Source organism: Leptolyngbya sp. PL-A3, assembly GCF_039962325.1.
GTDB lineage: Bacteria > Cyanobacteriota > Cyanobacteriia > Elainellales > Elainellaceae > Vacuolonema.
On sequence record NZ_JAMPLB010000003.1, the window covers coordinates 1 to 56,737 of the forward strand.

The 56,737-nt window shown below is 51.4% G+C and carries 53 protein-coding genes and 2 tRNA genes; 26 read left to right on the plus strand and 29 right to left on the minus strand.

Features of this window, described 5'->3' with window-relative positions; all coding sequences use genetic code 11:
* Positions 1-238: 238 nt before the first annotated feature.
* Positions 239-1,585, minus strand: coding sequence for an ATP-binding protein (locus tag NDI52_RS03465; RefSeq protein WP_190772544.1), 1,347 nt, complete (start codon positions 1,583-1,585; stop codon positions 239-241).
* 225 nt (positions 1,586-1,810) lie between these two features.
* On the opposite strand from NDI52_RS03465, the gene NDI52_RS03470 reads away from it, so the two are divergent.
* The 3 genes from NDI52_RS03470 (at position 1,811) to NDI52_RS03480 (ending at position 4,442) form a co-directional block, all read left to right on the plus strand.
* The gene (locus tag NDI52_RS03470) at positions 1,811-2,143 is read left to right on the plus strand and encodes an RNA-binding protein (protein ID WP_190772545.1); all 333 of its coding nucleotides are present in this window, start codon (positions 1,811-1,813) and stop codon (positions 2,141-2,143) included.
* A gap of 934 nt (positions 2,144-3,077) precedes the next feature.
* A complete protein-coding gene (locus tag NDI52_RS03475; RefSeq protein WP_190772546.1) occupies positions 3,078-4,031 on the plus strand; it encodes a phosphodiester glycosidase family protein in 954 nt (317 codons plus the stop codon).
* Between the two features lie 189 nt (positions 4,032-4,220).
* A complete protein-coding gene (locus NDI52_RS03480; protein ID WP_190772584.1) occupies positions 4,221-4,442 on the plus strand; it encodes a hypothetical protein in 222 nt (73 codons plus the stop codon).
* Between the two features lie 465 nt (positions 4,443-4,907).
* Here the strand turns inward: NDI52_RS03480 and NDI52_RS03485 are convergent, their stop codons facing one another.
* The 6 genes from NDI52_RS03485 to ispF all read right to left on the minus strand — a co-directional run bounded on the left by NDI52_RS03485 (position 4,908) and on the right by ispF (position 10,076).
* On the minus strand, positions 4,908-5,399 hold the full coding sequence (locus NDI52_RS03485; protein WP_190772547.1) for a DUF4168 domain-containing protein: 492 nt from the start codon (positions 5,397-5,399) through the stop codon (positions 4,908-4,910).
* Between the two features lie 261 nt (positions 5,400-5,660).
* A complete protein-coding gene (locus tag NDI52_RS03490) occupies positions 5,661-6,326 on the minus strand; it encodes a phosphoribosyltransferase (protein WP_190772548.1) in 666 nt (221 codons plus the stop codon).
* A gap of 267 nt (positions 6,327-6,593) precedes the next feature.
* Entirely contained in the window at positions 6,594-6,746 is a 153-nt protein-coding gene (locus tag NDI52_RS03495) for a hypothetical protein (protein ID WP_190772549.1), read from the minus strand.
* Between the two features lie 13 nt (positions 6,747-6,759).
* Positions 6,760-8,193, minus strand: a complete 1,434-nt coding sequence (locus NDI52_RS03500; RefSeq protein WP_190772550.1) for an FAD-binding domain-containing protein — start codon at positions 8,191-8,193, stop codon at positions 6,760-6,762.
* A 222-nt stretch (positions 8,194-8,415) separates the two neighbouring features.
* Complete coding sequence (locus NDI52_RS03505) at positions 8,416-8,973, minus strand: NUDIX hydrolase (protein ID WP_190772551.1); 558 nt, start codon at positions 8,971-8,973, stop codon at positions 8,416-8,418.
* Between the two features lie 620 nt (positions 8,974-9,593).
* Complete coding sequence (gene ispF, locus NDI52_RS03510; protein ID WP_190772552.1) at positions 9,594-10,076, minus strand: 2-C-methyl-D-erythritol 2,4-cyclodiphosphate synthase; 483 nt, start codon at positions 10,074-10,076, stop codon at positions 9,594-9,596.
* 401 nt (positions 10,077-10,477) lie between these two features.
* On the opposite strand from ispF, the gene NDI52_RS03515 reads away from it, so the two are divergent.
* Positions 10,478-10,771, plus strand: coding sequence for a hypothetical protein (locus NDI52_RS03515; RefSeq protein WP_190772176.1), 294 nt, complete (start codon positions 10,478-10,480; stop codon positions 10,769-10,771).
* 236 nt (positions 10,772-11,007) lie between these two features.
* Here NDI52_RS03515 and NDI52_RS03520 read toward each other — a convergent pair whose 3' ends face one another.
* The 3 genes from NDI52_RS03520 to NDI52_RS03530 all read right to left on the minus strand — a co-directional run bounded on the left by NDI52_RS03520 (position 11,008) and on the right by NDI52_RS03530 (position 14,308).
* Complete coding sequence (locus NDI52_RS03520) at positions 11,008-11,913, minus strand: hypothetical protein (protein ID WP_190772177.1); 906 nt, start codon at positions 11,911-11,913, stop codon at positions 11,008-11,010.
* A 230-nt stretch (positions 11,914-12,143) separates the two neighbouring features.
* Entirely contained in the window at positions 12,144-12,911 is a 768-nt protein-coding gene (locus NDI52_RS03525) for a histidine phosphatase family protein (protein ID WP_190772178.1), read from the minus strand.
* Positions 12,912-13,153: 242 nt separating this feature from the next.
* Complete coding sequence (locus NDI52_RS03530) at positions 13,154-14,308, minus strand: DUF2927 domain-containing protein (protein ID WP_190772179.1); 1,155 nt, start codon at positions 14,306-14,308, stop codon at positions 13,154-13,156.
* Positions 14,309-14,733: 425 nt separating this feature from the next.
* On the opposite strand from NDI52_RS03530, the gene NDI52_RS03535 reads away from it, so the two are divergent.
* Together NDI52_RS03535 and NDI52_RS03540 are read left to right on the plus strand one after the other, a co-directional pair.
* Complete coding sequence (locus NDI52_RS03535) at positions 14,734-14,982, plus strand: hypothetical protein (RefSeq protein ID WP_190772180.1); 249 nt, start codon at positions 14,734-14,736, stop codon at positions 14,980-14,982.
* A 327-nt stretch (positions 14,983-15,309) separates the two neighbouring features.
* Positions 15,310-16,512, plus strand: coding sequence for a tetratricopeptide repeat protein (locus NDI52_RS03540; protein WP_199308026.1), 1,203 nt, complete (start codon positions 15,310-15,312; stop codon positions 16,510-16,512).
* Positions 16,513-16,604: 92 nt separating this feature from the next.
* Here NDI52_RS03540 and uraD read toward each other — a convergent pair whose 3' ends face one another.
* The 3 genes from uraD to NDI52_RS03555 form a co-directional block, all read right to left on the minus strand.
* Positions 16,605-17,114 (minus strand): 2-oxo-4-hydroxy-4-carboxy-5-ureidoimidazoline decarboxylase, encoded by a 510-nt coding sequence (gene uraD / locus NDI52_RS03545; protein WP_242035957.1) that lies wholly within the window; start codon positions 17,112-17,114, stop codon positions 16,605-16,607.
* A 79-nt stretch (positions 17,115-17,193) separates the two neighbouring features.
* Positions 17,194-18,357 (minus strand): FAD-dependent urate hydroxylase HpxO, encoded by a 1,164-nt coding sequence (gene hpxO / locus NDI52_RS03550; RefSeq protein ID WP_190772181.1) that lies wholly within the window; start codon positions 18,355-18,357, stop codon positions 17,194-17,196.
* A 520-nt stretch (positions 18,358-18,877) separates the two neighbouring features.
* On the minus strand, positions 18,878-19,378 hold the full coding sequence (locus NDI52_RS03555) for an orange carotenoid protein N-terminal domain-containing protein (protein WP_190772182.1): 501 nt from the start codon (positions 19,376-19,378) through the stop codon (positions 18,878-18,880).
* A gap of 157 nt (positions 19,379-19,535) precedes the next feature.
* Between NDI52_RS03555 and NDI52_RS03560 the strand changes: the two genes are divergently transcribed.
* The 3 genes from NDI52_RS03560 (at position 19,536) to NDI52_RS03570 (ending at position 24,496) form a co-directional block, all read left to right on the plus strand.
* Positions 19,536-19,958 (plus strand): ketosteroid isomerase family protein, encoded by a 423-nt coding sequence (locus NDI52_RS03560; RefSeq protein ID WP_190772183.1) that lies wholly within the window; start codon positions 19,536-19,538, stop codon positions 19,956-19,958.
* 463 nt (positions 19,959-20,421) lie between these two features.
* Entirely contained in the window at positions 20,422-23,547 is a 3,126-nt protein-coding gene (locus NDI52_RS03565; protein ID WP_190772184.1) for an AAA family ATPase, read from the plus strand.
* Positions 23,548-24,046: 499 nt separating this feature from the next.
* Positions 24,047-24,496 (plus strand): hypothetical protein, encoded by a 450-nt coding sequence (locus NDI52_RS03570; protein ID WP_190772009.1) that lies wholly within the window; start codon positions 24,047-24,049, stop codon positions 24,494-24,496.
* Between the two features lie 280 nt (positions 24,497-24,776).
* Here the strand turns inward: NDI52_RS03570 and NDI52_RS03575 are convergent, their stop codons facing one another.
* Positions 24,777-24,935 carry a hypothetical protein gene (locus NDI52_RS03575; protein WP_190772008.1) on the minus strand — a complete coding sequence of 53 codons (159 nt, stop codon included), beginning with the start codon at positions 24,933-24,935 and terminating at the stop codon, positions 24,777-24,779.
* A gap of 799 nt (positions 24,936-25,734) precedes the next feature.
* Between NDI52_RS03575 and NDI52_RS03580 the strand changes: the two genes are divergently transcribed.
* Entirely contained in the window at positions 25,735-26,313 is a 579-nt protein-coding gene (locus tag NDI52_RS03580; RefSeq protein ID WP_190772007.1) for a thioredoxin family protein, read from the plus strand.
* Between the two features lie 391 nt (positions 26,314-26,704).
* Entirely contained in the window at positions 26,705-26,965 is a 261-nt protein-coding gene (locus tag NDI52_RS03585; RefSeq protein WP_190772006.1) for a hypothetical protein, read from the plus strand.
* 60 nt (positions 26,966-27,025) lie between these two features.
* On the opposite strand, the gene NDI52_RS03590 is transcribed toward NDI52_RS03585, so the two are convergent.
* The gene (locus tag NDI52_RS03590) at positions 27,026-27,292 is read right to left on the minus strand and encodes a Precorrin-3B methylase (protein ID WP_190772005.1); all 267 of its coding nucleotides are present in this window, start codon (positions 27,290-27,292) and stop codon (positions 27,026-27,028) included.
* A gap of 356 nt (positions 27,293-27,648) precedes the next feature.
* Here NDI52_RS03590 and NDI52_RS03595 point away from each other — a divergent pair, with 356 nt between their 5' ends.
* The 3 genes from NDI52_RS03595 (at position 27,649) to NDI52_RS03605 (ending at position 30,709) form a co-directional block, all read left to right on the plus strand.
* Complete coding sequence (locus tag NDI52_RS03595; RefSeq protein ID WP_199308025.1) at positions 27,649-28,566, plus strand: DUF3891 family protein; 918 nt, start codon at positions 27,649-27,651, stop codon at positions 28,564-28,566.
* A 234-nt stretch (positions 28,567-28,800) separates the two neighbouring features.
* Positions 28,801-29,889, plus strand: a complete 1,089-nt coding sequence (locus NDI52_RS03600; RefSeq protein ID WP_190772004.1) for a hypothetical protein — start codon at positions 28,801-28,803, stop codon at positions 29,887-29,889.
* A gap of 406 nt (positions 29,890-30,295) precedes the next feature.
* Entirely contained in the window at positions 30,296-30,709 is a 414-nt protein-coding gene (locus tag NDI52_RS03605; RefSeq protein ID WP_242045914.1) for a hypothetical protein, read from the plus strand.
* 407 nt (positions 30,710-31,116) lie between these two features.
* On the opposite strand, the gene msrA is transcribed toward NDI52_RS03605, so the two are convergent.
* Both msrA and NDI52_RS03615 read right to left on the minus strand, forming a co-directional pair.
* On the minus strand, positions 31,117-31,593 hold the full coding sequence (msrA, locus tag NDI52_RS03610; RefSeq protein WP_190772003.1) for a peptide-methionine (S)-S-oxide reductase MsrA: 477 nt from the start codon (positions 31,591-31,593) through the stop codon (positions 31,117-31,119).
* Positions 31,594-31,766: 173 nt separating this feature from the next.
* On the minus strand, positions 31,767-32,390 hold the full coding sequence (locus NDI52_RS03615; protein ID WP_190772035.1) for an NUDIX hydrolase: 624 nt from the start codon (positions 32,388-32,390) through the stop codon (positions 31,767-31,769).
* A gap of 224 nt (positions 32,391-32,614) precedes the next feature.
* Between NDI52_RS03615 and queF the strand changes: the two genes are divergently transcribed.
* Positions 32,615-33,037, plus strand: coding sequence for a preQ(1) synthase (gene queF, locus NDI52_RS03620; RefSeq protein WP_190772002.1), 423 nt, complete (start codon positions 32,615-32,617; stop codon positions 33,035-33,037).
* Between the two features lie 93 nt (positions 33,038-33,130).
* Here queF and NDI52_RS03625 read toward each other — a convergent pair whose 3' ends face one another.
* On the minus strand, positions 33,131-33,925 hold the full coding sequence (locus tag NDI52_RS03625; RefSeq protein ID WP_190772001.1) for a PD-(D/E)XK nuclease family protein: 795 nt from the start codon (positions 33,923-33,925) through the stop codon (positions 33,131-33,133).
* Between the two features lie 278 nt (positions 33,926-34,203).
* Between NDI52_RS03625 and NDI52_RS03630 the strand changes: the two genes are divergently transcribed.
* Positions 34,204-35,385, plus strand: a complete 1,182-nt coding sequence (locus tag NDI52_RS03630) for a M20 family metallopeptidase (RefSeq protein WP_190772000.1) — start codon at positions 34,204-34,206, stop codon at positions 35,383-35,385.
* An 86-nt stretch (positions 35,386-35,471) separates the two neighbouring features.
* On the opposite strand, the gene rpsN is transcribed toward NDI52_RS03630, so the two are convergent.
* The 4 genes from rpsN to NDI52_RS03650 form a co-directional block, all read right to left on the minus strand.
* Entirely contained in the window at positions 35,472-35,774 is a 303-nt protein-coding gene (gene rpsN / locus NDI52_RS03635) for a 30S ribosomal protein S14 (protein ID WP_190771999.1), read from the minus strand.
* Positions 35,775-36,134: 360 nt separating this feature from the next.
* Positions 36,135-37,133: a heme o synthase gene (locus NDI52_RS03640; RefSeq protein WP_190789526.1), complete on the minus strand. Its 999-nt coding sequence runs from the start codon at positions 37,131-37,133 to the stop codon at positions 36,135-36,137.
* A gap of 28 nt (positions 37,134-37,161) precedes the next feature.
* Positions 37,162-38,145, minus strand: a complete 984-nt coding sequence (locus NDI52_RS03645) for a heme A synthase (protein WP_242035955.1) — start codon at positions 38,143-38,145, stop codon at positions 37,162-37,164.
* Between the two features lie 632 nt (positions 38,146-38,777).
* The gene (locus NDI52_RS03650; protein WP_190773245.1) at positions 38,778-39,005 is read right to left on the minus strand and encodes a hypothetical protein; all 228 of its coding nucleotides are present in this window, start codon (positions 39,003-39,005) and stop codon (positions 38,778-38,780) included.
* 739 nt (positions 39,006-39,744) lie between these two features.
* On the opposite strand from NDI52_RS03650, the gene NDI52_RS03655 reads away from it, so the two are divergent.
* Positions 39,745-40,155, plus strand: coding sequence for an SgcJ/EcaC family oxidoreductase (locus tag NDI52_RS03655; RefSeq protein WP_190773244.1), 411 nt, complete (start codon positions 39,745-39,747; stop codon positions 40,153-40,155).
* An 85-nt stretch (positions 40,156-40,240) separates the two neighbouring features.
* Here NDI52_RS03655 and NDI52_RS03660 read toward each other — a convergent pair whose 3' ends face one another.
* Entirely contained in the window at positions 40,241-41,602 is a 1,362-nt protein-coding gene (locus NDI52_RS03660) for an MATE family efflux transporter (RefSeq protein WP_190789525.1), read from the minus strand.
* Between the two features lie 92 nt (positions 41,603-41,694).
* The gene (locus NDI52_RS03665; protein ID WP_190773241.1) at positions 41,695-42,891 is read right to left on the minus strand and encodes an aminotransferase class V-fold PLP-dependent enzyme; all 1,197 of its coding nucleotides are present in this window, start codon (positions 42,889-42,891) and stop codon (positions 41,695-41,697) included.
* A 322-nt stretch (positions 42,892-43,213) separates the two neighbouring features.
* Here NDI52_RS03665 and NDI52_RS03670 point away from each other — a divergent pair, with 322 nt between their 5' ends.
* The 3 genes from NDI52_RS03670 (at position 43,214) to NDI52_RS03680 (ending at position 45,467) form a co-directional block, all read left to right on the plus strand.
* Positions 43,214-44,827, plus strand: a complete 1,614-nt coding sequence (locus NDI52_RS03670) for a TM0106 family RecB-like putative nuclease (protein WP_347280081.1) — start codon at positions 43,214-43,216, stop codon at positions 44,825-44,827.
* Between the two features lie 99 nt (positions 44,828-44,926).
* Positions 44,927-45,000 (plus strand) — tRNA-Asp (locus tag NDI52_RS03675).
* Between the two features lie 393 nt (positions 45,001-45,393).
* Positions 45,394-45,467, plus strand: a tRNA-Asp gene (locus tag NDI52_RS03680).
* A 69-nt stretch (positions 45,468-45,536) separates the two neighbouring features.
* Here NDI52_RS03680 and NDI52_RS03685 read toward each other — a convergent pair.
* A complete protein-coding gene (locus tag NDI52_RS03685) occupies positions 45,537-45,719 on the minus strand; it encodes a hypothetical protein (protein ID WP_190773918.1) in 183 nt (60 codons plus the stop codon).
* Between the two features lie 147 nt (positions 45,720-45,866).
* On the opposite strand from NDI52_RS03685, the gene NDI52_RS03690 reads away from it, so the two are divergent.
* Both NDI52_RS03690 and lepB read left to right on the plus strand, forming a co-directional pair.
* Positions 45,867-46,592: an FAD-binding oxidoreductase gene (locus NDI52_RS03690; RefSeq protein ID WP_190789524.1), complete on the plus strand. Its 726-nt coding sequence runs from the start codon at positions 45,867-45,869 to the stop codon at positions 46,590-46,592.
* A gap of 182 nt (positions 46,593-46,774) precedes the next feature.
* Positions 46,775-47,434 (plus strand): signal peptidase I, encoded by a 660-nt coding sequence (gene lepB / locus NDI52_RS03695; RefSeq protein WP_190773916.1) that lies wholly within the window; start codon positions 46,775-46,777, stop codon positions 47,432-47,434.
* A 70-nt stretch (positions 47,435-47,504) separates the two neighbouring features.
* Here lepB and NDI52_RS03700 read toward each other — a convergent pair whose 3' ends face one another.
* The 3 genes from NDI52_RS03700 to NDI52_RS03710 form a co-directional block, all read right to left on the minus strand.
* Positions 47,505-47,720, minus strand: a complete 216-nt coding sequence (locus NDI52_RS03700; RefSeq protein ID WP_190773915.1) for an RNA-binding S4 domain-containing protein — start codon at positions 47,718-47,720, stop codon at positions 47,505-47,507.
* Between the two features lie 277 nt (positions 47,721-47,997).
* Positions 47,998-49,554 (minus strand): AAA family ATPase, encoded by a 1,557-nt coding sequence (locus tag NDI52_RS03705; protein WP_190773914.1) that lies wholly within the window; start codon positions 49,552-49,554, stop codon positions 47,998-48,000.
* A gap of 585 nt (positions 49,555-50,139) precedes the next feature.
* Positions 50,140-51,258, minus strand: coding sequence for an ATP-binding cassette domain-containing protein (locus NDI52_RS03710; protein WP_190773924.1), 1,119 nt, complete (start codon positions 51,256-51,258; stop codon positions 50,140-50,142).
* A gap of 221 nt (positions 51,259-51,479) precedes the next feature.
* Between NDI52_RS03710 and NDI52_RS03715 the strand changes: the two genes are divergently transcribed.
* From NDI52_RS03715 to NDI52_RS03730, 4 genes are all read left to right on the plus strand, one after another.
* Entirely contained in the window at positions 51,480-53,105 is a 1,626-nt protein-coding gene (locus NDI52_RS03715; RefSeq protein ID WP_199308033.1) for an iron ABC transporter permease, read from the plus strand.
* 46 nt (positions 53,106-53,151) lie between these two features.
* Positions 53,152-53,643: a pentapeptide repeat-containing protein gene (locus tag NDI52_RS03720; RefSeq protein WP_199308023.1), complete on the plus strand. Its 492-nt coding sequence runs from the start codon at positions 53,152-53,154 to the stop codon at positions 53,641-53,643.
* A gap of 321 nt (positions 53,644-53,964) precedes the next feature.
* Positions 53,965-54,606 carry a pentapeptide repeat-containing protein gene (locus NDI52_RS03725; RefSeq protein ID WP_199308022.1) on the plus strand — a complete coding sequence of 214 codons (642 nt, stop codon included), beginning with the start codon at positions 53,965-53,967 and terminating at the stop codon, positions 54,604-54,606.
* Positions 54,607-55,002: 396 nt separating this feature from the next.
* Complete coding sequence (locus NDI52_RS03730) at positions 55,003-55,566, plus strand: phytochelatin synthase family protein (RefSeq protein ID WP_190773910.1); 564 nt, start codon at positions 55,003-55,005, stop codon at positions 55,564-55,566.
* Between the two features lie 33 nt (positions 55,567-55,599).
* On the opposite strand, the gene NDI52_RS03735 is transcribed toward NDI52_RS03730, so the two are convergent.
* A complete protein-coding gene (locus tag NDI52_RS03735) occupies positions 55,600-56,361 on the minus strand; it encodes a GDSL-type esterase/lipase family protein (RefSeq protein ID WP_190773909.1) in 762 nt (253 codons plus the stop codon).
* Positions 56,362-56,737 lie beyond the last annotated feature (376 nt).

Genomic DNA, 56,737 nt, shown 5'->3' on the forward strand with positions numbered 1-56,737 from the left:
AAACTCCTGACCTCGGAACTCGACAAGATTTCCCCTGAAAGGGTTGCGTCATTGACGTCCTACGATTTCATTCTCGAAGCCCTATTTGGCGCAGCTTCATATTAAAACGGTATAAGAAGCTAGACTAAGGCTAACCCTACTCTTTCTGTTGATATCAGCTAATGAAAAAATGGTGTGGTGCTTTGCACCACACCATTTTTTCATTAGCACTTAACCCAATCTGATCGCCTAGAGCTTATTAGATAGGTTTCACTGGCGTTGCCACGGGCTTTGCCAGCAGTGCCGCCTCTGCTCTCTGCCCCGGTAAGCTGACGATAAAGCTGGTGCCAGAACCCGGTTCGCTCTCCACATCGATCTGGCCGTGGTGATTTTCGACGATCGCCCGAGCAATGGCCAACCCAAGGCCAGCACCTCCACCTCCTGCATGACGACGGGCCGGATCGACCCGATAAAACCGATCGAAAATATATGGCAGGGCGTCTTCGGCAATGCCAACGCCGGTGTCACTGACGCGGATTTGAAAATGGGGTGGCGTGGAGCGAGTTTGTTGCAACGTCAGGGTTATGCTTCCCTGGGCTGACGTGTACTGAATGCCATTACTGATCAGGTTGACCAGAAGGCGCATGAGTTGGTCGCGATCGCCCATAACCCAATAATTTCCATCTTCCCGAAGCGGCGGTTGAATCTGAAGATTGAGCGAAATAGATTTTTCGGCGGCGATCGCTTGCTGCTCCTCGACGACTTCCTGTACCAGCTCATCTAGATCGACCGTATCTTGACGCGCGAGGCCGTTGCTATCTTGACGCGCCAGAAACAACAAATCGTCAACGAGCCGCCCCAATCGTCGGGTTAGCCGTTCAATCACCCGAAGTTGATTTTGTTGGAACTGAACATCTGGCTCGGGCTCTGACAGGGCAACTTGAACGTTGGTTTGGATGACGGCAATTGGATTGCGCAACTCGTGGGAGGCATCAGCGGTGAATTGCTTGAGACGCTGATAGGAGTCGCGAATGGGGGCGATCGCCAACCCCGACAAAAACCAACCCACGGTTGCAACTGCTCCGATCACCAGCACCATTCCCAGAGCCAAATCCCGAACCAGTTGACGCGTTGGTTTCGTCACCTCAAACCAGGGGTGGCTGACCCGCAAATAGCCCAGGAGCTGCCCACCGGCCCGGATCGGTTCTGTCACTTGACGCAGGAGTTGATTGTCGGATAGGTGAACGGTTTCGCCGTTGAGGTTGGGGTGAAGGGGAACGGCGATCGGGTCTGACAGAGTTGACCAGAGCAACTCTCCGGTGGCGCTGAACCATTCCAGGTCAATGTGGTCGTCTTCGACGCTATCAGCGTTATTGCGGAAGCTGGCCTCCAGGTTTAGTTGGAGGGGGTGGTCAGGCATCGTGTCGAGGGGTTCAATCACGAGCGATCGCTGCACCACCTCGGCCACGTGGCTCAAGGTATCGTCAATACGTTCAATCAGGGTACTACGAACATAGATATAGAAGCCACTGGCAAATAGCAGTAGCAAAACGGCCGTTACCATCGTGTACCAGAGGGCAAGTCGCTGGCGTGTTTCCTGAAACATAATTTCTGATAATAGCCAGTGAAAAGCTGCGGGGTTCTGGCTTTGGGTAATTTCAGTCTAAAGGGTCTAATCGAGCTTCAGCCCCTTTTCATTCGAAAATTACGTGTTAAAATCTGCGGTGAGAGTAGTTACGATCGAGAGACAAGTTTGTGCAATTTCAGCAGGCATGGCCTCCGAATCTGTCAATTCTCTCTTCGTCAAGTCAAGTTCGGAGACAATTGATTAATGCCAATTTACGTTGGAAACCTATCCTACACCGCGACTCAGGAAGACGTTGAAGCCGTCTTTGCTGAATATGGTACGGTAAAGCGGGTACAACTCCCAGTCGACCGGGAAACTGGTCGTAAGCGGGGTTTCGGCTTTGTAGAAATGTCTACGGATGCAGAGGAAGATGCTGCAATCGAAGCATTAGATGGCGCTGAGTGGATGGGCCGCGATCTGCGGGTCAACAAAGCTCGGCCTCGGGAAGAGCGGCGCTCCGGCGGCGGCGGTGGCGGCGGCGGTTGGGGTAACAACCGTCAGTCAGGTGGCGGTGGGTACCGTTCTGAGCAGTTTTAAGACTGCAAAGCTATTTGCCCATTAGCCTATAAGGTTTTCAGCAACCACCTATTACAGGTGGTTGCTTTTTAATTCTCAACACGTCTGCCAAATGTTGGTACGTTATTGCTACCGTCCTGTTAGTTAGGACATCAGTTCGGGATAAGCTGAAGTGCTCATTTTGGTGTGCACTATGTGCACGCCAAAATGAGCCTTTTCGAGTGCCGCGCGTTGCGCGGCACTCGAAAAGGCCCTTAACCCGAACTCAGGTTAGCTAACAGGGCCAAGGCTATATTGTGGCAAAAGGGGGTGTGGAACTCGGCTCTACACCCTCTTTTGCCGTTGAACCGTGAGTAATAGACCTCCTGCGTGAATCGTTGCGCGGCTGCGCCGCGCAACGATTCACGCAGGAGGTCTAATGAATTAGAAGCAAATCTGAAAACCTAGGGATGGACCGTGACATGTGACGGTACTGCGTTCCAAGCCTCAGACAAACTATCGCTAAAGTTGCTGGAATCGGCAAATTGATTAAGATCCAACGCCATATTGCCGAACAGCATGAAATTGTAACCTGCACTAAGCGTAATATTGCAGCTCAGAGCCCAATTTACAGCGCTTTTCAAGCGCTTAAAATCTGGTTGTTTTTGTGAGAGCCGCACGGAACGCGGCTCTCACAAAAACAACCGTGGCTGATTCAATCGCAAAGCGCTGTAAAAGTGAATTATTGATGAATAAAATGACAGTATTTTCTGATTTGGTGAGGGCAAACGGATGCGAGAAAAATCTCTACATCCATCCCTCTTGGGTAGGTGGTTATGATTAAGCATAGGACCTCCAATTCTGTGCTGCTCACTCCGTGAGCGGTACAGCCTTGGGGGTCCTATGCTTAATTGAATTGTGGAGTCAGGGGCTTGTTAGTTTGGGCGACTATTTGAAGAAGAGGACGAGATGATTTATGAGACATTCCTATCGGCTAATTAAAGGTGGACTTGCGATCGCCACCCTGGCAAGTGCCGTCTCCTTATTAACGGCTTGCACGACCTGGTTGGCACAGCGCTCTCCTACCGAGCTCGGCACCCATACCCAACAAGCGATCGCCCTTCCCGTTCAAGATCGACAACCTGAATATCATCGCTACGAGACAGCACGATCGGTAATTCATCTTGTTCGTGTACCCGTTGGCGGGCGTTGGCAGGTGGTGCCCCGAGTGACAGAGCGGCTCAGCCTGTTGCCACAGTTTGCCGGGAATGGGGGCGGAGATGGAGCGGCGATCGCCCTGATTAATGCTGGCTTTTTTGATCCAGCCAATCAGCTCACCACATCAGCCATTACGGTGAATGGTGCTCTAGTGGCTGATCCACGTCAAAACTCGCGGCTGATGGGAAATCCAGATTTAACGGCCTATCTGGATCGTATTCTGAATCGCTCTGAGCTGCGGCGATCGCTGTGTGGTGGAGAGGTGCGCTACAGTATCGCCCGCCATCAGGATCCAGTGCCACCCGGTTGCCAGCAACAAGATGCGATTGGAGCTGGACCTCGGCTGTTGCCTTCCCTGGATCTGGAGACGGAAGGATTCCGGGAGGTGGTGAACGGTCGGGTGGTACGGGATGCCATTGGGAGCGATCGCCCCAATGCCCGCAGTGCAGTGGGCATCACCGCCGAGGGCGACTTGCTGCTGGTCATGGCGGCTCAGCGTCCTGAAGCACCGCAAAGTTCAGGGATTACGTTGCCTGAGATGGCACAGTTTCTAGCGTCTCAGGGGGCAGTGGAAGCTCTTAATTTGGATGGTGGCAGTTCGGCGTCGCTGTTTTTCCAGGGCAATACGTTTTATGGGCGGGTGAATGCAGAGGGGCAATGGGTTCAGCGTCCTGTTAAGTCCGCTCTGGCTGTGATTGAGCGATCGCCGTGATCTAGATCACTATGGAAGCGGCCTCAAGTCACCGAAAGTTACGATTTGTGTCACTGGAAAACCGGAGGGGAATCACTGGATAAATGGGGATCAATCACCGAAGATAACGGCCAGACAGCCGATAGTGAGAACATCCTAAAAATGTCGCTTGACTTGGCCGATTCCTTCAGCACTATGGTGAAACATCTTATGCTCCCTCCTCTGCAACTCATTCCTGGTGCCTTAGCGGAATTGTTTGCCCAAACCAGTGCTACAGGAGTTATTACCATCGCCGACCGTTATGGCTTGATGGCCGCAATTTTTGAAGAAGATTTGGCGGAAGAAGAACGGCAGGCGATCGATCGCATCTTACGAGCTGTATGTCGCGGCTTGCTTCGCCCGGTGGATGAGCTTTCTGCGGTGCTTGGGTAAAGGGATGAACGACATGTCTTGCCTATTGGGCTATTCACTGCTCTCTAAGAACTGTTTGAAAATTGATGGTCTTACGCCGCCTGGTTAGGGTTTATTTTTGAAGAGTTGTGTGGAGCGAGGCTGCTCAAAAACAAACTTCTTTTTCCTGAATACGTAGCGCTATCGAGCATGAAACTCGCTATATTCATGCTCGATACCATTCTCAAATTGTCAACAAAGTTAATCTCAGTAACCTCAGTTCGGGTTAAGGGCTTTTTCGAGTGCCGCGCTTCGCGCGGCACTCGAAAAAGCCCATTATTGCGTGCGCGTCGCGCACGCAATAATGGGCGGTTCGGCTTATCCCAAACTGACGTTCAGTAGATCGAAAACGATCGTTTTGGATGTGCGAAGCATGCCCATATTTGAAGGTGGGGGATGCTTCGCACCCCCCACCTTCAAATATGGGTTGATTTCTGACGTTTAGTATTAACGGTTTTGTTGAAGGCGGATGAGTTCTTGCTGAATACGCTGGGCCAGGTTGCGATCGCCCTGTTGGGCAGCCGTGATCTGGTTAAATCTCTGAATCGTCAGGCTATTTTGTTCCACCACCTGCTGAGATACGGTGCAATACTCAACAGCAATTGTCCGAGCCTGGCGGGGTAACCCATTAAGGCTGTTTCGATCATTGCATCGAATGTTCGGAACTTGCTGGTTGGGTGAAGCGTTGCGTAGGTTCTGTAGTGCTTCTTGCCGTCGCGACTCAATGGTTAGAACGGAGCGGGCGTAGTTGCGGATGTCGGCATCGCTAATGGCTGCTTGAGCCTGAGCGCTTTGCCCCATAATGGCAACGTTGGGGGTCAGGGAGAGATTGGGTACCCAGCCCATCAGCAAACCAGTGGCAGACAGTGCGCTAATTGTAAGCCAACGTGAAATGCGTGGATGAACGGGGATAGCCAGGGAACGAGATGACTGAGTCATGGTACTGAGCACGTATTTTGCGTGAATCAATCAGGTATGTGGATTATCTATCTGGATATTCTGAATCATTTTAGTTGAGGTAAGTTCCAACACATTTAAAAAAGCTTGTAAGGTTTTGGAGCTTATAAGTAGTTTTTGTATAGCAAAGGGAGAGTTAAGTGCTTAACCCTGTGCTTGCTATTGATATCCCTGCCTAAAGAACGTTGAAAAGGTTGATTTTTCGTGCCCTTTGGTACAAAAAATCAACCTTCCCAGTGAGCTCTAGAGGCCTGCTTGATGGAGCAGGTTACACACTTCCTGGTCTGTGGTTTGGCCAAAATTTTCGTACCAGAGCCCAACGGCCCGGAACGGTTGAGGCGTTTCGGCACAGCAAACCTGATCGGCTTCACCCTGAAAGGAGGCGCAGGTACCTGGGTCGGCAACAGGAACGGCCATGACTATCTGATGGGGCATTTGTAGTCTCAGGGAACGGATTGCAGCCCGCATGGTCGCTCCAGTGGCCAGCCCATCATCAACCAGAAGAATGGTGCGATCGCGCAGCTCAAGGGGTGGGCGGTTGCCTCGATAAACCTGTTCGCGCCGTTGCAGTTCCTGCCGCTCCTGAGCAATAACCTGGGCGATCGCGTCTTGGCTAATTTCCAGTTGCTCAACGAGCGCTTCGTTAAAGTAGGTGATGCCGCCGAGAGCGATCGCCCCCATAGCCAATTCTTCTTGACCGGGTACCCCTAGTTTTCGTACCACATAGACATCCAGGGGGAGCCGAAGGGCTTTGGCGACTTCGTAGGCAACGGGAATCCCACCCCGGGGGAGGCCAAGAACGAGTGCGCCAGGTTGATGAGTGTAAGCCTGAAGTTTTTGGGCGAGTTTAATTCCTGCGTCCTGGCGATCGCGGAATAGGAGGGTGCTGTGGTGTCTCGGTCGTGACATACGTCTGCAACCTGAGTGAATGTGTGAAGCCTGAAGAGGTTGATGGTGCTGACGCAATCCGTTGCACAATAAACCTCTTCAGGAAGGAGTGTTGATAACAATACCCTACTGATAATGCTAAAAACTTACGCTGTTGGCGTCGTCCGTCCCCGGTTGCATTTCTGTTAGCTGGGCCTTGCTTTAAAGGTTGCTTTAAAGTACGCCCTGGTATTGAAGAACCTGCTTGGGAACGCGCTGCCCCTAAACTTCTTGAGCACGAATAGAACCTCAACAAGAATGGTGAGGTTCTATTCGTGCAAATTGTGCGTAGAAGAACCTCTTACCTACCGTTAAGGAGGTTTCTGCATAAGAATTTACCCAGAATGTTGGTGCTTTGCCCGCGAAGCGGGCAAAGCACCAACATTCTGGGGGTAATTTCATTACTGGAAATCTCCTAAAGTCCTGCTTTTTGCTGGTTGTACCGCTCTTTAAAGAGGGCCTGCTGAATTTTGTGATCCACGATTGGGTCAGGATAGCCGCAAGCATGGCGATCGCGCTGCGAAATCTTCCCAGTTACCAGTAACTCGGTGTCGAGATGGCGAATTTCGGGTACCCATTGACGGATGTATTCGGCGTCAGGGTCAAATTTTTGGGACTGACTGGCAGGGTTAAAAATGCGCAGGGGTTTGGGATCCATGCCGCTAGAAGCGCTCCATTGCCAGCCGCCATTATTGGCAGATTGGTCACCATCCATGAGTCGCTGCATGAAGTATTTCTCGCCACGCTGCCAGTTAATGATCAAATCTTTTGTGAGGAAGCTAGCGACAATCATGCGGCAGCGGTTGTGCATCCAGCCAATTTCATTCATTTGACGCATCGCTGCATCCACAATCGGGTAGCCAGTACGGCCCTCACACCAGGCCTGGAAGTGCTCTTCATTGTCCTCCCAGGGAAAATGCCGGAAGGGTTCCCGGTAGGGGCCATCAGCCAGAGCCGGGAAGTTATATAGCGCATGCTGATAGAACTCGCGCCAGGCCAGTTCTTGCTGCCAGGTGCGAATGCCGGCTCGTGCTTCATCGCTGCGACTTTGCTGCTCAGCTTCTACAGTGGCAGCCCATACGGTGCGGACCCCGATCGCCCCAAACTTCAAGGCCGCGCTCAGGGTTGACGTCCCCTCAACGGCCGGGAAGTTGCGTTGTTCCTCGTAGGAGGCGATCGCCCTATCGCAAAAAGACTCTAGCCGCTCCCGGGCGGCTGTTTCGCCGGGAGGCAGGATCAACGGTGTGTCCCACCCATAGCCCAGGGAGGCCGCAGTCGGCAATGCCTGAACTCCTACTTGCTTGGCTGTTTCTAACTCGGCTTCATCTAACCCCTTGGCAGCCCTCAGGGCAGGGTAGGGATTCGCCTTGCTCCGGCCACTCCAGTTTCTCCAAAAGGGGCTGTAAACCGTGTAAGGGGAACCGCCGCCCGTTGCAATTTCTTTAGGGTGATGCAGGAGTTGATCCCAAAAAGCCTGGTACTCAATTCCAGCTTCCTTCAAATTGGCAGCGACCGTACGATCGCGCTTCCGCCCATAGATTTCGACATCGCGGTTGAAGAAAACGGCAGATACTCCCAGGGCCGTCGCTAATCGAGGGATGCCACGCGTTGGGTCATCATGTAGAATCAGCAATTGGCTTCCTGCCTGAGCGTAGTGCTGCTGCAATTCCTCCAGGCAACCTATCATGTACGTCACCCGGGCTGGGGCAACATCATCCCGTTGGAGAATGACGGGATCCAGGCAGAAAACTCCGACGACGTGGGGCGATCGCTCCCGTGCCTGGGCCAAACCTACATTGTCGGAGATCCGCAAATCTCGCCGATGCCAAAATAGAATTCGCTCCGCCATGAAACCTGAAATCTAGCTGCTGATATAGCTTAACCTGACTTCGGATGAAGGGCGTTTTCGAGTGGCGTACAACGCGCAGCACTCAAAAACGCCCATTTTGGCGTCTGTAATGCGCACACCAAAATGGGCTCTCAGCTTATCCCAACTGAGGGTTAACTTAAGGGGACTAGGAGGCAGAAGGCAGGCGAAGTCAGAGAAAGGCAGAGGGTACGAGGACAGCCTTCACTCCTCCTTATCCAAAAAAGGCTTGAGCAGCACCAACGATGCAATCGACTTCGCATCCACCGCTTCGCCGTTAAGGATGGCTTCCTCCAGCTCAGAAACACCCATGAAAACAATTTCCAGATCTTCGTCTTCATCCTGACTGGGGGGATTTTCTAGCAGTTCCAGCCCTCGGGCTAAATAAGAATAGATAATTTCGTCGGAATAGCCCGGTGCCACATAAAATTGGCCCAGACGATCCCATCGGTGTGCCTTGTAGCCCGTTTCCTCCTGAATTTCGCGTCGCGCCGTTTCTAAGGCATCTTCGCCTGTCTCTAGAGTGCCTGCCGGAAATTCCAGAAGCCGTCGCCCTGTGGCAAAACGATATTGTCTGACAAGAATTAGCTTGCCGTCTTCAGTCAAGGGTACGGCGACAGCACCACCTGGGTGCCGGATACACTCCATTTCGCCTTCGGCCTTATTGGGTAGACGTAGACGATTGACTTCAAAGCTAAATTTGCGCCCTTGATAAAATAGCCGCCGCTTGAGCAGTTGGGGAAGTTCAGGATAGGTAGACATCAAATAAACCTACGAACATGAAACCCTTGTTTAACTCTAGTTGGCTAGTTGAATCTACGAGTAAGCCTTAGTAAAACAAAGGTACTCCGTACATCCTGCTATGTCTTTGGGTTTCTGTCTAGTCTTCGTCATCAAAGGCTGATATGTGATACCCCCGTTTATCAGAACCAGAGTCCTCTTTTTCCGTCCGTTAAGGAGCGTGTACTCAATACCTTTTATTGAGTATTGAGAGTAGGGCTATGTTCTAGACATGTGGATGGGGTGAAAGGGCCAACAATTCTCAGTATGGGCATCAAAGCCAAGAGTTCACGCCTGTAGGGCGTGAACTCTTGGCTTTGATGCCCGACAACCGCGCGCCTTTGCGCGCGGTTGTCGGGCCTGATTTCAAAATGAGAATTGCTGTGAAAGCGCGTTTTCGAGTGCCGCGTGTTGCACGGTACTCGAAAACGCCCATTTTGGTATGTGCTTCGCGCACACCAAAATGAGCACTTCAGCTTATCCCGAAGTGAGGTTACTTAAGAGTGGCGGCAGAGCTGCCACTCTTAAGGCAAGAATTACAGGGTGTTTTATTTGTGATTCTCAGGCAAGGTAATTAGAAGGGCTTTGGGTTTTGGATCTGGCTAACTTTGAGCAACCAATAGGGCGACTGCATAGGCCGCAATGCCTTCTTCTCGACCTGTAGGGCCGAGTTTTTCATTGGTGGTAGCTTTGACGCTGACTTGGTCAGGGGCAATGTTCAGGACATGGGAGAGGCGATCGCGCATAGCCACCAAATGCGGCTTGAGCTTAGGCCGTTCGGCAACGACGACTGCATCCAGGTTGCCGATTTGCCAGCCTTTCTCTTGAATCAGGGTATTGACCTGGGCAAGAAGCTTCAGGCTATCGGCCCCGGCCCATTCGGGTTCGCCTGGGGGAAAAAGGTGGCCAATATCGCCCAGACAGAGGGCACCCAGCATGGCATCCATAATGGCGTGGGTCAGTACATCGGCATCGCTGTGGCCCAAAAGCCCCATTTCGTGGGGGATGGAGATGCCGCCGAGGATGAGAGGGCGATCGCTCACCAGACGATGGATATCATACCCGTTGCCAATCCGTATGTTCATGAGATTCGAGAGTTGGATACCAGAGAATAAATGTGCAGTTTTGACGATATTGCTATTGTCGGGCATTGAGAGTCTTATAAATAGCCAGCATGATGTCTCCCGGTTTGGGCAAGAGATGGATGGGGAACGAATTCCCACATCTATCTCTCGTACCTCACCCATCAGAAAATTTTGTAAGTAACCTTAGTTCGGGTTAAGGGCTTTTTCGAGTGCCGCGCTTCGCGCGGCACTCGAAAAAGCCCATTATTGCGTGCGCGTCGCGCACGCAATAATGGGCGGTTCGGCTTATCCCGAACTGACGTTAAGTATGTAAAAAAGCTGTAGGCCTGCCAGGATTCATCCTGAAAATTGGATGAGCGACCGTTACGGTTAATAGCTCACCCTAGCGTTTCGGGCCCGGTATGCGACGATTTGTAGTTGGCTTTGCCTGGTTTTTGGTATTTTATGGCATGGTTGGACTGCTCGGCGGGGCTGGAGGGGTGGAACCATCCCACTCTTTTGCTTCGCCGTCGGTTCAGGATGCCTCTGTGGCAGCGGTTACCCTTACTACTCCAACACCCCATTCTTCTATTGCCCTTGGCATTTTACTGCTGGTCGCATCGGCGACCTTAAGTGCCATTGGCACTCTGACGGGTAGTCTGCCAGGCACCTCGGAGTTCGCCTCCCTACGAGGAGAACGATGGGGCGATCGCTAGCCTTCCATCCTATATTTAGCCCTTCAAGTGTGAGGAGATGCCCGCTTGGCGAGCATCTCTTCACACTTGAAAATTAGAGGAAGGAAGTGCGAGGCATTTCCCTTCTCTAAACGTCAGCAAACTTGAGCTGCTGAAACCCTGGTACTCAATAGCTTAAATTGGCCTATGTTTGGTGACCTGGAGTACTTAGCACACCCAAACATAGGTTGATTCTTGCCATACAGTTTTAGTCCTGTTCAAGGGCTCCCGCGCAAAGCAGCGGCCCGTTTTTGGGCGGCTTCGCTATTTTGGCTATAAAGCTGAGTTCGGTTCTGGGCCGTTGCGTAGCGGCTGTCTGTGGCAGGTACCTGAGACATCAAATCAGCCGCCTTTTGCCAACGGCTTGCGAGTTCTAACCACTCAGCAGATGACTTGGCCGTTTGTCCTGCACTGACCGTTTGCTCCGCCAGACGCACCGCTTCCACAAAGGGGTCAGGGCTGACCGTGGTTGTAGCTACAGGACTTGCTACAGGGCTCGCTACAGGGCTTACCGTCGGGCTTGCCGCCGGTTCGGGAGCCGTAGGGGCTTCGTTGGCTGCTTGCAGAAACTGGCCTGGCCGATAGCCTAGCCAATCGGAGACCGCCCAACCAACCAAAAGGATGAGTAATCCCAAGCTGCTGCCGCCTACAAGAATTCCACGCCAGAAATGGCGCGACGCACTTTTTGCCCGGCTTTCGCTTTTAGGAATGGGGGCCATCATCACAATGTCCCGATTCAGCTTACGGTTTTCCTGCCAGCGCTTGAGGGGGTTGGGGCGCTTCAGACAGATTTCTTGGGACCACAGCAACTGACTGTGTGGGTCACGCTGAATTTCATCGAGCCAGAGCAATTGTTGCTCACGCACAATGCGGCTATTAATATTGACACGCCGAATCTTCTGGGGGCTAATTCCCTCAAGTAGGTAGCGGATCCGCTCGACCAGCGTGGTTTGTTCCAGTTGGTCGGGGGTGGCCGCTTCGCATAGCAATTGCAAAACTCCACCGTCGAGCATGGCCCGAGTGCGTACGCCGGAATCTGCCAGCTTCTCGTTAAGGATTTGGATAATGGCAGAAATACTGCCTTGGCGCGCCTGAAGCGCAATCTCGTCGATAGATTGAATCATGGCTGGATGCTCTTATGGTAGAAAACCCCAACCGCTCATACGACCCTGAAAAAATTTCGTGGGGAAACACAGCAACATCAATATTGCTTGAAATTTTACAACACCTTGTTCAGAGTACTTCATCATTGCATCGAATGCGTTTTACTTCGGTGAATGGTTGGTGTGGCGAGATGCAGCGTATCTCGCCACACCAACCATTCAGAAACTGCTGAGCTCCAGGGGGAGGGCCACTACAGCAGATGATGGTGATCGTTAAAGCGGCGGACTTGCCACAGGTCGGTGTTAAGCCGGGTCTGGGGGTCGGGGCGGAACCAGCGCGATCGCTCAATCCAAAATTCAAACATTCCGGTATTCCTGGAGGCAATGCGCCAGGTGCGATCGCACCCCAACAGTGTAGCCAGCAAATGTTGCAAAATCCAACTGTGGGTCACGATTAGAACGTGGTCACCGTTCTGGTGCCGTTCGACCAGGTCGCTAATGAATTGTTGGGTGCGATCGCGTGCATCCATTAAGGTCTCCGCTCCTGGAACCGGAATCCAATCCAGCGATGTTTCCAGTTGCAGACATAATTGTGGGAATTTTTCTTGCGCTTCGGCCCAGGTTAGCCCCTCAAACTGGCCGTTCTTATGCTCTACCAGGGCATCTGCATAGCTAACGGGAATGGGAGACAGGTCGCCCGACCCGCCCAGAGCCGCTGCGGTAATCTCTGGCTCCATAGGATTGAGCTCGTTGACCCCGGTTTCATCCCGCAAGCTAGTGGGGAGAAAATCGGCCAGGAAATGGGACAACAGGATTTCGGTGGTCTGAACCGTACGTTTAATTGGGCTGCTGTAAATGTGGGTGGGCCGCCATCCCTCTTCCCGTAGGCGCTGGGCCAGCTTTGCGGCTTGCCGACGTCCTTCTTCGGTGAGGGGAAAGTCAGCATTGCCCTGCATCCGCTTTTCGACGTTGCCGACCGATTGAGCGTGGCGAATGAACAACAGCTTAAGGGGGGTCATGGGCGATCGCCTCCAGAGAATTTCCCTAGCCTATCGACAAATGAGGAATCATGAAAGCCTGGACAAAAGCCAGGCTAATTGCCGCCATGTATAGCCTTACGCGCTCTGGCTAGGACAGGTTATTTTTTGAAAAGCCGCGCTCCGCGCGGCTTTTCAAAAAATAACCTTCCTGGTTCTCAGTACGGTGGCGAGCGAAGCCGCCACCTCTCAGGGTCAAGATTAACGTGGAGAATCACTGGGCCTTAAAGGCCTAATTGCGTCAGAACCTGTGCCCGTGTCATGCCTGGTCGAATATCAGGGCGATAGAGCAGTTGGATGATGGCGCGATCGATGTCGGAGTATCGAGTAGTTTGTGTCCAGCGCTGTTGAAAGATGCTGTCGTCGTAGCGATAGGAGTCACGCATCAGCCCCATGGATTGCGTTAACTCCTCACGGATGAGGTGCGATCGCTCAGTTTGAGACACGCCCGTTGTAGAAATCAGAATGCGGGAGTTGTAAATGCCCCTGTCATTCCAGCGGCTCCAGAAGAACCCTAGGTTCTGTGGAACATAGTTGGGCTCATAGCGGCTGAATTCAGATTGAGGAACAAAGTAAAGCTGGACGTTGGGATTGTCCTGCACGAATTGCAGACTAACCTGGCCGTTGGTGAGCTGATTTAATTCGGACACAACAGCCTGGAGCGTGGCCATGTCCGTCTCGGTTGGCGACCCCACAATTTGAATCCGCAAATTCTGAGTCCATCGGCGGATGGTGTTATTGCTACTACCCCATTCATTGCCCAAAGCTATTTCTAAGAAATAATCGACTACCTCCTGATTGAAGGGGGCAGTCTCGTTACGAGGCGGTTGCACAGGATTTACAGGAGTGGTTGTGAGGGAGGGGCGCCGAAAACCCAATCGCCGCCGAGGTTGAGTCTGGGAACTTGGCTGGGCGATCGACCCTGTGGTGGCATATTGATTGGAACTGGGTTCCAAATGAGCGCTTAAGCCACCCGAGGGCGCTGTTGTGCCCGGTTGGTTGGGAAGGGGGTCTCTTGAAGCTTGGGGAACTGCAACGCCGGATGATGGAGGCGTTGAGGCGGCCCCTGCATTACCCAGGGAGACGGTGTCAGACCGTACCCACGCTCCTCGTGTCATGTTTGGAAAACGGATGAAATACCAGGTGTAGCCGTCATCCCCTTGATGTTCATCCACAATTTCGCCACTATCGCCCGATCGCCCCTGGCCAAACACACGCCCCGCTCCTGCCGGGGCCGATCGCAGATCAACTACGCTTGAGCCGTCTCTGGGAGAAATCGTTGCTTGTTGGCGCACGGATTGGGCGCTCCCAAAGGGGGATGCCACAATAAATGCCCCTACGCCGAGATACGTGGCAACGACCAGAGAAATGAAACGCAATGTGTCGCCGTTAGCCTTCGGTTTCCTACCTCGGGAAGGACGCCTGGATGTAGGGAGCCTGGAGCTTTGAGTGGAGTGGCTAGACGTTTCCATCTCAGGGTTCTGGGCAGGGCTATGTCTAAATGAATCAAAAATTTCTGATAGATGTTTGAGTGCCATAAAACCTGAAGCGTAGGCTTTACCCGTGCCGTGCGGTGTGTTTTTTTCCTTGACCATTAGGTTACATCTAGAGTTCCCCTTGGTCTTCTATTTACTGCGGCATATTTCGAGATTGATCCGGGTATTTCTGACGTCAGTCGACAATCTATATTAGTGCATTTGTACTGAATATTATTAAATTCTGCGGTCGCCTAAACCTCTCTCTAGGAGAATGACACTAACTCTGCCATGAGCTCACTATTGAAATGGCGAACGAGGTAAATACCATGGATGCACGTGAGCATTTAACAGCAAAGCTAGAACATCTGGATACTCTAGCTGATACGTTTGAAGCTTCAAAAGAGCCAGAAGATGTGGCCCGCCTGGCCCGTGTTTTGATTGACAGCGCTGAGTACAACACCCCTGAATCGGATCTCTACAAAGCGGCTGGAGCCGAGTATGTCGAAGCCCTAAAAGACTGGTGGCAGGATCACAAAGGCACTCTGGACAAGGCGCGGGGTTTGATAAACTCCTGAACGGCAACCTCTACATGAAGGCTGACAAAAGGCGTTACGTATCCCAGTTGTATTTGGTGGGCTTAGCCACCAAATACAACTTCGATGCTCTAGATGATATGAACTTACATCAGCCCACAACTGCTCAGGAAAAATTTAGAGCGTACTAAAGTGAGCTGGAATTTGCCGTTTTAATTGTGTTTTGTGGCGAGATGCACGAAACCCAATTAAAACAGCCTTGAGCTTTCCGGTTCCTGTTTCCCTCTCGCGCCCCTACCCACTTTTCCCCACCTCCTCTCAAAGGTTAATCTGAACACTGTGTTGGATTGATAACATCTGAGGAGCGTTATGGGCCTTAGTCTTTGCATGATCGTGCGGAATGAGGCGGAGAATCTGCCCCAATGCCTGGAGAGCGTGCGATCGCTCGTCGATGAGCAGATCATCCTCGATACGGGCTCGACTGATGAGACAGTGGCGATCGCCCAATCCCTTGGCGCAACGGTGGCCCACTTTCCCTGGAATGGTAGTTTTTCCGATGCCCGTAACGAAGCCCTACGCCATGTAACGCAGGACTGGGTGCTGGTGCTGGATGCCGACGAAACTCTGGTCGAGGAAGCGATTCCCTTGATTCAGCAAGCCATTCAGGTGGAAAACGTTTTGGTGGTGAACCTCCTGCGTCACGAAGTGGGCGCGACACAATCGCCGTATTCCCTGGTTTCCCGCTTGTTTCGCCGCCATCCTGAGGTCCGCTTCAATCGTCCCTACCATGCGCTGATTGATGACAGTGTATTCGCGTTAATGCGACAGGAGCCCGAATGGAAAGTGGTAGATTTGCCGGGAGTAGCCTTGCGCCACGTGGGTTATGAGCCGGGAGCGATCGCCCAACAGGACAAAGCCGCCCGTGCTCGTACTGCGATGGAAGGTTATCTAGCCGAGCATCCCGATGATGTGTATGGCTGTAGTAAATTGGGAGCCCTGTATGTGCAGGAGGGGGACATCGATAAGGGAATTCAACTGCTGAAGCAGGGATTGCAAATCCAGGAGAAGCAGGCATCGCCCAATCCAATGCTGTCCTACGAGCTGCACTATCACCTGGGCATTGCCCTGACCCGGCAGCAAAATCCTGAATTGGCCCTTTCCCATTACCGGGTTGCCTTGAAGCAGCCGATTGGCGATCGCCTCAAATTGGGTGCCTATACCAATGTAGGCGGCCTCTTTAAGCAAGCCGGGCAACTGGATCAGGCGCGTCAGTGTTATCAGCGCTGTGTGGAAAGCGCGCCTGACTTTGCCCTGGGCCATTTTAATCTGGGTACTACACTACGGGCTTTAGGGAAGCCGAAGGAGGCGATCGCCCACTATCACCGGGCGATTGAACTAGAACCCGATCACGCCGAAGTTCATCAAAATTTGGGAGTGGCCCTGCTTAAATTAGGGCGTGTCCGGGAGAGTTTAGAGTCGTTTCGGCAGGCGGTAAAGCTTCACGAAGCCACCAATCCTCAAGAAGCAGAGCGCATTCGCCAAAGCCTTCAGGAAATTGGCTTTGAGGTCTAAAAAAGACGACATTGCTAAATGCAGGGGTGAGGTGTGGCGTAGTTCCACACCTCACCCCTGCATTTAGCAACACCAGATTTTGTTTGAGAAGGTTAAACTTCTACACGATCGCTCAATCGAAATTTCGCAATCTGGATGATTTCCTGCAGGGCGCGATCGCGTTCCTGCTCCGCTGAGTTTTGCAAGCGCTGCTCAAATGCTTCAAGAATAGAGTCTTTGGTGTGGTTGCGCACAGCAATGATAAAGGGGAACCCGAAGGTTGATTTATAGGTTTGATTTAAGCGAGTGAACCGCTCAAACTCTTTGGGGGTTAGTTGATTAAGCCCAGCACCTTGCTGTTCCTGAACTGATGCATCCGCCATCTTTGCTTTGCTACCTAAGTCAGGATGAGCGCGGATGAAAGCTAGTTGGGCTTCTGGCTCAAGGCTTTTAACTGTATGGCTGATAGCATCATACAGAGCTTCTAAAGATGTGAAAGGATGATGATGGTAAACGGTGTGGGCGATCGCTGGTGTTTGCTCAAATAATTCACCAAAGGTACTAACAAACGTATCCTCATTCATTTGATTAATATCGGCAATAGTGTAGCGAATTTGTTGCATATCCGTCCGAAAAAATGTGTATTTTTCTATAAATACTGGTGCGTGTAGGAGTGAATTTTATTCACTCCTACACCTATAGCTAACCCAAGGGTCCTGCTAAAATTGTTCGAGAAATAGCTCCCATAATGTTGCTACCGTCTTCGGTTTTTAATTCCTCATACCATTCTTGAGTTTTAGCTGCATCTTTTCCGTGGGTAACATCCGATCGTTTCCGAGCACGAGTCACAATATCTGCGACCCGATCTTTCCGCGCAGCTTCATAGCGTTGTAACGCATCTTCTACACTTAAGTTGGTGGTTTGCAAATAGGTGGTTAGGACTAATGCATCTTCCAATGCTTGACAGCCGCCCTGTCCCAGATCTGGAGTTGTGCTGTGGCCTGCATCGCCCAGAAGTGCAACGCGTCCTTTGACAAGGGTTTGCAGGGGGGGGACATCGTGAATTTCGATGCGGTTTGTTTTGGTTGGATCAAGACGCTGAATGAGAGTTTGTACCGGAGCCGCCCAGCCTTTGAAGAAGCTAAATAATTCCTCTTGATACGTGTCGGGACTGCTAACGGTGCCTTTGGGTAACGGCACATCCAGGAAAAAGTAGAACTGGTCGCTACCCACGGGCATAAGGGAGGCTCGCTTATGTTCACCTACATACAGCACCCAGCTATCTGCTGGAGCCAAATCCTCGCTGATGGAAACCAAACCGTTCCAATTCACATAGCCCGCATACTGCCGTTCCAGGGTTTCCCCCAGAACATAACTCCGCAGGAAGGAGTGAGTCCCATCTGCCGCCACCAATACATCTCCTGTCGCGGTGGAACCATCTTCAAAGATAGCCGTGACAGAATTCTCATCCTGCTCCACCCCTACACATCGGAAGTTAAGCCGTACGTCATCGGCTCCAAAGGCATTCAGCAGCATTCCCTGTAGATCGGTACGGGCAACGGGGTAAGGGCGTTGCCCAACGGTATCAATGAGCGGTTGTAAGCTAAAGCCCGTGAGCAGTTCGCCGTGCATGTCATAGTAGGCCATGCGGTTCATTTGCCCGCCGATGTTGGCGATCGCCTGCCCCAATCCCAACCGATTCAATACCTTTACGCCATTTGACCAGAGGGAAATCCCGGCCCCGGCAGGACGCAGTTCCCGCACGCGATCGTAGACCTCCACCTGATACCCGGCCTGCTTCAAGGCGATGCCTGCGGTCAAGCCACCCATTCCAGCGCCAATAACGATGACTTTGAGGTTATCCAAGACTCCCTCCGCTCCCATGCTGATTGCTTCTGTGAGGATTAAAGCAGAAATTTTTGAGTCCTTCGGTTCAAGGATGACTTCTCATATCATTTCTTATAGCGCTGTGTGGGTTGATTAAGTGCAGTGGTGTGTGGCACTCTTCGTGCCACACACCACTGCACTTAACGCACTTGCATATTGCTATATATGACATCAGCAATTCTCATTTTGAAATCAGGTCCGAAAACCGCGTGCCTTTGGCACGCAGTTTTCAGGCCTCAAAGCCAAGAGTTCACGCCCTACGGGCGTGAACTCTTGGCTTTGATACCCATACTGAGAATTGCTGATATGACATTGCTTGAATAAGCAAAAACAGGATGATGTGGTATTTCGTTCGCATCATTCTGTGTTTGTTGAGCAGGGAGTGCGAAGCGCTCCCTGCTCGTGTCCTAACCCAAATGGCTATTGTGATAAAAGAAAAGGACGCAGCACTTAGCACTGCGTCCTTTTCTTGGGGGTTTAGGGGGCGATCGCCCTCAAATTACAAACCTGTTGCAGGATCGTGCTCAGCGGTGGTGGGGTCAACGCCCATGGGAGCAACGTAATCCCGGAAAACAGTCATTTGCTGCTGGAATTCCAGATTCTTGATTTGGGTGAAGAGATCCTCTGCTTCGGGGCTCAGTTCATAGTCGGCAGGCATTGGAATAATAGTGTTATTGCTCATGCCTACGGCCAGCAGATACCAGAACAGCAACTTGGTAGTGTCGCTGAAAGCACCGTATTCGCGGCTAATCAGGCTGTTCTTCCGCTCGATCAGATCCCGTTGTACTTGCAGTTGCTCTTCACGGGACATCGCCTTCACTTGCTCGAAAAGTGAATCGGCTACGTTGGTGGAAACAGTGCTGGCACCGGGGGCTGCAGGGGTAACAGATTCGCCCATTTCAGTGTAGATATACCAGAACAATGCAAGCTGTTCATCGGTATCTAATTGTTGAAAAGCCTGCACTAAATCAGGGTAGGTATTGGTAGTTGTATAAGACACAATAATTCCTCAATTCGCTGTTGAAAAGTTATCAATTATAGACAAATAGATCACCCCGCCAAGGAAAGAATAAACTGACCTGACTATTGACAGAGTTACTTCGGCATTAAAACTGGGAGGATAATGGTCTTATTCCTTCATTGGTTCCTATTTTCCTATGGACGTGAAATCTGTGAGCGATCGCCCCAACCTCATTGAATTTCCAGATCATCCTGCTCTAACCCATCTCATCAATACCTATTTCGAAACTCTAAATAACCAGGATTTTGATGCGGCCGCTGCACTCTTTGCGCCCTGTGGAATATTATTTCCGCCCTTTGATACAGCGATGGAAGGGCAAGAAGCGATTACAGCCTATCTAAAGGCAGAGGCACGAGGATTACAACTTTTTCCTCAAAATTGTTCGGTTCAGCCAGCAGAATCGGATGGTTATGAATGTCAGGTGACGGGTAAGGTTCAGACCCCAATATTTGCTGTCAATGTGGGTTGGAAATTTCAGGTGAATTCTAATTTCCAAATTGAATCTGCCAGGATTAAGTTATTGGCTTCGATGGAGGAGCTATTGAAACTTAAAGGTTAAGCCAAGAAACTTCAGATCCTTAGGAGATTTCTGCATAAGAATCTACTCGTGATGTGGATGCTTTGCCTGCAAAGCGGGCAAAGCATCCACATCTCGGAGATAATTTTATTATTGGAAATCTCCTTAGATCTGCAAAAACTTGAGGATCTGAAAACTCACTACAAATAATTATTTTTCTAGAAGAATTTTGAATGGTGTTTGAGTACTGTGAAACGTTTCACGGGGAAAGCTTGTTCCTACATAAAGAATTTTCATGGGATCGAGACTTCGTTTGCTTGAACGCAAGATATATAGGCTGAAAATGTTTGAGAAGTAGCTCTACACCATATATTGAGTTTTACCTCATATAGAGAACAATGAAAATCGTCCAAACCCCGATAAAATAAGGCAAAAAATGTCAGAGCGGATGTATTAAAGTTCAGACGTACTGCTAATCTGAGATCACACAGTATCTCTGGTTGGCATGATTCCTCTACAGCTAACCCTAAAAAACTTCTTGAGCTATCGGGATACATCTTTGGATTTCCGAGGGCTGCATATCGCTTGCATTTGTGGAGCGAATGGGGCAGGGAAGTCTTCTTTGTTAGAGGCGATCGCCTGGGCACTCTGGGGGCAGGGACGAGCCAGCACTGACGATGACGTGATCCACCAGGGAGAGTTAGAGGCCCGAGTTGATTTTGTCTTTCAGTGCCAGGAGCAAACTTACCGGGTCATTCGTTCTCGCGTGCGGGGGCAAACGAGTCAACTAGAGTTTCAAGTGCAGACGAACAACGGGTTTCGTAGCCTCACCGGAAGGGGAATGCGAGCTACCCAACTGTTGATTGTGCAAACCCTACGAATGGATTACGAAACATTCGTCAATTCCGCTTATCTGCGTCAGGGCCGGGCTGATGAGTTCATGCTGAAGCGGCCCGGTGAACGCAAACAAGTGCTAGCCGATCTGCTGCAACTGGATCGCTACGACCAACTGTCTGAGCAGGCCAAGGAACAAGCACGCCAACTGAAAGCTGAAGTGGAATTACTGGAGCGGACGCTAGATAGTCTCAGCACTCAATTAGAGCAAGGGTCACAGTTGGCGATCGCCCACACCAACCTCACCGTTGAACTGGAGCAGTTGCACCAGCAGCAAGCCCACGACCAGGAGGTTCTGCAGCAACTTCAACACGTTCGTCAACAACGGCAGGGTTGGAGGCAGCAATTGGGCCTGTTACAACAACAGCAGCAATTGCTTCATCAAGATTGCCAGCGTTTAACGCAAGAACAACACCAGATTCGCCAGCAGCAAAAAGCCTTAGAAGCGGTGCTTCAGCAAGCGGAGGCGATCGCCGTCGGATGTGAGGAGTATTACCGTCTGCTGGCTGAGGAGGAAAGCCAATCTGCTAAGTTTCACGCCCATCAGGCGGCAACGGCGCAATTACAAACGCTTCAATCCCAGCTCCAGGCCCATGTGTCGACTCTCCAGGATAAGCAGCGTACTCTTCAGGTTCAGCAGGAAAACCTGCAGCAACAATTGGAAGAGGTCAACCATACTCTGCGAAAGTCGGGAGATGTGGAGACTGCTTTAGGGCACTTGCAACGGGCACGCGATCGCCTCGCGGCTCTCGACCAGCAGCAGGTCGAGGCGGCTCCGCTATTACAGCGACGGCAGCACATTCAGGCGGATCTCGACCGCCTCCAGACCCGCATGGGGGCTCGTTTAGAGGAATTACGTACCGCCACCCAGGAGCTTCAACAGCAGCAGCAACGTCAACCCCATTTGCGTCAGGCCGTGCTCGAAATTTCCACGTCGATTGCTTATTTAGAGCAACGCCGCTACTACCAGCAACAGGTGCGGGAAAAAGGCGTGGAGCGACGCAACTTTTTAGAACGGCTTCAGGAGCGACAACGTAAATATGAAGCCCATTTGGCGGAACTGGCCCACAAAATTGCCATGTTGGAGCATGGGGAACATGGAAGCCACGCTCAAGATGCGACGGCCCACGCAGAAGTCATGTCGGTTGGGGTACGTGAAGGAGGTGGGCATTATGCAGAGCAGGTAGTGGAAGAGGCCGAATTTCCTCCCTGCCCGTTGTGCGATCGCCCCCTCGATGAGCACCACTGGGCGCTGGTGCTGGAGCGCTACTACATGGAACAACAGGATATCCAGCAACAAATTTGGGTGCTGAGAGAGCAGCTCACCACTTCAGATCGAGAAATTCAACTGCTGCGTCAGGAATATCGGGAACTGGAGCAAGAGTTGGCGCAATACGCAATTGTTCTGGAACGGCGGGGACAATTGCAACAGCAGCTTCAGGGTGCCTCGGAGGGGCAGACCCGGTTGCAGCAGCTTTTGCAGGAGCAGGCTGTACTGGAATCTGCTCTCCAGCACCAGCAGTATGCGCCTGAGTTACAGGAGGAGTTGGCGCTGCTGGATACCACCCTGGCCCAACTCAACTATGACGACAAAAACCATGCCTTAGCACGGGGTGAGGTTGATCGCTGGCGGTGGGCTGAAATTCGTCAGGCCGAACTGAAACAGGCAGAACGGCGACGATCGCATCTTCTCCAACGCTTGCCCGATCTAGAGGTACAGCAAGCCGAGATTCAGCGGCAACTGGCTGCGATCGCCACTGCTCCTTTACAGCAGGAGATTCGGCAGTTGGAGGAACAGATTGTTGCGATCGCCTACAATCTGGATCACCACACCGCTCTCCGTCAAGCTCTACGGCAGGCTCAACAGTGGCCCCTCCGTCAACAGGAGTTGGCCCAAGCTCAACAGCAATACCCCCAACTGGCGCAACGCTTGCAAGACCTGGAAGGGTTGATTCGGGAGCGCTATCAAGGCCTGGAGGTGCTAACCGATCAAGTAGAGGCGTTAACCCACCAGTTAGAGCAACAGCCCGATCCGGAACCCGCGATTTACATGATGGAGGGGCAGCTACAACAACGACGTCAACAACTGGATGACCAGATCGCTCAGATTGGGCGGTTGCAGCAGCAACAGCAGCACCTGGAAACGCTGAAAACCCAGCAGATTGAGCAAACTCATCGCTTACAAGCGTCGCGTCGTCAGTTGCGGGTCTATCAAGAACTGGCGCAAGCGTTTGGTAAGAACGGTATCCAGGCGCTCATGATTGAGAACGTGCTGCCCCAATTAGAGGCGGAGGCGAATCAAATTCTGGGGCGACTCAGCAACCACCAATTGCATGTGCAGTTTGTTACGCAACGCAGTCGTAAGGGCAGTAACCGCAAAGCGATTCGTCTGATCGACACACTCGATATTCTCATTGCTGACGCTCGAGGAACTCGCCCCTACGAAACCTATTCGGGTGGTGAGGCCTTTCGGATTAATTTTGCGATCCGCCTGGCGTTGGCCCGCTTGTTAGCGTTACGTTCGGGGATGGCACTGCAATTGCTGATTGTGGATGAAGGGTTTGGCACTCAGGATGAGGCAGGGTGCGATCGCCTCATCTCTGCGATACAGGCAATCGCTGATGACTTTGCCTGCATCCTCACGGTCACCCACATGCCGCGGTTGAAGGAGGCTTTCCAGACGCGTATTGAGGTGAACAAGACTATAGACGGGTCAAAGGTATCTCTTGTGGTGTAAGCAATTCTGTTTGAGGGCTTGAAATATAGCCTGACGCAATCTGCAACATGCTCGCCATTTTCCCAGCAATTCTCAGTATGGGCCTCAAAGCCAAGAGTTCACGCCCGTAGGGCGTGAACTCTTGGCTTTGAGGCCCGAAAACCGCGCGCCTTCGGCGCGCGGTTTTCGGGCCTGATTTCAAAATGAGAATTGCTGCCATTTTCCCAAGTCCTTGATTTTGCCGAACATTTGTCACTGATGAAGTGCTCGTTTTTGCGTATTTTTTTGTGTGGAAAAGAATGAGAATCAACGTTTCGTACATTCTCTAAACTGTTCATAAGCGATAGACTTTAGACCGACACGGTTATGCCTGTAACCGTGGGTAACTGTATTGAGGGTTACATCGGGTTAAGCACACTCTCTGCTGCCCTCCCTACAATGTAAGTTGCCCAGGGTGATTCATGGCTGTACCGCGTTGGCGGTTCAGGTTGGTTCTCGCGCTCTTTTTACTGATCGGGTTATGGTGTATTCAATTGTGCGGCAATCTCAATGGGCGATCGCAGTTTTTTGTACCCTTCTGGCTGTGGGGTGTAGTGATAATCGTGCAGCACAATGCAACCGTCTGACGGAGGTTACCAACAAAACTGTGGGCGAGGTTCAGACCATCGTAAGTGCTGGGAATCAACCCAATGCTGAGGCGTTGGAAAGAGTAGCCGGTAGCTTTGATCGAGGGCGGCAAGAAATGGCAGCCATTTCTCTATCAGATGAGGAATTAGAATCATTTCAGCAACGGTTTGTCGACCTCTATGGGGATGTGAGTACATCGGCCCGTACCCTGGCTGAAGCTCTCAATGCACAAGATTTTACAGCCGCTCAAAAGGCCCGCAGCGAGTTTCAATCTGCAACAGAACGAGAGGCTCCTCTGGTTCAGGATGTGAATGCGTACTGCGGAGAAACCGCTACACCTTAGGATCGTGAATTTAATAGAACCCCATTTTTTAAAAAGCTTCACGTAGTCGAGCTTTCTAAAAAATGGGGTTCTATTTTGTCCGAGCTCTTTAGCGGAATAAAAATTATCGGGCGCGGAATATAAAACACGCCCGATTCCTTTTGTACTTAACGTACTGATATGCTGCGATAGTGCCAAAAACTACTGAAGAAAGCGGAGGCGTTTGTATCTCGTGTCCAGAAATACAAACGATTCACTTTTAAGTAGTTTTTTGTATGTTGAGCGTTATTCTGTGTACGCGTTAACTTTCGACTTGATGCCCACGCTTTTTCAATGCAGACAGCATTTGCTTGCGAACAGCAATTGCCCAAACATCAAAGTTTTGAGAGGGCAGGGCAATGCCTACGGTGGTTCCAATCATTTCACTATTGGTTTTTTTCTCCATCTGCTGTTGCTCCATCGCTTCTACCTCTCGTTGTAAACCTGTTGACAACACTGGACTGCGATCAGACGACTTGCCAGGCTACCTTTCCTTAGAAATGGGAGCCTAATTCTTCTATCTTTATTGGTCTCCGGCCTATACCCAGTAAAACTCTGAGCTTGCTCTATGAAGAGAAATGCTCAGGTTGCCTTAGCTCAGCTCGCTATTTGGATTAGGGATACGTATTCTACATATAACGAATTACACTCAGTCTGTCTCCTAGTCTTATGCAGAACAAGCATAATTTCTTGCATAAGCTTCATGGGACTAGAACGTAAGATTTTGTTTTTGAAGCTTTACTTTTTAGCGCCCTAGATATCCACGTAATGGCTTTAGACCCATCATCCTAAAGATAGATGTTATACCGTTTTATATGGAGCTTCATATTGGTTTGGTATAAGGGCTAAATTGATAGAACGTTTGCGATCGCCTATACAGATCATAAAAAACTTTAGTTTAATATTTGGTGTCTCTTTCCCAATTTTCTGGATCAGCGAGCTGATAAATTGCTAAAGATAGCTCTGCGGCTTTGCCTCATGTCTATTTCCAGAGCATCAGGATTTACGCAAGTCCGCTATATCTAGAGCATTTATGTTGTAGTTGAGGTGCGAAGCACCCCAACTACAACATAAACACGTCAGTTCTGAGCATGTTTTAACACTGGCTGAAAGAGGCACTTTTTCGCAGGATTGTGCAGCATTTGGGGTTCTAGGTTTAATTGAGTTGAGCTGCTTATATAGGGTAAGAAGAAATCAACGTTTTTACAGGAGCGCTATTTATGGCACTAACCGCCTCAACCATGTTGCCCCTTGGCACTGCTGCCCCTGATTTTCAGTTGCCGGATGTTGTGACTGGTGAGACTGTTTCCTTGGAAACCTTTGCAGGAAAACCTGCCCTTCTGGTCATCTTTCTGTGTCGGCACTGCCCCTTTGTGAAACACGTTCAGCAGGAGTTCTCCCGCTTAGGCAAGGATTATGCTTCAAAGGCCGCTATTGTGGCTATCAGCGCGAATGATGTTTCTGGCTACCCAGATGATTCTCCGGAAAACTTGAAGCAGATGGCCCAGGAGCTTGAGTACACTTTCCCGGTGCTTTATGATGCCAGCCAGGATGTCGCCAAAGCTTACACGGCTGCTTGTACGCCGGATTTCTTCTTGTTTGATAGCGATCGCCATCTCGTCTATCGGGGGCAATTAGACGACAGCCGCCCCAGTAATGGTCTTCCTGTCGATGGCCGTGATCTTCGCGCGGCCCTGGATGCAGTGCTAGCCGGACAACCCATCCCTGCGGAGCAAAAGCCCAGCATTGGCTGCAACATCAAATGGAAGCCCGGAAATGAGCCGGCTTATTTTGGGTAAACTCACAGATCGTCTTGATCCAAAACTAAACAAAACCTCTTTTTTGTCGTTACACAGCAACGGTAAAAAAGAGGTTCGTTGATTTTAAGTGTGGTGAATTTCACTCACCACACTTGAAATCAATCGTTAATAGCGCGACGCGCTTAAACCAGGAAGGTTATGTTTGAAAAGCCTTACTGAGCGTCGCTTTTCAAACATAACTTGTCCTAAGGGCTTAGCAAATAGAATCCGGAGAGTGGGCTTCACCCGCCCACTTTCCGGATTCTATTTGACAGCAAGTTCCTGGTTGTATCTGTAGAGGTGGAGCAGCTAGTCAGGCCATTACGAATCCTAATAATGGCTGGGTGCGGGTCGTGGTAATCTCGACGGTAGTTTTTATATGCGATCGCCCATGGGTACTCAGTCAACGGCTAAAACTATTTTCCTGCTCGCATCGATGGTGGGCTGGCTCATTGTAGGGGCTGCGCTGATGTATCTCTTTCCCCTCATGGCGGATCAGTTTGTCGCTTCCGAGTTAACCCATCGGTGGATGGAAACGCTGGGCCGAAGTGGCTACGATCCGATGCTGGCCTGGGTGGGTGGAGGAAGCGCCCTGACATTGACTGTGGCAGGCAATATCCTCTGGTATCAACGCTTTGAAGGCAAACTTTAGCGTATGACTGCAAAAAGAGCGTGGCTCTCTTTGCAGTCCATCCAACCCAATTTGACACCGCTACTTTGCCTTGCGCTTCGATTGAGGGGGTGTGCGATGGGGACCAAAGTATTTTTCGCTGCGATAGCGGAGCCAGATGCGTAGTTGCTGAGGAATTTGATCTTTTTGTTCCTTAGTAAGGGTGTTGTAGAGGGCCAAAGCTTTTTCGCGTTCTCCCCGGCAGGCCGCATTATTGTGGGCATCCCAATAGCTGCGGGCTACCCGAATCCGCCGGCACACCTCCTTAACGAGGGCTTCTCCGGTAAGTGGTTTTTCTTCCTTAGCCATACTTTTATCCGTACGTACTCCCCTTATCCTAATCATTAGTTCGGACAGTTTTTCTGAAACCGTTGATTTTGCGTGCGCGAAGCGCACGCAAAATCAACGGTTTCAGAAAAACTGTCCAGAGTATTGCTAATAAAACCTCAGTTCGGGTTATAGGTCTTTTTAAGAGCTATGCATCGCGCGGCCCTCAGAAAGACGTATAACCTATGCGGTTAGTAGGCAGTTAATAAAAAGTTGACGCAGCCTGGGCACAACACTAGCCCCTGGCATGAAGGCATTCACCTGTAAACCATTTAGCCTTGAAAAGGCTGGGATCAATCGATTGTTTCTAGTTGAAATAATCAGTTCCACTGTAAACGATGCAAACCCCGCCAATTCCAAGGGCTGGGAATCTGGCTGGAGGGCGATCGCCCAAATCATTCCCCACCTCAGCTACTGCTCAAGCCCTATCCGCCTATCAAGTATTGCTCAGCAGGACAGCCATGTTGTATCGCACCATTGGTTCGGAGCGCATTTGTATCACCCAACCCACTCATGCCTGGGTTTCAGGGCAACTAGCCCAGGTTTGGGGAAATGAGAGCTTTGGCCCGGTTTCACCTTACGAAGCGGTTTGTTTAGGGGCAGAACAGCATGATATTGGTTGGCTTCCCTGGGAAGCGTCTCCAACCTTTAACCCGGAAACAGGTTATCCCCACAGCTTTATGGAAGTCGCACCCGCAGTGCATACTCAACTGTGGGCTGGGGCTAAACATCTGGTCATGCCGATGGGGCGTTATGCCGCATTACTCGTGTCGCTTCATGGAACAGGCTTATATGAGCGCTTCACCCACTGGAAACAATCACCAGAATCGACTCAAATTGTCGAAGCCTTCTTGCAACAAGAAAAAGCATTTCAGCAGGAGTTGATTCAGCAATTGGGGCAGGATCCGGCCTACACACTCTACGTGAAACCGGAGACGATCGCCCACAATCAACGCCTCGTAGCAACTCTCGATGCCTTGTCACTGGCTATCTGTATGGGAGTCACGCAACAACAGGAGTTTGCGGATGTCCCCATCCCAATGGGACGTACGGTTCTGACTCTGGCTCCCATGAATGGAGACCCTACCCAACTTCAGGTAGAGCCATGGTGTTTTCAGACGGAGCAAGTGACCGTTGTATTTGAAGGACGGATTCTGGGGGAGAAGACACCCGATGAGCAGACGATGCGCGATCGCTTGGCTACAGCTCCCTGGGTTACGCTGACAGCGACCTTGCACCCCTTCTCATTCGGGTAAGACGTGTGGCCATATTCCACGCGTCTTACCCGAATGATAAACGCTGTCAGCCCAAGTCAGGGCTAGTTTTCCCGGTCTGTAAACACAAGAAATAACCGTCTAGCAAGATATGCTGTAGCTAATTTTGTAACAACGCCCGGTTCACCCCTAACCAGCCATTAGGGTAAGAGAGTAAGTTTCTGAAGTCCTCACGGCTGATTGGTGGAAATTATGGTTCGTCTGCAATCTATGAGAATGAAAAAGCCCCAGAAAGTTTTGACGATCGCCCTGATGAGCATGATGATGTTTGGCGGCGTATCCCAAACTCTTTCTCAAACCGTTGCGATCGCTGCCACGCCATCAGATGGTGTGACTATGGCTCAAGCGCGGCGTTCCCCCTCCTCCTCCTTGCCCCGGCAGGTCGCTCGACGCATTCAGCGGGATGCGTCTCGCCGTTTCGACCTGCACCCGCGGGATGTCCAAATTCTCAGTGCTACTCGCGAAACCTGGCCCGATGCATGCCTAGGTTTGGCCGCCCCTAATGAGCGTTGCATGATGGCCCTGGTTGAGGGATGGCGCGTAACCCTGACAGATGGGCAACAAACCTGGGTGTACCGCACTGACTTGCAGGCACGCCAGATCAAGATGGAAGGCGAGAACAGCGCTGAGTTACCCCCCCAAGTTGTAGACCGCCTGTTTACGACGATCGCTCAGCAGGCCAATGTTCCTGCTAACACCCTACGAGTGATTGAGTCCGAGCCAAAAACCTTTGATGGTTGCATGGGTATTTTCAATCCGGGCCAGGCCTGCACGCGGATTGCCATCTCGGGATATCGGGTGATTGTGATGGGCGATCGCCAAAGCTGGGTCTACCACGTTGACCAGGAAGGCTCACGCATCGTGCAGAATATAACCGCCAGTGGCAGTGGCGTCAGCATTACACCATCGTTTATTCCGGCGGAGGGACAACTTCCTCTGCCCAGCACTGACGTCGTTTTCAAAATGATGGTATCGGGTGGCTTGCGCGGTGATACGACGGAAACTTTCCTCACTCAGGATGGTGTTTTGTCTCGCACGACTACCAATGGGATCAACTCATCAGTGCCCCGAACGACGGTCATTAAGCGCCTTACACCCCAGCAAGTGCAGCAGTTTCAACAACTTCTTAGCCAGCAAAAAGTTCCTAACTTGAATGGGATGCGCTACCTGACCTCTGCGGCTTTGGCCGATTATCCAACAACGACGATACAGGCTATGAACAGTACCGTGTCGTATATTGACCTGGAAGAAAGCAGCCTGCCTCAAGCTTTGCAAACTGTTATCCAAGCTTGGGAACGGCTGTAAGAGGCTATCAGATAGTCTCAATATCGCCAATTTGTAATACCCTATAACAGCGTATTCAATCAGGAAGTCGTCGTTCTCAAAGAACGGCGACTTTTTATATAGCACTACGCGCTCAGCCAATATAGCCCTGGCCCCGTTAGTGAGGGCATCAGAAGCTATTGAAGGCATTGCCTTCAATAGCTTCTGATGCCCTCACTAACCATTTGATAGCAATACCTTCACCAATTTTCTCAAGCCCTTAATTTTGCATGTACGTTGTGGACGTAAAACCAAGGGCTTGAGAAAATTGGTGAGCATGTTGGTGTATGTAAAAAGACAGTCTTTGGTGGTTAGTACAATCGAACTATGACAGGCCCTGAGATAGACGTCATCCCTCACATTTAGCTTCTATAACGGAGGAAGCGCGATGATGAGAAATGGAGCTGTTGACATGTTAGAAGAACTGCAAAAGAGTGCCATGATGGCGCATCTGCTCGATGCCCTGGAGGATGGTACAGACATTGGGCATTATGGGCGGCTAACCTTCGCCATGGTGGCGCGGCATTTTCTGGATGAAGACGAAGTGATAGCGTACTTGCAAAAAGACCCCGGCATGGGTGAAACGGAAGCTCGGGCGCTGGTGTTGCAAGTGCAAGGAAAAGACTACAATCCACCGAAGCGCGATCGCATTCTGGAATGGCAACAACAACAGGAATTCCCCATTTGTCCAACACCGGATGATCCAGATTCCTGCAATGTTTACCGTGAATTACAATTCCCAGAGCATGTTTACGAACACATCTCGGGTTATTACGAACAAAAAGCTGGGAATGCTTCCTGATACGAAATTTGAATCACAACGGCAGATGACTTGGAAAACTCTGACATAGGGTCACATGATCATTTGTTTTTATAGAAACCGTGAATTTATAGGCGGATCACGTGTAATACAAACTCCGGCTGAGTAGCGGCAACCTTCAATTTAGGACAAAGAGAGAGCAGCCTGCTCCCTCTTTGTCCTCACCGAATGGCTATAGCCTCATACAGCAATTTGATTAAATATGGCAGGTAATGTGTGGTACGACATGCATACTACCAGATGTACTTAGGAGATTTCCAGTAATGAAATTACCCCCAGAATGTTGGTGCTTTGCCCGCGAAGCGGGCAAAGCACCAACATTCTGGGTAAATTCTTATGCAGAAACCTCATTAATCAAATTGGACATTGCAAATTCATTGTTGTGTGGCTCAGTCTTTTATTGCAGACTGCTGCATGCGCTTCTTCTCGAAATATTTTTGATGTTCTTCTGTTGCGAACCAGTACTGAGATGCGGGTTGAATTTGCGTCACAATAGGTTTGCTGTACTGACCAGAGCGATCGCGCTCTGCCTTTGAGCTTCGAGCTTGCCGCTCCTGCTCGGGCGTGTGGTAGAAGATGACAGAACGATACTGTTCTCCCCGATCAGCTCCCTGGCGATTTAGGCTGGTGGGATCATGAATGCGCCAGAACGTATTGAGAAGCTCGTCGTATTGAACAATGGATGGATTGTATTCGACCTGGCACACTTCAGCATGTCCAGTAATCCGTGACAGTACATCAAGATAACTGGGATGCTCGAAGTGCCCGCCCATATAGCCAACCGAAGTAGACACTACTCCATTGATTTGACAAAAGGCGGCTTCAACACCCCAAAAACATCCGGCCCCAAACGTTGCTTTTTCCATTGTTCTGCTGCTCCTCCTATTAGGCCACCACAAGGATTTTGACAGATCCCAAACTTGGTGTGGTGAAGTACTAAGGCTCTAGTATGCTGAGGCGTAAATGTATCACCTATTTTTTGTGTGGGGTGCGAAGCACCCCACACAAAAAATAGGTGACGAACTTAGGCCGTGGTCTACTAGTCAAAATCTGTAGGCCAATCAGGGTTCCGATGGTGTTCGAATAGTCGCGCAATCTGGCTGGGGACGACTCGCGTCAGGGACAAGTCCGGAATTTCGTCTTCTGCAAAAAACGCGACTTCTTCCGTTTCGATGCTGCTTGTGGGAGACCCACTAATCAACTCGCAGAGGAAGAACAGCTTGTAGATATGGTATTCAAAGGGAGGATGGTTATGGCGAGGATGGTTGCGATCGTAGAGCGCCAATAATTTAACTGCACGGGTTTGGTAACCAGACTCTTCAAATATCTCTCGCTCAATAGCGAGGCTTGGGGGCTCACCAATATCTCCGTAGCCACCGGGCAATGTCCAGCGACCGTCAAACCGTTCTTTTACCATCAAAATTTTGTCATCCTGAAAGACAGCCCCTCGGACATCTATTTTGGGTGTCGCGTATCCACTCTCCTGTTTAAACAGGTCAAGAACATAGGTCGGTTCCATCCCAGAGTAGGTGGCCATAATTTCAGCCGCAACGGTCTGCACCTGCTGGAAACGATCAATATCAAAGGGATTTTCACTGTAGGTCAGACCGTTTTGGGCGATCGCCTGCAATTTCTGAGCCCACTCCAGCCATTTCACATCCATAGGGATTTCCTGCACATGCTTCTCAACCATTGTGTTCAATCCTCATGAAGATCTTCCACGAAAATAATGACTCAGGGAGTCAGTTGTGATGGGAGGAGGGCTTAGCCCCCCTCCCATCACAACTGACCACACCTTGGGAACACGATCAACGGGTGCTTTATTAAGGGCGATCGCCCATCGTAAAATAGAAAATTGCGTCTTTTATCCAGAAATTTTCTGCCACTATGACTCATACTGTGCTGAACTATGGCGACCAGGCCATCCAGCAAGCGGCTCAGGAGCCCCTTGAAAAGTGGCCTAATCCGTCCTCCAATGCCTACACCATCCACCTGGAACATCCAGAGTTCACGGCACTGTGCCCTCGCTCAGGGTATCCCGACTTTGGAACGATCGTGGTGGACTATCAACCGAAGGGCTGGGTGGTAGAGCTGAAAGCCTTCAAACTTTATGTCAACGCTTTCCGGGATCAGCGTATCAGCCATGAAGGCGTTGTGAACGTGATTTGCGATCGCCTCTGGGATGAACTGGAACCTGCGGGTATGCGAGTCATTGGAGACTTCACTCGGCGCGGGGGGGTCAAAACCGTCATCACCGTTTGCAAGGGCGATTGTCAGCTTTTTCAGAACTACACACCGAATGTCCTGTAGTGTCCATTCAAAGCCGTCATGACAGCCGCTTTAAAGCCAAATAGTCCGGCTCCCTTAAGGGAGCCGGACTGATAAGACCTAACAAACTGAGCTTTATAGGCTAAGGACTAATTGCAAACCTGATTCTGGCCGAGCTTCCTCGGGTAAAGGATCCGGTTCAGCCCGCATTTCGGGACAGAAGCGAGCATAGGCACAGCGATTGCACTGTTCCCCAGGAAATGGAGCCCACTTGCGGTCATAGCGCAACTGCACAGCCAGTTCAGAAACGATTTCCTGCACCTGTTCCCGATGCTCAGGTGTTACTTCATAGCTGACTTTCTCCGAGCTTCGCAGGTAGATCAGGCTGAGCCGTTTTAAGCTGCGGTTATAGCGTTGTTCTAATGCCAGGTAGTACAGGCCAATTTGCAAATCCATATCATCGGGCAGGGCAGGTTCTGTGTCCTTGCTCGATTTGTAGTCAATTAACTCCAGCCCATCATCCAGATAATCGAGGCGATCGTAACGACCTGACAGGATGAATTCTAGATTTTCGACCTGAAGGGTGCCTTGGATGCGGCCTTCGACCGCCACCGGGCGACGCATGGTACTCTCAGAGCGAATGAAAAACTCATAGTACCGCTGTAGAATATTGCGCCCCTCGATGACCTGGTTTTCACTCAGGCCCTTGGTATGCTGGCTCCAACAATAGTCAATCCAATCCCGACGAGGGATGGCGTCTTGATAGTGCCAATCGTGGTAAATTTGCGCTAATGCCTGGTGTAAAGACGTACCTAGAATAGCTGAACCGTAGAAAGCAGTTCCAGGCAACTTACGCTCGTAGCGGAAGTAATAGGCAAGCGGGCAGCGATCGTAGGTTTGCAGCTTAGCCGCAGAAAGGGTGTAGGTCATGCGTCCGGGAGGGAAAGTACGTCGCAGGTCAAACCCTACAGATGTAGACTTTCAATCATCATGACACTATATATGGGGATTCCGCTAGAGTGCAGATGCACTAACTCCACTAAACCTAGTAAATCCTGTACCTCTGTGCAAGGCCCAAACAGGGTTCTGGGAAGTATTGATTTTACGTAGGATTTGTCCATAACAAAACCAATACTTCACAGAACTGTCCGGGCCAATGCCTTAACAAGTCTTTATTATTGAGACTACACCCCAACGTTCGAGGATCCATGCTTAGTCGCATCAAAGACCTGGCTACCGACCTTGCCCCCCGCCTGATTGAAATTCGCCGCCATATCCATAGCCATCCCGAGTTAAGCGGCCAGGAATACCAAACAGCCGCCTATGTGGCAGGGGTGCTGTCTTCTTTCGGGTTCCATGTTCAGGAGCTGGTGGGGAAGACGGGGGTCGTCGCAGAACTGCGGGGCGAAGGAACGGACGAACGAATCCTGGCGATTCGCACAGATATGGATGCGCTGCCCATTCAGGAGCGTACAGATTTAGAGTTTTCGTCTCGTCACCCCGGAGTCATGCATGCATGCGGCCATGATGTGCACACAACTGTGGGTCTAGGAACGGCGATGATTCTGGCTCAGTTGGGGGTACCTCTGCCAGGAACAACCCGATTCCTCTTTCAGCCTGCGGAGGAGACGGCGCAGGGAGCGCACTGGATGATCCGCGATGGGGTCATGGAGGGGGTATCTTCCATTCTGGGAGTGCACGTGTGGCCTTCGGTGGTGGGGGGCAGTATCGGCGTCCGCTATGGAGCGCTGACGGCAGCCGCAGATGATTTAGAAATTACGATTATTGGCGAATCGGGCCACGGTGCCCGCCCTCATGAGGCGATCGACGCGATCTGGATTGCTTCCCAGGTGATTACCTCGCTCCAGCAGGCTATCAGCCGTACTCAGAATCCTCTGCGCCCTGTGGTGCTCACCATTGGTCAAATTCAGGGCGGTCGCGCTCCCAATGTGATTGCTGACCAGGTGCGCATGCTGGGAACGGTGCGATCGCTCCACCCTGAAACCAGCGAACGCTTACCTGAGTGGATTGAGCAAATTGTTGCCAGTGTTTGCCAGACCTATGAGGCCCGCTACACCCTCAACTACCGTCGGGGGGTTCCGTCTGTGCAGAATGACTTTACCCTGACGCAGATTGTCGAATCTGCCGCATCGGAGGCGTGGGGAAGCGATCGCGTCCGCATTCTTCTAGAACCGTCTCTTGGAGCCGAGGACTTTTCCCTCTACCTGGGCCATGCTCCCGGCATGATGTTTCGACTAGGGGTGGCGTTTGAGGATCAGGTCAACCATCCTCTGCATCACCCGCAGTTTAAGGTAAATGAGGAAGCGATCATAACTGGGGTGGTAACGATGGCCTACGCGGCCTACAAGTACTGGCAGAAGAAGGGTTAACGAATGGCGGCCGGAAGGCAGCAAACAAAAATCAGGGGCACACAGCTATCTGCCCCTGATTTCAATTATTAAATTCATTCAAGCCCTTACCAGCTTGACTTAACAACACCAGGAAGCAATCCCTGGTGGGCCATTTCACGAATCACGTGGCGGGACAGACCGAAATCACGGTAGTAACCCCGAGAACGTCCGGTGAGCCAGCAACGATTGCGATGGCGGTTCGGAGCGCTATTGCGAGGTAATTGCTGAATCTGACGATGGATTTCAAGTTTTTCTTGTTGGGAAGTAGCGGCTGCAAATTGCTCTTTCAGCTCTTGCCGCTTTGCCGAGTATTTGGCAATCAGTTTCTCGCGCTTTAACTCGCGCTCGATCATGCTTTTCTTAGCCATGAACGCAGGGTTCTCTGAGGATGGATTAAACAGCGTCTCTAATTCTATCAAAGATAGAAGGGGTTTGTATACTTTTCCAAAAGAAGTCAGCAATTCTCAGTATGAGCTTCAAAGCTGAGAGTTCCTGCCCTTCGGGCAGGAACTCTCAGCTTTGAAGCCCGAAAATAGCCCGCCGAAGGCGGGCTATTTTCGGGTTGGATTCCAAAATGAGAATTGCTGAAAAGAAGTTAGCAGTTCTCAGTATGGAATTAGGCCCGAAAACCGCTTGAAGGCAAGCGGTTTTCGGGCTTCAAAGCCAAAAATGAAAAGCGCGGCATGAAGTGCCGCGCTTTTCATTTTTGAGCCTGAATGATGAGTTTGTTACCAGGGTGTCTGGAATAGTTGGCTGAGGGAGACGGGCGTGAGGACGGTGTCCAGATTGTTGGCGATCGCCTGATCCAAATGCTGTGATAGGGGCATGGTATCCAAGGCCATTCCAGCGCACAGCAGCATCATATAGAAGATGGAGTATTTGAAGAGCGATCGCGCCACATCCGTATCCGATGGTTTTTCAAGCAAAGCCCACGCTTTTACCAGGAACAGAGCGCCCAGTACCAGTGCGCACATCACATATATGGCACCGAGCGCGTGGAGTGGAAAGGCCAGCAGCAGGGTGAGAGGGATCAGCAGCAGCGTATAGATCCAAATTTGCTTGGCTGTCACCACATCTCCGGCAACCACAGGGAGCATAGGCACACCGACCTTGGCATAATCCTTGCGGATCATCAGAGCCAGCGACCAGAAATGGGGAGGTGTCCAGAAAAAGATGATGGCGAAGAAAACCCAGGCCACCCAACTTAATTCTCCTGTCACTGCCGCCCAACCGACCAGTGGTGGGATCGCCCCAGCCGCACCGCCGATGACGATGTTTTGAGTGCTATGGCGTTTGAGCCAGTGGGTATACACCAAAACGTAGGTGACAATGCCCGACATCGCTAGCCAGGCACTCAGGAAGTTGGCAAAGGTTGCCAATAGGGTGAAGGAGATGGTGGCGAGGACAATCGCAAACAATAGGGCATGCAAGGGCTGAATCCGACCCGAGGGCAGCGGACGATGACGCGTGCGCTCCATCTCGTAGTCAATGTCGCGATCGTAGAGGCAGTTAATGGTATTGGCTGAAGCCGCAGCCAGGGCTCCGCTCAACAAGGTGATGAAGAGAAGAACCGGATCCACACGGCCCTCGGCGGCAATCCACATGCTTCCTGCCGTGGTAATGAGGAGCAGGATGATGATGCGAGGTTTGGTTAACTGCCAGTAGCTCCGGATGACCTGCCCCAAGTTTTCGTGGTGGCGGGTGGGGGTAACAAGGGTATCTTGCATGGGCAAATGGGGGTTTGGGTGAAAGAAATTACGTTTCGGTTGCGGTTTCGGCCCAGCTACGGGTTTGATGGCGATCGCGCAACCCAAAGGTTGTGAAGCACACCAGGGTGCCAAGCAAACAAGCACCAATCATCTGGTGGCTAACGGTCAGCAGTTCCACTTGCAGGTGCAGGCGGAAGGTGGCGACGCCCAGCAAAACCTGGAGAAGAAGGAACCCGAATGCGAGATTGGTCAGGGTGCGTAGGGCTCTGTGGAGAGCTGGGGTGCGCCAGGCTAGAACGACCAGCACGAGTACAGCGACGCTAGCGGGTACAACACCCAGTAAGTGAGCGTTCATCACTGTGCAGAGGTTGCCAAAGCCACCCAGACATTGGTGTAATGCCCACCGGGAGCCAACTAAACCGCCTGAAAGACTTTGCAGATAGACCAGCACAGCGGCGCCCAGGCTGACCCATGGTAAATAGCCAACGGTGCCCGTTCCTTGATAGGGCCGCAGCATGACACCCATAACCAGAAGGGTGCTGAAGAAAAGTAATGCTGTGCCCAGATGGGCGGTGACAATATCAAACCGCAGCATTTCCGTTACGGTTAGGCCGCCGAGTAAGCCCTGTATTAGGATCAAACCCAACGCTAGAGCAGATGTCCAGGGAACCCAGCGAGGCAACTGTTTGCGCTCCCACAGGGTGTAACCCAACAGCACGATGGTAAAACCGCCAATTAGGGCTGCGTCGAGACGATGAAACCACTCTAGAAAAACTTGCAGGTTCATCTGCTGGGCTGGAAACAGGGTGCCGTAGCAGAGAGGCCAATCCGGACAGGCCAACCCGGCGTTCATGACTCGGGTTGCACTACCCACTGCCATTAATAACCAGGTAGCGATCGCCAGTTTCCAAACAAGCCAGCGGGTGCGGGCAATTGCTGGTTCAGTCGTGTTCAGGGGTTGATCCGCTGCGGAAGTCTCCACCAGTGGAGCTACTCCCACTTCAGGCATATACTCAGTTTTCTGAATCATTAGAGTTGAAGCCGCGATCTTAAAGGCCTAACGACAGGGAAAGTTATGAACTCGCCCTATGATTGATTTTTTCTCCAGAGGGCTTTCTTCCTACTTTAGTGATGGTCACCAGTGGACCGCTCAGACTTAGGCTTTTCTTAGGAATGTGCCTATCAATTACAGCAGAGCTGTGTCATGGAACTTAGATGAACTTTTATACACGAGAGTCTGTTTCGCCTACTCTTTGCGTATATAAAAAATAAACGCTTTTCTCGACAATCATCTAAGGTATGAAATTGTCTGATACAGCCAGGCATGAACGAAAGATATGCCTTTGGATGGAGGTATTTGAGAATTGTTCTGGATGAGCGATCGCATCAGTTCAAATTACTTTGATGCGTTGCTGTAGGGAAGCATCAGTGTTAATTTGCCTGCTTTGTCTCTTGATAAACTCTGTAGCGATGGCAATAAAACCCTGAGCTTAATCAGTACAAAAAATGAGATGGAGTTTGAAATTTGTTCAAACTCCATCTCAAGTCTAATTTAGATAACTGTTTTCGTGTGTATTACACGAAAACTAAGGCAAACTAGCGCTCAACAACGGATATGAATGATACCTATCATTTCTGGTTGATGAGTGCGCTTTCTGTTTGCTACAGGCGATTCTTTAGAAGCTGCTTGGCGCGATCGGCACGGCGACGGTCTTCATCTTGAACCTCACGCAAAAACTGAGCAATATCCTGGTCATTTTGCTGCTCTGCATCTGCCATATACTGCTCACAAGTGGCAGCCTCTTCTAAAGAATGGTAGAGGATGCTGACCAAGTTATATTCGGTGTTTCCGGTGCCGGTGTTAGCTCGGGATTGGCTTGCATTAACCATGATTTTCTCCTTGTCTTACAGGTCATAAAACATCAAGAGTTTTGTTTAGCTTCTCTCGATGTGATTTACAGGTGTTCTACCGAAGATCAACAAGCTAATGCATCTATCAAAAGAACTTACTGGATTAAATAAAACTACTTTTATAGCCATAGCTAATTGCAGAGTATGGTAGGCGCTTGAGTATTTACAATGCTCTGCAATTAGCCACGACTCTATAAAGAGATGTCGTCTATACTCATAGCTATTCTCGTTAAGATGAAAATGGCTAAAGCTATAAGCAAGCTATACAAAAAAAAGCTTTTCATGAAATGGATTGGCCTGCTTAGAAACTAAACTTTGAAAACAATATACAGCGCCTTGCGCTTGAGTCAGACACGGTTGTTTTTGTGAGAGCCGCGCGGAGCGCGGCTCTCACAAAAACAACCAGGTTTTAAGCGGTTGAAAAACGCTGTATTAGCTGAATCGAGTGATAAAAAGGAAGCTCTTAAATTTCCCAGAATGCAAAGTGTAACGTTAAGTCCACGTATCCATCGCTCATACTTGCGATAGACCCCGTAACAATTGGGTATCCGAGAATCCAGTTGTTAGAGCCGAAAAGTATGCCAATTTGACCATGCTCCGCCTGGGGCAATCCAGTAACGTTGAGATGCGCTGTTTGCTATTGAATGTTCTGTTCACCCGTGCTGTGTCAGCCGTAAGTATCTGCAAAACTTTCTACTCATTTTTGTAGAGGTGAGAAATGCTCGAAACTGATCGTATGCAGGCAATCCTCTTCCAGGCAAAAGAGTACTGGGTTCATAGCGATGTGGATCGCTTTTCGGATTTGTTTGTAGCAGAAGGCGAATTTATCCGTGAAGGGCATCACTGCAAAGGACGGGAAGCCATTCAGACAGCTTTTTCTGAACTGCTTAGTCAATTTGTAATCAAGCACATCGATATTCAAGACGTGCGCATTAATGGCAATACGGCTGTGATGGAGTGGGCCTGGGAAACCTTTGACAAGGATTCGGGCGATCGCCTCCAGAAACAGGAAGCGATCGCGGTCGATTTTGCAGAAGATGGTATTCAGCGCTGGCATGAGCGTACTGACTCTGAACAGCCGATCGATCCTAACCCTTCTCCCCAGGCTGAAGTATTTCAGGATGTCTGATGAACTCGTCGACAGAGCGTCTAGCGTATGGCATGCCTTGTGTGCTTATCCTTGTAAGCTCAGATAAGGTGTATGGCCCAGGGCATTAGACACTGACTTTATGCCAATGATGTTGGCGGAAGACGATAGCCAGGCTAATACTCCGTGCCATCCAATCGCACGTTGAACCGAGCCAAACTCCTACCAATCCCCAATGCAGCCCAAATACGAAAAATGCTGTGGCGATTAACCGCACGACCAGCCACCCAGATAGAGAAATGTAGAAAGCCGTACGGGTATTCCCGGCACCGCGAAGCGCTTGCTCCAGTACGATGCTTGCAGCCATAAAGGGTTGGGCCAGGGCGGCCACATAGAGGCAGGGAATGCCCATTTCTACAATGCGGGTGTCTTCTGTAAACAAGCCCAGAAGTTGTGCGGGAATGATCACGAAGACGAGGCCAAAGGAGCTGAGGAGGGCGATCGCCATCCCCATGGTGATCCAGCTCCCACGCTCCGCCTCTTCCAGTTTCCCGGCTCCCAGCCTTTGAGACACCACAGCCGCCACCGCAATGCCAAACCCATCTGCTGCTTCGTAACAGTGTTCCTCTAATCCCAACAGCGCCGCATGGGTGGCCATCGCAACACTGCCCAGCACACTAATGATGATGGTGAAACCCATATAGCCAATTCCGCGTGTTAGCCGTTCCCCCACAGCGGGTAGCGCTATATGGACGACTCGCTTCAGGGTCGCCAGCTCTGAGCCGTCATAGAATCGCTGCTTCATGTCCCTGCGTAGACTAAGCGTTGAGCGCGATCGCACCAATACCCCAATCAGCACAATGGCATTGAGCGTAATCGCAATTGCACTGCCCACGGCAGCCCCCCGCACTCCCAATTCGGGGAGACCTCCGTTACCGAAGATCAGCAGGTAGTTCAAGACAAGATTGACCAGATTCGCAGCGATCGCCACGAGAAACGGTGTGCGTGTGTTGCCTGACGCCTGTAGCATCGCGGCCGAAACCTCTGCCATTAAAAACATCGGCATCGCCAGAAACACAATCTGGATATACCCCCGCGCTGCCTCCCAAACCACCGGGGATAAATTTGGAAACAGATATTGAATGGCATCTAGCCCAAGCAGGCTGAATAGGGTGAAGAGTAGCCCTACAGCCGTAGCAAAGGCTAGGCTAACACGAGCTGTGGTAGTTGCCAGGGGGCGATCGCCTGCCCCTACGGCACGACCCACCAGGGCCACGGCTCCAATACTGAAGGCTGACAGTACCCCCGTTACACTCCAGATTAGGGGCTCACTGATGCGTAACGAAGCCAGGGCATCAGTGGAGTAGCGCCCCAGCATAATGCGATCGACAAGAAAAATGAGAGATTGAAGCCAGAGATGGGCGATCGCTGGAGACGCCAGCTTTAACACCACCCGATACAAAGGTGGTGACGGTAGAGACTGAGACAAGGGAAACGCCTTTTTGAGCAAACCTCCTGAGCCTAGCATTTGGAGGACTGGCCCATGAATGGTGGTGAAGGGCCACCATCAGCATGAGGAAACTAAGCGGCCAAAATTTCTCGCAACGCTTCCACCAACTGATCCAGCTCGGATTCTAGCGTGAGGTAGTGAACGCTAGCCCGAATGCAGTTGGGATGGCGAATGACCCGTACGAAGATGTTTCGGTCTTCTAAAGCCTGTACCACTGGGCCTGGATCGCGGTTTGCCGCCGTGAAAGACACAAGCCCTGCTTCCGGTGCCGTTGCCCGCAAACACGCAATGCCGTCTACGGTCTGAAGCTGTCGCCAGAGGTAACCGCTGAGCTGACAGATCCGGCTGAAGCGTTCTGCCGTTGTCCCCCAACGGTTGTGAAGGGCGATCGCCTCCCGCAACGCCGGAAGTAATGTGTAATCCGAAGTCGCCACTTCAAATCGTCGCCCATCCGGTAACCAGCCTGTGGGTTGTCCTTCAGGTGTTTGAGTAATGGCACGCCAGCCAACATAGGTGGGATGAATCACGTCCATCGCCTCAGGGCTGACATACAGCGCACCCAATCCTGCCGGGCCACAGAACCACTTATGCCCGGTGAAGGCATAGAAATCCACACCAGTATCCGCCAAACTCAAGGGCAGCACTCCAGCGGACTGGGCCGCATCCACCAGCACCCTCACAGGGCCGCGATCGCCTGGGTACTGATGGCATACCTCTACCATTTCCTTGAGGGGTAACACTTGGCCCGTATTCCATAGAATATGGCTCAGCACGACCATCCGGGTTTTAGGCGTTAACCCCTGCTGCAACCGTTCTACCGGCTCCCCAGTATTCAGGGTATCCAGCAGCGGAAAAGTTCTCGATTCAACCCCAAACCGTCGGCAGATTTCGTTGATAGCGGCCACAATGCCGGGATGCTCACAGTCGGACACCAGCACCTGATCCCCCGGCTGCCAGTCCAACCCCCAGAGGGGAATATTGCACCCGGTCGAAACAGCCTCGGTCAGTGTAATCGTAGTGGGGGAAACCTGAAGCTCTGTGGCGATCGCCCCCCGTGTCTCGCTCATCTGCTGAGTTTCCCACTGGCCAATTTTGCGGGAGAAGGGGCCATGCTCCTGGCCGTAGAGGTGTGCCTTCAGGAGAGCGTCGATCGCCCCTTGGGGCATTGGCCCCTGACCCCCATAGTTGAAATAACTCTTGTTCAGCAGGGCAGGAAAATGCTGACGGTGGTTCACCAGAGTCGAGCGAGCATCGAAAGTTTGGGTCATATGACGGTAGAAAAGAGGCTACGAATTACCGTACATAGCCTGTGTACCTATTTATGTTAGACCCCAGAGGGAGTTCACTCTGTCCCTTCCCCGTAGCCTCCCTCGAAAAAGCCCTTAACCCGAATTCAAGTTAAATACAAGGTATAAATGTCGGATTTAAGGCACAACAGTTACAATAACGGGAAATCGGGTTAGAGTCTTAATTAAGAATCACACCGAGACTGTCTCTTCAACGGGTTTCTCATGGCTTCGTTCCGCTTCGTCCATTGTCCAGTGCTTAGGCTCACGAGGAAACAACCTCGCTGCCTCAGCATGGAGGATTGTGTCCGCTAGCCCTTACCCATTACGGCGACAGGAGGCTGAGGACAATAGCTCTGCCTCCCCGATTCCACTGCCCACTCCCCGTCATAATCTTTTTCCAGATGGTGTGCGCCAGCCTCAGCCCACCGACCTCTGGATTACTGACGATCTACTATTTGACTTTCAACGCTGCCATCGTCGGGCATACCTGAACGTTTACGGCGATCTTCAACATCGCGACCCCCCCAGTGACTATCTCAAGAAATTGCGTCAGGATAGTCTGGCCCATCAGGTTGCGGTTCTCGGCTCCGAAGGGACACGGCAACCCCAATATCCTCAGGGAGATTGGTGGGCGGGGGCGATCGCAACGCTCGACCTAATGCGTCAGGGGGTTGAGCGCATTGCCCGAGGCGTGCTGTTGATGGAGCATGAACCCGGCATCTGGCTCGTTAGTATTCCTGACCTTCTCATCAAACAGCCTGGCCCCTCTGCGTTTGGAGACTGGCACTACGTCCCTAGCGACATTCGTTTGGGCAAGCGGCCCAAGCTCGACTACCAGCTGACGTCGGCTTATCATGCCTATGTTCTGGCGCAGGTTCAGGAGGCCTGGTCAGCAGAGAGCTGGCTGGTGCTGCGTCAACGGGGGGCCTATGCCGTCTATGTGGCCGAACTGCTGCCTCAGATGCGGGAGATTTTAGATAGCTGCGTCGCAATGCTGCAATTGCAGCAGGAACCGGAAGTCTTTATTGCCCATAATCGCTGTGACCTCTGCCACTGGTTTAGCCATTGCTACGAGCAGGCTGAGCAAGAAGCTCACCTTTCGCTTCTTCCAGGGGTTACTCCTAGTCGTTTCCAGTACCTTCGCAATCTTCAACTCACAACCCTTGAGGCGTTGGCTACAACCTTACCTCGGCGGTTAGAATCGCTTCCCGGCTTTGGCACCCAGGTCGCCTATCGTCTGATCCAGCAGGCCCGTGCTGCCATCCAAAATCGTGCCCTCCCCCGGCCTTTGTTCCCCGGTGAGGAGCCGCAGCTTTTACTCACTCCCAGAGAGCTACCCACTGCTCCTATCGAGCTTTATTTCGATATTGAGGCCGCCCCTGAGCAAAATCTGGTGTACCTCCACGGTGTCCTGGTGGCCGATCGCACGGACAATACTGAAGCCTTCTATCCCCTGATGGCAGACCACCCTAACGAGGAAGGGATTGTCTGGGAGCAATTTTTGGCTCTTATGGAGATGTATCCCGATGCTCCGGTTTACCACTTCTGCCCGTTTGAAGTACAGACGGTGCGACGTCTAGGGGCTCAATACAGCACTCCCTCTCAGCAGATTGAGTCGATTCTTGATCGATTTGTGGATTTGCATGAGCGAATTACCCGAGTGGCGGTGCTGCCCGTAGAGAGCTATGCTCTGAAGTCGATCGCCCGTTGGGTTGGCTTTGACTGGCGTGATGCGGATGCGAACGGTGCCCAGTCTATCTTCTGGTACGCCGAATGGCGGCGAACGGGCGATCGCGCCTTCCGCGATGCCATCCTGCGCTACAACGAAGATGATTGCCTTGCCACCTTCCACGTTAAAAACTGGCTCATCGACTTCATTCAAGCCAATCCCTACCCTACCTTTGAGAAGCTATAACGCTGGAAAAGGCAGAGCCTAAGAAATTTTCAAAAAATGTTTGACAAAACACACGCTCATCGGCACAATAGAAATTGTGCCAAATGAAGCACACCGCAAGGGACTGTAGTTCAATTGGTTAGAGCACCGCCCTGTCACGGCGGAAGTTGCGGGTTCGAGCCCCGTCAGTCCCGTTCCTTGAACTCAATTTCTACAAGACAGAAGTGGCTAGCACGTTGTGCTAGCCGCTTCTGTCTTGTAGAAATGCTGCTGGATGCCAGGAGTGGGAGCACTGCTCTCTCACGCCTGATATCCCAGCTAGCGCGACAAAGGCTATAAATAGCCATGAGTAATCTTTCAGCAATTCTCAGTATGGGCCTCAAAGCCAAGAGTTCACGCCCGTAGGGCGTGAACTCTTGGCTTTGAGGCCCGAAAACCGCGCGCCTTCGGCGCGCGGTTTTCGGGCCTGATTTCAAAATGAGAATTGCTGGTAATCTTTGAAATTAGTTGAATACTGTCGCTATTGTTTGATATGCTGATTATCCGAAGCGTTCTGAACGACTTGTTGAGGGCGCAGCGGGCAGTCTGGGACTGTAGTTCAATTGGTTAGAGCACCGCCCTGTCACGGCGGAAGTTGCGGGTTCGAGCCCCGTCAGTCCCGTTCTCTAAACCCACATTAAACGAGCTTTTTGTGCCGTTTAGGCACAAAAGCACTCATTTCATAGGCTTTTTAGATAGGTTGGCATTTGCCAGCACGGATTAAACCTACGCGGCGGGCGAACGCCTCGCTCTGGGACGCGAATGGGCCCCATCGTTCTGTTCCCTCCTCCAGGGTTTGACCAACCTCGACTGCGACAATCTCGCAAGAGCCTTCCGGGCGCTTTACCACATACCAACCTGTTGTGTCGTTCATAGGGTGTGCTTCAAAAGAAGGATTTAAACGGAAAATCAATCGTTTCCCCGTGCCAAAACCTTATCAAAAGCAGCGGTGTCCAGGCTACAATGTCTCCTCGTGAATTGTTGAGCCAGAAATTTGCGGAGCCTGTTTTGCAGGCGTGCCATGTACGGCAAGGAGACTATGCAGAGCTACGAAGTATTACGTCCATCCCAACCGATGGATTGCTGGGCAACGGTTGTGGCCTCTACCCAGCTTTCTCCCACCATCAAATCAATTCGGTTGCGGCTCCATGATCAATCCTTCCGATTTTTGCCAGGACAGGCAATATGGCCCAAGTTTGAGCGAGACGGTAAACAGTTCACCAAAATTTATTCCATCTCATCGTCCCCGTCTCAGTGCCCAGAAGTGGAGTTATGTGTTTCACGGGTGGGTTGGAGTTCGGCCTATATTCAGGATTTGGAGCCCGGGGATACAATCTCGGTGCGGGGTCCCTATGGGATGATGACTCTGGCAGAGTGCCCCGATCGCCCTCGTCTCTATATTGCCGAGGGATCTGGCATCGCCCCTGTCAAGAGCCATATCGAATGGTTAGCGGAGCAGCGGTTTAGCCGCCCAGTCTGGTTAATTCAGGCCAATCCTGAGACGCCGGATTGCTTGCCTTATGCAGATGTGTGGCGATCGCTCCAACAAACCTGGGCCACCTTCCACTACATCGAAGTGCTGAACAGCCCGGTGGAGTCAGTGCTCTCGAAACTGCCGCTTAACCTGCATATTGCGGATATCGATATTTGTGCGGTAGGCGATCGCGTCTCTCAGTTACAGGATGCCGTACTCTCTCTGGGAGCATCCTGGGCACAAGTTCGTGCAGAAAAGTTCGTGGCCTTTTAGTACCCCTGCCCTTTGCCCTTGGGTGCATCCCACTTTTGCAAGTTTGGAAACCCACTTACAAAGTGGGATGCACCCCTTGTCCTTTTGGTCATGAAGCGACCAAAAGGGCAACCGAGGGTTGTTCAGCCTATTGTTGTGAGCGATCGCCTAAAATCAATAAGCACGTTCCGACAGAAAACTCTATGGCTGCGAATCCCTCACCTCAAACCGAATCCACTTCTACTCAGGCAAGTGCCAGCAAGGCTCCTGAAGCAGGGTTTTGGCGATCGCAGCAGGAGAATATTCGATTTCTGGTCATTGCCCTGGCTTTGGCCCTGGTAATTCGTATCTTTATTGCAGAGCCGAGGTTTATTCCATCTGACTCGATGGTGCCGACGTTGGCCGTGGGCGATCGCCTGGTCGTTGAGAAGGTGTCCTATCGGCTTCGGCCCCCGGCTCATGGCGATATTGTTGTGTTCCATCCTCCGGCTGTGCTGGAGGAGCTGGGCTATGGGCAAGACCAGGCGTTTATTAAGCGCATTATTGGGGAACCAGGCGATATTTTGGAGGTGCGGGGTGGCCAGGTGGTGCTGAACGGGCAACCCCTGCAGGAGAATTACATTGCTGCTCCTCCCGACTACATACTGCCCCCAATTCATGTCCCAGAAGGTGCATATTTCGTGATGGGGGATAATCGTAACAACAGCAACGACTCTCATGTATGGGGCTTTCTCCCACGGCCCAATATTATTGGGCGAGCTGTTTTTCGGTTTTATCCGTTCTCTCGCCTTGGCTCGATTTCTCTATCGGGGAGAAATGCTGGAGTGGATGCTGCTCCTTCGGTGAAGTCTGAGGTTTCTTAATGTTCATACCCTGAGCAGGCGAAGCCCCAGTACGGGACAAAACCGCTAAAACCCATCCACTCATCCACTTCTACGGGTTGTCTGGGTCGTCTTCGACGAGAATAGTTTCGCCATAGACGGTAACGCGATCGCCTACCACTAACTTGCGTCCTCGGCGGGTTTCTATTTCTCCGTTAACCATCACTTCTCCAGACTGAATCAAGAGCTTAGCCTCGCCTCCCGTTTGTACAACTTGTGAGAGTTTGAGGAATTGATCCAGTTTGATGGTTTCTTGAGGTGTTGTCATAGCAGACAGGAATTAACAGCACTCTTCATTGTGCCGTATGGATTGCTACCACCTATTCTGTTCAGTAGAAAGCTACTTAACCTGAGTTCGGGTTAAGGGCGTTTTCGAGTGCCGCGCAACGCGCGGCACTCGAAAACGCTCATTTTGGCGTGCGCAAAGCGCACGCCAAAATGAGCACTTCAGCTTATCCCGAACTGAGGTTACTTAACCATTTTGACGTGCGCGAAGCGCACGTCAAAATGGGTGTTCTCGAGAACACCCTTACCCCAAACTGGCATTATCGAACGCTGACGAAGCGTTCCTGGGCGATCGCCCGCAGATTGTCCACTTCCTCCCGGCGTGATACTGAGAGAGGGATAGTGGATTTGATGGTCTGTAATAGCAGGGGGGTATCGAGGGGTTGATTCAGGTGTAGCGCATGGTACAGAGCGGAAATAACAGCCTGTTCAATCTCCGCACCGCTGAATCCCTCTAATGCTTGTACCAGAGCCGGAAAGTCGAATTGGCGGGGAACCTGCTTCCGCCGCAGTAAGTGGGCTTGTAGAATGACGCCTCGCTCCTGCTCATTGGGTAAATCGACAAAAAAGACTTCATCAAAACGGCCCTTACGCAGCAGCTCAGGAGGCACCTGGGATAGGTCGTTGGCGGTTGCTACGACAAAAACTTCCTGAGATTTTTCCTGCATCCAGGTGAGTAAGGAGCCAAACAGGCGGCGGCTCAAGCCTCCATCCGCATCCCCGCCACTGGCACTGGTGGTAAAGCTCTTCTCGATTTCGTCAATCCATAAGACGGCAGGGGCCATGGTTTCTGCTAGGGCGACCGCTTGCCGAAAGTTCTTTTCGGATTCGCCCACATATTTGTCGTAGAGGCGACCCGCGTCTAGCTTGAGCAATGGCAATTTCCAGGATTGGGCAATGGTTTTGGCGGCCAGAGATTTGCCACAGCCCTGGATCCCTACAATCAAAATGCCTTTGGGTGGGGTTAAATTGAGCTCGATAGCTCGGGGGCTAAAGCCGACTTTGGCGCGATCGAGCCAGCGCTTGAGCCCTGCAAATCCTCCCAGGTTGAGCGGGCGATCGTCCACGGGGAAATACTCCAGCACGCCCCCTTCCCGAATCATTTGGGCTTTGCGGTAGAGAATTTTGGCGATGTCGTCGATCGTCAGTTTGCCGTCCTCCATGGCTGCGTAGGCGATCGCCTGACGTGCCTGCTTTAAGGTCATTCCCGCCAGTGCCTTCACGAGGGATTGCAGCTCTAACTCAATAGGTTCGGACTGAAGACGATTTTTCGCTTTGAGCGCGCGGATAACTTCTAGAACGACCTGATATAGTTCATCCTGCCCCGGTAGTTTTAAGTCAAAGTACACGGCATCGTGGGCAATTTCGGGGGGGAGTTTAACGCTATCTCCCGATACCACTAGAGCCGAAGCTTTCTGCGCAAACTGCTGCGTTAACTCTCGAAATTGCCGCACGAGTACGGGGTCGTTGTCTAAATGCTTGCCAAAGTCCTTGAGCCAGAACACCCCTTTCACTGTGTTTTCTTCAACTTGCTTTAAGGCTTTTAGAGGATCATCCGTGCCTTCAAAAGCCGTAGGGCGTTGGGTCGGTGGGGCGTATTCGTTCACCCAATTAGAGCTGGAGCCGGGCGATCGCACCAATCCCTGGGTCGAGCTCCATTCAAACAGGGTTAGCTTCATTTCCCCAGTTACCGTTTGCAGTAGCGTTTGTACCCGCTCCTCCTCAACGGTTTCAATCACAATCAGTGGGTGAAACGACATCAGCAGGGTTTGAATGTTGCGAATGCTGCTGCTCAGGGGCGTTGTGGAAGATGGCATGGGGGAATTTGGATGCGACTACCATCAGAATTCCCACTCTTATAAGGAAATTCCGTAACGCGTTTGCTGATTTATAGCGCTGTGCACGTTGATTAAGTACGGTGGTGTGGGGCACTTCGTGCCCCACACCACCGTTGCTGTACTTAACGCACTTGCACATCGCTATAGAACTAGAGCAGAGACGGGAGAAGAGCTGCCTGGAATGAAAGCCTGTTGCAAGATANGGGGAATTTGGATGCGACTACCATCAGAATTCCCACTCTTATAAGGAAATTCCGTAACGCGTTTGCTGATTTATAGCGCTGTGCACGTTGATTAAGTACGGTGGTGTGGGGCACTTCGTGCCCCACACCACCGTTGCTGTACTTAACGCACTTGCACATCGCTATATTCCCGTTGTTAATGAGGGCAAAGCACCCATGCGCAAAGAGGCTTTATTGCATTGCAATAAAGCCTCTTTGCTGGGGTATATACAGCGCTTTGCGCTTGAATCAACCCCGGTTGTTTTTGTGAGAGCCGCACGGAGTGCGGCTCTCACAAAAACAACCACATTTTAAGCGCTTGAAAAGCGCTGTACAGCGATCGCTATCTGATCGGGGCGGCTACAGCATCCACAACGGAGACTTCGTCTGGGAAGAAGCGGAGGATGGCGTTGCTGAAGTTAAGGCTGACCCTTGTACCCACGGGGATTTGAGTGCGGGTGGAGGTACGAGCATAAAGAAGTTGGCCAGAGAGAGTTTCTAAGGTGTAGCGATATTCGCGGCCCAGGAATTGGCGATCGCGCACGACTACAGCCCCTGCTTCATCCACCACGGGGACCACGTCTTCCTGGCGAATCATTAACTCACCGGAGCGAGTCGCGTGGTGGTCATCCGTCCACAGGACATTGCAGGCACACTGCACCAGAGCGGTGCCAAAGGTGCCTAGCTCGGTTTCCCATACCTGGCCTTTCTGGTTGGCTTTAAGGAAGTTTGCCTGAGTCACAAACTCGGCGACGAAGCGGGATGTGGGCTCGTGATAAAGGCTTTCGGGGGTGCCGTGTTGTTCCATGTGCCCGGTTCGCATGACGGCAACCTGGTCGGCGATCGCCATCGCCTCCTCCTGGTCATGGGTGACGAAGACCGCTGAGGTACCCGTTGCCTTCAACACATCCCGGATTTCCTGACGCAGTGCCACGCGTACCTGTACATCCAGGTTGCTCAGAGGCTCATCGAGCAACACCAGGCTGGGGCGGGGAGCCAGGGCGCGAGCCAGAGCCACCCGTTGCTGCTGGCCGCCCGAAAGCTCGTGGGGGTAGCGAGATTGAAAGCCTTGTAAGCCAATCAGGGCTAGAGCTTCTGAAACGCGCTCTTGGATGGTGGCTTTGCTGAGTCGTTGCAGCCCAAAGGCGAGATTCTCGGCTACCGTCAGGTGAGGAAACAGGGCAAAGTCTTGAAACACCATGCCGACGGATCGTCGCTCCGGAGGGACATGATGGTGGGTGCCGCAAACCGGAGTACCGTCGATGACAATGCGTCCCTGCTGCGGGGTTTCGAATCCGGCAATGAGCCGTAGCAGCGTCGTCTTACCGCAACCCGATGGCCCCAGGAGGGCAAGGATATCCCCCGCTGCCAGATTTAGGCTAACATCAGCCACGGCGGGAGACGGGCAACCAGAAAACTGATGGGAAACCCCCTCCAGAGACAAAATTGAGGCCATAGAAATTTCGGATGCGTCAGGTTTGTAATAGTTGACTACGGGCAAGTCTTAACTGATACCATAACGAAGTTGACTCACTTATTGCGATTAAAGTTCAATAAAGAGGCTCCAATTTCGACCTGCGACTCGCCAGTACTTCCCATTTTTCCTATCATCGCATGAGATCTGCCCAAACTTCTTCCCCGAAATCTCCTCCTTCTCTGCTGAATCTTGTTTTCAGTAAGGGGATGGCCCAGGGCTGGTCTGTGCTGGTAGGAGCGATCGCCCTCCTGATCCTCTCCCCTGTGCTGGTAGTGATGGCAGGGCTTTTCACCCCGCAAGTGGAGGTATGGCAGCATTTAGCAGAAACGGTCTTAGCCCGCTATATCCTCAATTCTCTGCTACTGATGGTTGGAGTGGGGATCGGTGTTGTGGGTTTAGGGGTATCTACGGCCTGGTTCGTGACGATGTGCCACTTTCCAGGGCGACGCTGGTTGGAATGGGCGTTGCTGCTACCCATGGCAGCTCCAGCTTACATTCTGGCGTTTACCTACACTGAGTTTCTGGAGTACTACGGCCCTGTGCAGTCAGGTCTACGATTCCTGTTTGGCTGGAAGGCCGCGAGTGAATATTGGTTTCCGAATATTCGCTCGTTGGGAGGGGCGATCGCGCTGCTTACCCTGGTGCTGTATCCCTACGTCTACTTGCTAACCCGGGTGGCGTTTTTGGAGCAATCGAACCGCACCCTGGAAGCCAGCCGTACGTTGGGTTGTAACCCCTGGCAAAGTTTTTGGCGGGTAGCATTACCGTTGGCGCGTCCGGCGATCGCCGCTGGTACGGCCCTGACGTTGATGGAGACCCTGAGCGACTTTGGCACCGTTCAGTATTTCAGCGTCGATACATTTACGACTGGGATTTACCGCACCTGGTTTGGCATGGGTGAACGGATTGCAGCGACCCAACTGGCTGCGCTACTGCTGCTGTTCGTGCTGTGCCTGATCTGGCTGGAGCAATGGTTTCGGCGTCGAGGACGGTATTACCAGACGGGCTATCGTACCGTTCCCACCCGTTACCGTTTGCAGGGATGGCGCAAGTGGGTTACTTGGTTCACCTGTCTGAGCCCGATCGCCCTTGGATTTGTGCTTCCGGCGATTCTGCTGTTGCAGATGGGGTTGCGCCATAGCAATAAGATTACGGATGAGCGCTTGTGGCAGTATGCCCGCAATAGCTTGATCCTGGCAGGATTGGCCGCGGTGCTGGCGGGGGCGATCGCCCTGCTGTTGGCCTATGGCTTGCGGCTACATCCCCATCGCCCTATGCAAGCTTCAGTCCGGTTGGCTTCTATGGGCTATGCTATCCCTGGTTCGGTCATCGCTGTTGGCATTCTGGTGCCTCTAGGCGCTTTTGATAATGCTCTGGATGCGTGGATGCGTCAGACGTTTGGCATCTCTACCGGATTGCTGTTAAGTGGTACTATTGTCGCGCTCATTTTTGCTTACCTGGTTCGTTTTTTGGCGATCGCCTTTAACTCTGTCGAAGCCAGCCTCGGCCGGATCAAGCCCAGCTTGGATGATGCCTCCCGTTCCCTGGGCTACAGTCCTGCTGCAACCCTCCGCCGAGTTCATGTGCCGCTGATGAGCGGGGGCCTCATCACCGCCATCCTGCTGGTCTTTGTGGATGTGATGAAGGAACTTCCTGCAACGATCATCATTCGCCCATTCAACTTCGATACCCTGGCTATTCGGGCTTACCAACTTGCCTCCGATGAGCGTTTAGCAGAGGCAGCATTTCCGGCTCTGGCGGTGGTGTTGGTGGGGATGGTTCCGGTGATTTTACTCAGCCGCCAGATTTACCGTTCTGGGGCTGAGTCTTGAATCTTGTGCTATGTCTAACGTTTTTATTTACGAAAAGAACAGAACAATGTCTCATCGCGTTTTGACTGCTCTTATGCTGACGGGTTGCCTGACCCTCCTGAGTGCCTGCGGGAAAACAGACCCCCGTGAGGATTTTCTGAAAACTCGACAGTGTGCGGAGTGTGACCTGAAAGGCCAGGATTTCAATGGTCAGGATCTCAGCGGAGCATTGCTCAATAAAGCTGATTTAAGCGGATCGGATCTCAGCAGTGCTAACCTCTCTTCTGCTTTGCTCGACCATGCCAACCTCAGCGGTAGTAATTTAAGTGGGGCTGTGCTAGAAAAAGCGGCTATGACAGGGGCTAACTTAAGCGGAGCCGACCTCAGTGGTACCAGCCTCCAGGGTGCGTATCTGCGAACTGCAGATTTGACGAATGCTAACCTCACCGATGCCAATCTATCTGAAGCCGATCTCAGCGCGGCAAAGCTGGATGGAGCAAAGCTGAATGGGGCAAATCTCAAGGGCGCCCTGATGCCAGATGAAACCGTTCATCCCTAATGACAACAGAATTTGGCTGTTGCTAAATAAATCTATGAAAAAGGATGTGAAACTACAGTTCCACATCCTTTTTCATAAATCCATGCATTCATGTCGTGTGGTGGGTTTTACCTGCAACAACGGGTGTGAATGTGTACGTCCTGTGAATGTTAATGGACGCTGGAAGTTACCTCTATGGAATGGGGTTGCCATGTTGTTGCTGCTTTATGGTGAGTACTATTCGCAGTAAATAAAGCTTCAGCGGATGTTTGCAAGCTCACCTTTTCAAAGTCCCTTCAAACAACCTCTGAATCTCTTATCTAAAAGGGCAGGATGGCAGACATGGACGTTAAAGAATTGAAGCAAAAATATGCGGCTGGAGAACGGGATTTCAGTATCGCTGATTTGAGAGGGGCTGAGCTGGAAGGTATTGACCTCAGCGGTGCCGTCCTTCACGGTGCCATCCTGGATGGTGCGAACTTAATTCAGGCAAATTTGACGGAAGCACATTTGGGAGGCGCAACTCTGAAGGGCGCAAACCTGACTGAAGCGAATTTGAGTGATGCAGACTTGAGCGATGCGATTCTCGATGGCGCGATTTTGGAAGGTGCCATTCTCGATCGCACGATTCTGAATCAGGCCGATTTGAAAACCGCTGTTTTGGATCGGGCCAGTCTTAGCGATGCTGATTTGAGTGAGGCTGATTTGACCAAAGCGGATTTGACTGAAGCTGATCTCAGCAAAGCGGATTTACAAGCTGCTGCCCTGGATAAAGCCAGTCTAAATGATGCCGATTTGAGTGGAGCCAAGCTCGTGGGAGCGCGTTTAGTTGAAGCGGATTTGACGGGGGCCGATCTAACAGTCGCCGATCTCCAAGATGCAGACCTGACGCAAGCTGCTTTGGACGAAGCAGATTTGAGCGGTGCCATTCTAGAGAATACGACGCTGGAAGGTACTGTTTTAGAGACTGACTCTACAACTTGAATATGCAGTCGTGTGGTCAGCCATTCTCGTTTTGAATTGAAGCCTGAAAATAGCCCGCCTTCGGCGGGCTATTTTCAGGCTTCAAAGCCGAGAGTTCATCGTGAGAATTGCTGTCGTGGGGTGCATTGCGCTGCACACCTGGATAGTATGTTTTTTAACCGGATCTCTTGTTAGAAGTAGGGCTTACACAAACCCGCTATATTTAATGCCTGTTTGTTGTGTGTGATGTGCGAAGCACACTACACACAACAAACAGGCGTAAATTTCGGGAAGGTGAGAAAAAATAAACTTTTCTGTAAAAAGATTGGTTAGATTGGTAGGAATTTTGGATAGGAAAATTCTATTTCCCTATCCAAAATTCCTACCAACTTAGTATGGGACTGCGAATAGTTCTATATGTCAACGGATCTAACCTCTATTAAATTATTGGAATTTCAACAACCATTGCGATGTTGTAATGTGACAGCGATCGCCTACGCCTTTAGTGCTCTGGGCCACTCCACGACGGTTGATGACATTTTTTACGTCACCCGTATTCCACTTCATTCCGTACTGGATGACGGCATGACCCTGGCAGAGACCTTTGATACCTGCCTCAAATATGTTGAGAAAATGGGATTGCCGATATCGGTTCGGATTGAGCACTGTGATCAACCTGCCCTGACCCTGGAGGTTTTTACTCAGGAAATTGAGCAGGCGATCGCCGACCACACTGACATTCACATTCTCAATTTTAATACTCGCATCGCTCACAAGAACCCCAATTTAGAAGGGGGCCACTTCGCGCTACTCGCGGATTACAACTCGTTGACCCAGATTGTCACCGTCGCAGACACCAACCCTAAGCGATATACACGATTTTGGAACTGTGCGATCGCTCAACTTTATCAAGCTTGCGTAGATAAAGATCCATGTGCTGAGCGATCGCGCGGCTTCATTGCCCTTAAGAAGCTCGATTAAATGGCCTTGCTGAATACCGCAACGCTATTCGCCTTATACAACAGCCATCTGGCGGCCAGGTTCCCAATCATAACCGCAGTCCCAGGCCAGGAAATCCTCAAATAGCGAGGCATATCCAGCAGAATTGGGATGCAAGCCATCAGCGGAGAGGCGAGACTGCCACCAGCGATCGCCCCGTTGCTTCCACAACTCAAAAATATCCAGGTAAGGAATCTGTCGAGCTTCACAGGCTAAACGAGTTGCTTCTTTATAGCGATATTGATCGTCGTGGGTGTAATACAGAATCCCGGCAAAGGGCATGCGTAGTTCGTCCACGGGTGTCATGCCGACAAAGATGACCGGGCAGAGGCGCTGTGCCCGGCTGAGCAGTTCCCCGAGGTCGTTCTCAAAATCATCAAAGGCTGTGAAGTTTCGTCCAGTAGGCCGGCCCACACGGGCAGAGTCGTTTGTGCCAACGGACAGGATAATGCAATCGGGTACGCGATGACGTAATTCGCCCCGCTTACTAAACTCGTCCTCTAACCGTTGCAATACCTGCCGCACCCCATCGCCTCGGATCCCCAGGTTGTACACCACATGTCCGGGCGTGTCGGGCATCATCCAGCGCCGCCGCAACCGCTCGACCCAGCCACCGCCTTCAGGATCACCAAAGCCATAAACCAGGCTGTCTCCCAGCGCAATCAATCGTAAAGGATTAGACGGATCGGCCTGCCGTAGGGTAATCTGACCACGACCTGTAGAGTGATGGCTGGCAAGACTAGAGGGTAACGGAGCAGGCGACACGGATGGAGACATGGTTGCTAAAAGCGAAGATTTGTATCGTTTTTTGCATTTGAAGGGAATGTATCACTCTCTTGCAATATTTGCAATTTGTTACAGGCCACACTTTACATAGGATAACTATTTACTCCTTGCTAAAGGAAAATTATGGGTTATCTTATGCATTCCCCCGTTCAGGGTGAAAGGGTTTTGGGGAATTGCGGTTTGGTGGAGTGGTGCCTGTAATGGAGGAATTGGGATTTGTCACATAACTGTAGAGGTCGTGATGATCTTTACAGAGCGCTCGCCTAAGAATCCGCACAAACAGATCTAGGGTGCATTAGAAAGTCAACCGTTTCCAGTAAAACTTAAAGTCTTTAAATTAGAGTGCCCCGATCGGGTTATCTTCCAA

Coding starts and splice junctions, on each gene's coding strand:
- NDI52_RS03465 (WP_190772544.1), bottom strand. CDS start 1,585: ATGTTTCAGGAAACACGCCAGCGACTTGCCCTCTGGTACACGATGGTA.
- NDI52_RS03470 (WP_190772545.1), top strand. CDS start 1,811: ATGCCAATTTACGTTGGAAACCTATCCTACACCGCGACTCAGGAAGAC.
- NDI52_RS03475 (WP_190772546.1), top strand. CDS start 3,078: ATGAGACATTCCTATCGGCTAATTAAAGGTGGACTTGCGATCGCCACC.
- NDI52_RS03480 (WP_190772584.1), top strand. CDS start 4,221: ATGCTCCCTCCTCTGCAACTCATTCCTGGTGCCTTAGCGGAATTGTTT.
- NDI52_RS03485 (WP_190772547.1), bottom strand. CDS start 5,399: ATGACTCAGTCATCTCGTTCCCTGGCTATCCCCGTTCATCCACGCATT.
- NDI52_RS03490 (WP_190772548.1), bottom strand. CDS start 6,326: ATGTCACGACCGAGACACCACAGCACCCTCCTATTCCGCGATCGCCAG.
- NDI52_RS03495 (WP_190772549.1), bottom strand. CDS start 6,746: ATGAAATTACCCCCAGAATGTTGGTGCTTTGCCCGCTTCGCGGGCAAA.
- NDI52_RS03500 (WP_190772550.1), bottom strand. CDS start 8,193: ATGGCGGAGCGAATTCTATTTTGGCATCGGCGAGATTTGCGGATCTCC.
- NDI52_RS03505 (WP_190772551.1), bottom strand. CDS start 8,973: ATGTCTACCTATCCTGAACTTCCCCAACTGCTCAAGCGGCGGCTATTT.
- ispF (WP_190772552.1), bottom strand. CDS start 10,076: ATGAACATACGGATTGGCAACGGGTATGATATCCATCGTCTGGTGAGC.
- NDI52_RS03515 (WP_190772176.1), top strand. CDS start 10,478: ATGCGACGATTTGTAGTTGGCTTTGCCTGGTTTTTGGTATTTTATGGC.
- NDI52_RS03520 (WP_190772177.1), bottom strand. CDS start 11,913: ATGATTCAATCTATCGACGAGATTGCGCTTCAGGCGCGCCAAGGCAGT.
- NDI52_RS03525 (WP_190772178.1), bottom strand. CDS start 12,911: ATGACCCCCCTTAAGCTGTTGTTCATTCGCCACGCTCAATCGGTCGGC.
- NDI52_RS03535 (WP_190772180.1), top strand. CDS start 14,734: ATGGATGCACGTGAGCATTTAACAGCAAAGCTAGAACATCTGGATACT.
- NDI52_RS03540 (WP_199308026.1), top strand. CDS start 15,310: ATGGGCCTTAGTCTTTGCATGATCGTGCGGAATGAGGCGGAGAATCTG.
- uraD (WP_242035957.1), bottom strand. CDS start 17,114: ATGCAACAAATTCGCTACACTATTGCCGATATTAATCAAATGAATGAG.
- NDI52_RS03560 (WP_190772183.1), top strand. CDS start 19,536: ATGGACGTGAAATCTGTGAGCGATCGCCCCAACCTCATTGAATTTCCA.
- NDI52_RS03565 (WP_190772184.1), top strand. CDS start 20,422: ATGATTCCTCTACAGCTAACCCTAAAAAACTTCTTGAGCTATCGGGAT.
- NDI52_RS03570 (WP_190772009.1), top strand. CDS start 24,047: ATGGTGTATTCAATTGTGCGGCAATCTCAATGGGCGATCGCAGTTTTT.
- NDI52_RS03575 (WP_190772008.1), bottom strand. CDS start 24,935: ATGGAGCAACAGCAGATGGAGAAAAAAACCAATAGTGAAATGATTGGA.
- NDI52_RS03580 (WP_190772007.1), top strand. CDS start 25,735: ATGGCACTAACCGCCTCAACCATGTTGCCCCTTGGCACTGCTGCCCCT.
- NDI52_RS03585 (WP_190772006.1), top strand. CDS start 26,705: ATGGGTACTCAGTCAACGGCTAAAACTATTTTCCTGCTCGCATCGATG.
- NDI52_RS03590 (WP_190772005.1), bottom strand. CDS start 27,292: ATGGCTAAGGAAGAAAAACCACTTACCGGAGAAGCCCTCGTTAAGGAG.
- NDI52_RS03595 (WP_199308025.1), top strand. CDS start 27,649: ATGCAAACCCCGCCAATTCCAAGGGCTGGGAATCTGGCTGGAGGGCGA.
- NDI52_RS03600 (WP_190772004.1), top strand. CDS start 28,801: ATGAAAAAGCCCCAGAAAGTTTTGACGATCGCCCTGATGAGCATGATG.
- NDI52_RS03605 (WP_242045914.1), top strand. CDS start 30,296: ATGATGAGAAATGGAGCTGTTGACATGTTAGAAGAACTGCAAAAGAGT.
- msrA (WP_190772003.1), bottom strand. CDS start 31,593: ATGGAAAAAGCAACGTTTGGGGCCGGATGTTTTTGGGGTGTTGAAGCC.
- NDI52_RS03615 (WP_190772035.1), bottom strand. CDS start 32,390: ATGGATGTGAAATGGCTGGAGTGGGCTCAGAAATTGCAGGCGATCGCC.
- queF (WP_190772002.1), top strand. CDS start 32,615: ATGACTCATACTGTGCTGAACTATGGCGACCAGGCCATCCAGCAAGCG.
- NDI52_RS03625 (WP_190772001.1), bottom strand. CDS start 33,925: ATGACCTACACCCTTTCTGCGGCTAAGCTGCAAACCTACGATCGCTGC.
- NDI52_RS03630 (WP_190772000.1), top strand. CDS start 34,204: ATGCTTAGTCGCATCAAAGACCTGGCTACCGACCTTGCCCCCCGCCTG.
- rpsN (WP_190771999.1), bottom strand. CDS start 35,774: ATGGCTAAGAAAAGCATGATCGAGCGCGAGTTAAAGCGCGAGAAACTG.
- NDI52_RS03640 (WP_190789526.1), bottom strand. CDS start 37,133: ATGCAAGATACCCTTGTTACCCCCACCCGCCACCACGAAAACTTGGGG.
- NDI52_RS03645 (WP_242035955.1), bottom strand. CDS start 38,145: ATGATTCAGAAAACTGAGTATATGCCTGAAGTGGGAGTAGCTCCACTG.
- NDI52_RS03650 (WP_190773245.1), bottom strand. CDS start 39,005: ATGGTTAATGCAAGCCAATCCCGAGCTAACACCGGCACCGGAAACACC.
- NDI52_RS03655 (WP_190773244.1), top strand. CDS start 39,745: ATGCTCGAAACTGATCGTATGCAGGCAATCCTCTTCCAGGCAAAAGAG.
- NDI52_RS03665 (WP_190773241.1), bottom strand. CDS start 42,891: ATGACCCAAACTTTCGATGCTCGCTCGACTCTGGTGAACCACCGTCAG.
- NDI52_RS03685 (WP_190773918.1), bottom strand. CDS start 45,719: ATGAACGACACAACAGGTTGGTATGTGGTAAAGCGCCCGGAAGGCTCT.
- NDI52_RS03690 (WP_190789524.1), top strand. CDS start 45,867: ATGTACGGCAAGGAGACTATGCAGAGCTACGAAGTATTACGTCCATCC.
- lepB (WP_190773916.1), top strand. CDS start 46,775: ATGGCTGCGAATCCCTCACCTCAAACCGAATCCACTTCTACTCAGGCA.
- NDI52_RS03700 (WP_190773915.1), bottom strand. CDS start 47,720: ATGACAACACCTCAAGAAACCATCAAACTGGATCAATTCCTCAAACTC.
- NDI52_RS03705 (WP_190773914.1), bottom strand. CDS start 49,554: ATGCCATCTTCCACAACGCCCCTGAGCAGCAGCATTCGCAACATTCAA.
- NDI52_RS03715 (WP_199308033.1), top strand. CDS start 51,480: ATGGCCCAGGGCTGGTCTGTGCTGGTAGGAGCGATCGCCCTCCTGATC.
- NDI52_RS03720 (WP_199308023.1), top strand. CDS start 53,152: ATGTCTCATCGCGTTTTGACTGCTCTTATGCTGACGGGTTGCCTGACC.
- NDI52_RS03725 (WP_199308022.1), top strand. CDS start 53,965: ATGGACGTTAAAGAATTGAAGCAAAAATATGCGGCTGGAGAACGGGAT.
- NDI52_RS03730 (WP_190773910.1), top strand. CDS start 55,003: ATGTCAACGGATCTAACCTCTATTAAATTATTGGAATTTCAACAACCA.
- NDI52_RS03735 (WP_190773909.1), bottom strand. CDS start 56,361: ATGTCTCCATCCGTGTCGCCTGCTCCGTTACCCTCTAGTCTTGCCAGC.